Annotated in this window: 59 protein-coding genes and 3 CRISPR repeat arrays (1 of these 62 cut by a window edge); of the genes, 32 read left to right on the forward strand and 27 right to left on the reverse strand. The window is 55.4% G+C overall.

Translation table 11 applies throughout. The features are described 5' to 3' along the window. Positions 1-710: anaerobic ribonucleoside-triphosphate reductase (nrdD, locus tag DF196_RS01605; protein WP_241519539.1), on the reverse strand; the 710-nt coding region annotated here is incomplete at its 3' end. Positions 711-1,015: 305 nt separating this feature from the next. On the opposite strand from nrdD, the gene DF196_RS01610 reads away from it, so the two are divergent. The 12 genes from DF196_RS01610 to DF196_RS01670 all read left to right on the forward strand — a co-directional run bounded on the left by DF196_RS01610 (position 1,016) and on the right by DF196_RS01670 (position 7,032). Further along, on the forward strand, positions 1,016-1,531 hold the full coding sequence (locus DF196_RS01610; protein ID WP_109056193.1) for a tetratricopeptide repeat protein: 516 nt from the start codon (positions 1,016-1,018) through the stop codon (positions 1,529-1,531). A 62-nt stretch (positions 1,532-1,593) separates the two neighbouring features. Beyond that, positions 1,594-2,031 (forward strand): hypothetical protein, encoded by a 438-nt coding sequence (locus DF196_RS01615; RefSeq protein ID WP_109056194.1) that lies wholly within the window; start codon positions 1,594-1,596, stop codon positions 2,029-2,031. After that, positions 2,031-2,408: a hypothetical protein gene (locus DF196_RS01620; RefSeq protein WP_109056195.1), complete on the forward strand. Its 378-nt coding sequence runs from the start codon at positions 2,031-2,033 to the stop codon at positions 2,406-2,408. The genes DF196_RS01615 and DF196_RS01620 overlap by 1 nt, the downstream gene beginning before the upstream one ends. A gap of 99 nt (positions 2,409-2,507) precedes the next feature. Next, positions 2,508-3,191 (forward strand): hypothetical protein, encoded by a 684-nt coding sequence (locus DF196_RS01625; RefSeq protein WP_109056196.1) that lies wholly within the window; start codon positions 2,508-2,510, stop codon positions 3,189-3,191. A 17-nt stretch (positions 3,192-3,208) separates the two neighbouring features. Then, positions 3,209-3,907 (forward strand): hypothetical protein, encoded by a 699-nt coding sequence (locus tag DF196_RS01630; RefSeq protein WP_109056197.1) that lies wholly within the window; start codon positions 3,209-3,211, stop codon positions 3,905-3,907. 165 nt (positions 3,908-4,072) lie between these two features. Further along, complete coding sequence (locus DF196_RS01635; RefSeq protein WP_146194650.1) at positions 4,073-4,264, forward strand: hypothetical protein; 192 nt, start codon at positions 4,073-4,075, stop codon at positions 4,262-4,264. Between the two features lie 6 nt (positions 4,265-4,270). Further along, entirely contained in the window at positions 4,271-4,465 is a 195-nt protein-coding gene (locus DF196_RS01640; protein WP_109056199.1) for a hypothetical protein, read from the forward strand. After that, positions 4,465-4,707 (forward strand): hypothetical protein, encoded by a 243-nt coding sequence (locus tag DF196_RS01645; protein ID WP_109056200.1) that lies wholly within the window; start codon positions 4,465-4,467, stop codon positions 4,705-4,707. The genes DF196_RS01640 and DF196_RS01645 overlap by 1 nt, the downstream gene beginning before the upstream one ends. A 98-nt stretch (positions 4,708-4,805) precedes the next feature. Next, positions 4,806-5,111 carry a WhiB family transcriptional regulator gene (locus tag DF196_RS01650; RefSeq protein ID WP_109056356.1) on the forward strand — a complete coding sequence of 102 codons (306 nt, stop codon included), beginning with the start codon at positions 4,806-4,808 and terminating at the stop codon, positions 5,109-5,111. A gap of 21 nt (positions 5,112-5,132) precedes the next feature. Next, positions 5,133-5,855 carry a hypothetical protein gene (locus DF196_RS01655; RefSeq protein WP_109056201.1) on the forward strand — a complete coding sequence of 241 codons (723 nt, stop codon included), beginning with the start codon at positions 5,133-5,135 and terminating at the stop codon, positions 5,853-5,855. Positions 5,856-5,866: 11 nt separating this feature from the next. Next, positions 5,867-6,172 carry a hypothetical protein gene (locus DF196_RS01660; protein WP_109056202.1) on the forward strand — a complete coding sequence of 102 codons (306 nt, stop codon included), beginning with the start codon at positions 5,867-5,869 and terminating at the stop codon, positions 6,170-6,172. Positions 6,173-6,639: 467 nt separating this feature from the next. Continuing rightward, positions 6,640-7,032 (forward strand): hypothetical protein, encoded by a 393-nt coding sequence (locus DF196_RS01670; protein WP_109056204.1) that lies wholly within the window; start codon positions 6,640-6,642, stop codon positions 7,030-7,032. Here DF196_RS01670 and DF196_RS01675 read toward each other — a convergent pair. The 4 genes from DF196_RS01675 to DF196_RS01690 all read right to left on the reverse strand — a co-directional run bounded on the left by DF196_RS01675 (position 7,029) and on the right by DF196_RS01690 (position 13,586). Next, positions 7,029-10,088 (reverse strand): FN3 associated domain-containing protein, encoded by a 3,060-nt coding sequence (locus DF196_RS01675; protein WP_109056205.1) that lies wholly within the window; start codon positions 10,086-10,088, stop codon positions 7,029-7,031. The two genes, DF196_RS01670 and DF196_RS01675, sit on opposite strands and share 4 nt — an antisense overlap. A 169-nt stretch (positions 10,089-10,257) precedes the next feature. Further along, positions 10,258-10,899, reverse strand: coding sequence for a vitamin K epoxide reductase family protein (locus DF196_RS01680; protein WP_109056206.1), 642 nt, complete (start codon positions 10,897-10,899; stop codon positions 10,258-10,260). A gap of 165 nt (positions 10,900-11,064) precedes the next feature. After that, complete coding sequence (locus DF196_RS01685) at positions 11,065-11,808, reverse strand: hypothetical protein (RefSeq protein WP_109056207.1); 744 nt, start codon at positions 11,806-11,808, stop codon at positions 11,065-11,067. A 305-nt stretch (positions 11,809-12,113) separates the two neighbouring features. Continuing rightward, positions 12,114-13,586, reverse strand: coding sequence for a methyl-accepting chemotaxis domain-containing protein (locus tag DF196_RS01690; RefSeq protein ID WP_146194651.1), 1,473 nt, complete (start codon positions 13,584-13,586; stop codon positions 12,114-12,116). Positions 13,587-13,615: 29 nt separating this feature from the next. Between DF196_RS01690 and DF196_RS01695 the strand changes: the two genes are divergently transcribed. From DF196_RS01695 to DF196_RS01710, 5 genes are all read left to right on the forward strand, one after another. After that, entirely contained in the window at positions 13,616-13,831 is a 216-nt protein-coding gene (locus tag DF196_RS01695; protein ID WP_146194652.1) for a hypothetical protein, read from the forward strand. Between the two features lie 72 nt (positions 13,832-13,903). Continuing rightward, a complete protein-coding gene (locus DF196_RS01700; RefSeq protein ID WP_109056210.1) occupies positions 13,904-14,248 on the forward strand; it encodes a hypothetical protein in 345 nt (114 codons plus the stop codon). Positions 14,249-14,334: 86 nt separating this feature from the next. Further along, positions 14,335-14,538 carry a type II toxin-antitoxin system Phd/YefM family antitoxin gene (locus DF196_RS13180; protein WP_146194653.1) on the forward strand — a complete coding sequence of 68 codons (204 nt, stop codon included), beginning with the start codon at positions 14,335-14,337 and terminating at the stop codon, positions 14,536-14,538. Positions 14,539-14,877: 339 nt separating this feature from the next. After that, a complete protein-coding gene (locus DF196_RS01705; RefSeq protein WP_109056211.1) occupies positions 14,878-15,372 on the forward strand; it encodes a hypothetical protein in 495 nt (164 codons plus the stop codon). 85 nt (positions 15,373-15,457) lie between these two features. Then, positions 15,458-17,908, forward strand: a complete 2,451-nt coding sequence (locus tag DF196_RS01710; protein ID WP_109056212.1) for a right-handed parallel beta-helix repeat-containing protein — start codon at positions 15,458-15,460, stop codon at positions 17,906-17,908. Between the two features lie 93 nt (positions 17,909-18,001). Here the strand turns inward: DF196_RS01710 and DF196_RS01715 are convergent, their stop codons facing one another. Continuing rightward, on the reverse strand, positions 18,002-18,793 hold the full coding sequence (locus DF196_RS01715) for a helix-turn-helix domain-containing protein (RefSeq protein ID WP_109056213.1): 792 nt from the start codon (positions 18,791-18,793) through the stop codon (positions 18,002-18,004). Between the two features lie 105 nt (positions 18,794-18,898). Between DF196_RS01715 and DF196_RS01720 the strand changes: the two genes are divergently transcribed. The 6 genes from DF196_RS01720 (at position 18,899) to DF196_RS01745 (ending at position 25,073) form a co-directional block, all read left to right on the forward strand. Continuing rightward, on the forward strand, positions 18,899-19,333 hold the full coding sequence (locus tag DF196_RS01720) for a FliH/SctL family protein (protein ID WP_109056214.1): 435 nt from the start codon (positions 18,899-18,901) through the stop codon (positions 19,331-19,333). 112 nt (positions 19,334-19,445) lie between these two features. After that, on the forward strand, positions 19,446-19,826 hold the full coding sequence (locus DF196_RS01725; RefSeq protein ID WP_109056215.1) for a hypothetical protein: 381 nt from the start codon (positions 19,446-19,448) through the stop codon (positions 19,824-19,826). 173 nt (positions 19,827-19,999) lie between these two features. Continuing rightward, positions 20,000-21,556, forward strand: coding sequence for a helix-turn-helix domain-containing protein (locus DF196_RS01730; protein WP_146194654.1), 1,557 nt, complete (start codon positions 20,000-20,002; stop codon positions 21,554-21,556). A 165-nt stretch (positions 21,557-21,721) separates the two neighbouring features. Beyond that, complete coding sequence (locus DF196_RS01735) at positions 21,722-23,455, forward strand: helix-turn-helix domain-containing protein (protein WP_146194655.1); 1,734 nt, start codon at positions 21,722-21,724, stop codon at positions 23,453-23,455. Continuing rightward, positions 23,452-24,714, forward strand: a complete 1,263-nt coding sequence (locus DF196_RS01740) for a DUF2142 domain-containing protein (RefSeq protein ID WP_109056218.1) — start codon at positions 23,452-23,454, stop codon at positions 24,712-24,714. The genes DF196_RS01735 and DF196_RS01740 overlap by 4 nt, the downstream gene beginning before the upstream one ends. 11 nt (positions 24,715-24,725) lie before the next feature. Further along, a complete protein-coding gene (locus tag DF196_RS01745) occupies positions 24,726-25,073 on the forward strand; it encodes an RNA polymerase-binding protein RbpA (protein WP_109056219.1) in 348 nt (115 codons plus the stop codon). A gap of 674 nt (positions 25,074-25,747) precedes the next feature. Beyond that, a CRISPR array of direct repeats spans positions 25,748-26,449; the repeat unit is 28 nt; unit sequence GATTCAACCCCACATACGTGGGGACAAG. Positions 26,450-26,976: 527 nt separating this feature from the next. Further along, positions 26,977-27,735: direct repeats of the CRISPR family, unit length 28 nt; unit sequence GATTCAACCCCACATACGTGGGGACAAG. Positions 27,736-27,956: 221 nt separating this feature from the next. On the opposite strand, the gene cas2e is transcribed toward DF196_RS01745, so the two are convergent. The 8 genes from cas2e to DF196_RS01785 form a co-directional block, all read right to left on the reverse strand. Further along, positions 27,957-28,322 (reverse strand): type I-E CRISPR-associated endoribonuclease Cas2e, encoded by a 366-nt coding sequence (cas2e, locus tag DF196_RS14160; RefSeq protein ID WP_109056220.1) that lies wholly within the window; start codon positions 28,320-28,322, stop codon positions 27,957-27,959. Beyond that, positions 28,250-29,173 (reverse strand): type I-E CRISPR-associated endonuclease Cas1e, encoded by a 924-nt coding sequence (gene cas1e, locus DF196_RS01755; protein WP_109056221.1) that lies wholly within the window; start codon positions 29,171-29,173, stop codon positions 28,250-28,252. Before cas1e ends, cas2e begins: the two co-directional genes overlap by 73 nt. Further along, a complete protein-coding gene (gene cas6e, locus DF196_RS01760; RefSeq protein ID WP_109056222.1) occupies positions 29,170-29,796 on the reverse strand; it encodes a type I-E CRISPR-associated protein Cas6/Cse3/CasE in 627 nt (208 codons plus the stop codon). The genes cas1e and cas6e overlap by 4 nt, the downstream gene beginning before the upstream one ends. After that, positions 29,793-30,479 (reverse strand): type I-E CRISPR-associated protein Cas5/CasD, encoded by a 687-nt coding sequence (cas5e, locus tag DF196_RS01765; RefSeq protein ID WP_158276236.1) that lies wholly within the window; start codon positions 30,477-30,479, stop codon positions 29,793-29,795. Before cas5e ends, cas6e begins: the two co-directional genes overlap by 4 nt. Further along, positions 30,476-31,630 carry a type I-E CRISPR-associated protein Cas7/Cse4/CasC gene (gene cas7e, locus DF196_RS01770; RefSeq protein ID WP_109056224.1) on the reverse strand — a complete coding sequence of 385 codons (1,155 nt, stop codon included), beginning with the start codon at positions 31,628-31,630 and terminating at the stop codon, positions 30,476-30,478. The genes cas5e and cas7e overlap by 4 nt, the downstream gene beginning before the upstream one ends. Before the next feature lie 64 nt (positions 31,631-31,694). Then, positions 31,695-32,258, reverse strand: coding sequence for a type I-E CRISPR-associated protein Cse2/CasB (gene casB / locus DF196_RS01775; protein ID WP_158276237.1), 564 nt, complete (start codon positions 32,256-32,258; stop codon positions 31,695-31,697). Then, positions 32,255-33,979, reverse strand: a complete 1,725-nt coding sequence (gene casA / locus DF196_RS01780; RefSeq protein ID WP_158276238.1) for a type I-E CRISPR-associated protein Cse1/CasA — start codon at positions 33,977-33,979, stop codon at positions 32,255-32,257. Before casA ends, casB begins: the two co-directional genes overlap by 4 nt. Before the next feature lie 28 nt (positions 33,980-34,007). After that, entirely contained in the window at positions 34,008-35,270 is a 1,263-nt protein-coding gene (locus tag DF196_RS01785; RefSeq protein WP_158276239.1) for a peptidoglycan bridge formation glycyltransferase FemA/FemB family protein, read from the reverse strand. Between the two features lie 160 nt (positions 35,271-35,430). Here DF196_RS01785 and DF196_RS13385 point away from each other — a divergent pair, with 160 nt between their 5' ends. The 7 genes from DF196_RS13385 (at position 35,431) to cas3 (ending at position 47,910) form a co-directional block, all read left to right on the forward strand. Then, on the forward strand, positions 35,431-35,625 hold the full coding sequence (locus tag DF196_RS13385) for a hypothetical protein (protein ID WP_158276240.1): 195 nt from the start codon (positions 35,431-35,433) through the stop codon (positions 35,623-35,625). Positions 35,626-35,761: 136 nt separating this feature from the next. Beyond that, on the forward strand, positions 35,762-36,331 hold the full coding sequence (gene ssb / locus DF196_RS01790) for a single-stranded DNA-binding protein (RefSeq protein WP_109056228.1): 570 nt from the start codon (positions 35,762-35,764) through the stop codon (positions 36,329-36,331). An 89-nt stretch (positions 36,332-36,420) separates the two neighbouring features. After that, a complete protein-coding gene (locus DF196_RS13185; protein WP_146194657.1) occupies positions 36,421-36,639 on the forward strand; it encodes a hypothetical protein in 219 nt (72 codons plus the stop codon). A gap of 110 nt (positions 36,640-36,749) precedes the next feature. Further along, positions 36,750-37,082: a hypothetical protein gene (locus DF196_RS01795; protein WP_109056229.1), complete on the forward strand. Its 333-nt coding sequence runs from the start codon at positions 36,750-36,752 to the stop codon at positions 37,080-37,082. Positions 37,083-37,185: 103 nt separating this feature from the next. Continuing rightward, complete coding sequence (locus DF196_RS01800; protein ID WP_241519540.1) at positions 37,186-38,019, forward strand: CHAP domain-containing protein; 834 nt, start codon at positions 37,186-37,188, stop codon at positions 38,017-38,019. 234 nt (positions 38,020-38,253) lie between these two features. Beyond that, the gene (locus tag DF196_RS01805; RefSeq protein WP_109056230.1) at positions 38,254-40,266 is read left to right on the forward strand and encodes a hypothetical protein; all 2,013 of its coding nucleotides are present in this window, start codon (positions 38,254-38,256) and stop codon (positions 40,264-40,266) included. An 868-nt stretch (positions 40,267-41,134) separates the two neighbouring features. Continuing rightward, positions 41,135-44,647: a CRISPR direct-repeat array (repeat unit 28 nt; unit sequence CTTGTCCCCACGTACGTGGGGTTGAATC). A 767-nt stretch (positions 44,648-45,414) separates the two neighbouring features. Further along, the gene (cas3, locus tag DF196_RS01815) at positions 45,415-47,910 is read left to right on the forward strand and encodes a CRISPR-associated helicase Cas3' (RefSeq protein WP_158276241.1); all 2,496 of its coding nucleotides are present in this window, start codon (positions 45,415-45,417) and stop codon (positions 47,908-47,910) included. 47 nt (positions 47,911-47,957) lie between these two features. Here the strand turns inward: cas3 and DF196_RS01820 are convergent, their stop codons facing one another. The 10 genes from DF196_RS01820 to DF196_RS01865 all read right to left on the reverse strand — a co-directional run bounded on the left by DF196_RS01820 (position 47,958) and on the right by DF196_RS01865 (position 54,469). Beyond that, complete coding sequence (locus DF196_RS01820) at positions 47,958-48,842, reverse strand: aggregation-promoting factor C-terminal-like domain-containing protein (protein WP_109056233.1); 885 nt, start codon at positions 48,840-48,842, stop codon at positions 47,958-47,960. A 27-nt stretch (positions 48,843-48,869) separates the two neighbouring features. Continuing rightward, the gene (locus DF196_RS01825; protein WP_109056234.1) at positions 48,870-50,075 is read right to left on the reverse strand and encodes a sortase; all 1,206 of its coding nucleotides are present in this window, start codon (positions 50,073-50,075) and stop codon (positions 48,870-48,872) included. Further along, the gene (locus DF196_RS01830) at positions 50,072-50,383 is read right to left on the reverse strand and encodes a hypothetical protein (protein WP_146194659.1); all 312 of its coding nucleotides are present in this window, start codon (positions 50,381-50,383) and stop codon (positions 50,072-50,074) included. The genes DF196_RS01825 and DF196_RS01830 overlap by 4 nt, the downstream gene beginning before the upstream one ends. Before the next feature lie 112 nt (positions 50,384-50,495). Beyond that, complete coding sequence (locus tag DF196_RS01835; RefSeq protein ID WP_109056236.1) at positions 50,496-51,002, reverse strand: ComEA family DNA-binding protein; 507 nt, start codon at positions 51,000-51,002, stop codon at positions 50,496-50,498. Next, positions 50,999-51,523: a hypothetical protein gene (locus DF196_RS01840; RefSeq protein ID WP_109056237.1), complete on the reverse strand. Its 525-nt coding sequence runs from the start codon at positions 51,521-51,523 to the stop codon at positions 50,999-51,001. Before DF196_RS01840 ends, DF196_RS01835 begins: the two co-directional genes overlap by 4 nt. Further along, on the reverse strand, positions 51,520-51,948 hold the full coding sequence (locus DF196_RS01845; RefSeq protein WP_109056238.1) for a hypothetical protein: 429 nt from the start codon (positions 51,946-51,948) through the stop codon (positions 51,520-51,522). The genes DF196_RS01840 and DF196_RS01845 overlap by 4 nt, the downstream gene beginning before the upstream one ends. Before the next feature lie 224 nt (positions 51,949-52,172). Next, complete coding sequence (locus tag DF196_RS01850; protein WP_109056239.1) at positions 52,173-52,985, reverse strand: hypothetical protein; 813 nt, start codon at positions 52,983-52,985, stop codon at positions 52,173-52,175. Positions 52,986-53,016: 31 nt separating this feature from the next. Then, positions 53,017-53,301, reverse strand: a complete 285-nt coding sequence (locus tag DF196_RS01855; RefSeq protein ID WP_109056240.1) for a hypothetical protein — start codon at positions 53,299-53,301, stop codon at positions 53,017-53,019. Positions 53,302-53,355: 54 nt separating this feature from the next. Further along, positions 53,356-53,973, reverse strand: a complete 618-nt coding sequence (locus tag DF196_RS01860; RefSeq protein WP_109056241.1) for a hypothetical protein — start codon at positions 53,971-53,973, stop codon at positions 53,356-53,358. Positions 53,974-54,133: 160 nt separating this feature from the next. Beyond that, positions 54,134-54,469: a hypothetical protein gene (locus tag DF196_RS01865; RefSeq protein ID WP_109056242.1), complete on the reverse strand. Its 336-nt coding sequence runs from the start codon at positions 54,467-54,469 to the stop codon at positions 54,134-54,136. A 148-nt stretch (positions 54,470-54,617) separates the two neighbouring features. On the opposite strand from DF196_RS01865, the gene DF196_RS01870 reads away from it, so the two are divergent. Continuing rightward, a complete protein-coding gene (locus DF196_RS01870) occupies positions 54,618-54,980 on the forward strand; it encodes a hypothetical protein (protein ID WP_146194660.1) in 363 nt (120 codons plus the stop codon). 37 nt (positions 54,981-55,017) lie between these two features. After that, positions 55,018-55,494 (forward strand): ImmA/IrrE family metallo-endopeptidase, encoded by a 477-nt coding sequence (locus DF196_RS01875; RefSeq protein ID WP_109056244.1) that lies wholly within the window; start codon positions 55,018-55,020, stop codon positions 55,492-55,494. On the opposite strand, the gene DF196_RS01880 is transcribed toward DF196_RS01875, so the two are convergent. The 3 genes from DF196_RS01880 to DF196_RS01890 all read right to left on the reverse strand — a co-directional run. Beyond that, positions 55,491-55,769 (reverse strand): hypothetical protein, encoded by a 279-nt coding sequence (locus DF196_RS01880; protein WP_146194661.1) that lies wholly within the window; start codon positions 55,767-55,769, stop codon positions 55,491-55,493. The genes DF196_RS01875 and DF196_RS01880 overlap by 4 nt on opposite strands. 44 nt (positions 55,770-55,813) lie before the next feature. Further along, complete coding sequence (locus tag DF196_RS01885) at positions 55,814-56,230, reverse strand: hypothetical protein (RefSeq protein WP_109056246.1); 417 nt, start codon at positions 56,228-56,230, stop codon at positions 55,814-55,816. Between the two features lie 88 nt (positions 56,231-56,318). Beyond that, positions 56,319-57,397 carry the 3' portion of a primase-helicase family protein gene (locus tag DF196_RS01890; protein WP_109056247.1) on the reverse strand. It continues 1,033 nt past the right edge of the window, so the window shows 1,079 of its 2,112 coding nt (coding positions 1,034-2,112); its start codon lies off the right edge, out of view; the stop codon is at positions 56,319-56,321.

A 57,397-nucleotide genomic window follows, 5' to 3' on the forward strand; every position in this document is an offset into this window, starting at 1 on the left:
TCCTTCATGATCTGGGTGATCTGGGTGGCGGCGATGGCGATGGACTTCGGGGAGGCCATCGGGGCGTTGCCGAGCGTGAAACCGTTGGCCAGCATGTCCCAGAAGTTCGGCAGGCTGCAGTTGGACTGGGCGGTGAACGGCGAGTAGTCGGCGTCGTGGAAGTGGATGTCGCCCTTCATATGCGCGTTGGCTACGGCTTTCGGGAGCAAGCGGAATGCCGTCGCCTTGCTCACGGCTCCGGCCAATAGGTCTCGTTGCGTGGAGTACACGTTGGAGTCCTTGTTGGCGTTCTCATGCACGAGCTCGGGATCACGGTCGATGAACCGGCGGACGGCTTCGTTCACGTCGGTCATCTTCGACCGGTCGATGTCCTTGCTGAGACGATAGTCCACGTAGGCGTGCGCCACATCGTACAGGTGGGCGTCCACGAGAGCATGCTCCACGAGGTTCTGGATGTCGTCGATTTTCGCTGGCTCCGTGTAACGGCCTTTGATTTCGCTTTCGACCTTGTCCGCCAGTCCACGAATCAGAGCGTCTTCCTGTGGGCCGATCTGCTTGTTGATGTCACCGTAGGCGGCTTTGATGGCGGTGCTGATGTTGATGGGGTCGAAGTCCACGATTCTGCCGTCTCGTTTTTCGACTTTCACCGGGGTTGTGGTGGTTGATTTGGTGTCGGTCGGCTGGTCGATGAGGACCGTTGGTTCTTCCATGCCTGCTCCTTCTCGTGGATTTTGGCGCGACTTTGCCCACTGTGGGGTGTTTGCCGGGTTGTGGTTTGAAACGGTAGAGGTGGGTTTGTGGTTTTGTGGACGCGGTGGCTTGGTTTCGTGGGGTTGCTGAATTGTTGTTGGCTGTTTTGGCGGGTTGCGTGGCGGGGATTTTGCTAGGGGGTGGTTGTCCATCCGGTGGTTTTCCCCTTCGCGCGTGTCCCGCGTGAATATATTATATACTGTAACTATCCACACAAAAAAAAGCTTCGGAGAGTCCGAAACAACAGAGCCAAAAGGAGAGAACAATGTACCTCAAAGAACTCCGCAAGAAGTTCCTCAACGAATGGGTCGAATCCCTCGACAAGGACAAGAACCTGCTCGACACCAACAACCTGAGCACCTACGCCAAGGCACTGGAAGGCGACCGTCCATTCCGTGACGCCGTAATCGCAGCAACCGTCGGCTACCACATGCTCACCAAAAGGAACATGAACACGTTCGCCAACAACCCTCACGGCGAAACCGCCAAGCAGCACATGTATAAGGTGCTGGACGCGGCCCTGTATGACCCGGACTACGAGTTCGACGCCACCCGATTCGATCGCGCCTACCAGCTGGTCAACCAGCTCATGCAGGAGAACGAGGACAACGCCCAGCCGTACGGTATGCTCGCGTTCCTCAAGTTCATCGCAGGCAACGTGATGGAAGCCGTCGATTATGCGGACAAGGCACTCGACCATGACGGAAACTGCACCATCGCCGCAACCGTACTCGTCGTCTTGGGGAAGAAGATTAAGCCCGCTTGGACGCAGGCGAAGTAACCATCAATCTTTTCTGTGGGTGTCGGCTTTCGGCCGGCACCCACTTGCGAAAGGAAAACCAGATGACGTTTCCATCAGCGAAACTCTATCTATATGCCAGCGATACGCAATCCGATGATTCCGAGGATGGAAGCATCGTTTCAGCGAACATGACTTACGAGGACAGCGGGGACATCAAGTTCGCCATTCGTGGTGCGGTCGAGGTGATTGGGAATCCGGCCCTGCTGACGATGATCAATTCGGTTATCGAAGACAAGAGTCGCGAGGACTTCAAGAAGGATGGGGTCATGGTTCCCGCGCACTTCGAGCTGACCACCGTGCAACGCGAGAACCAGATGTCCCTTATGGAGCTTTCCTTCGATTACATGGGCGAGGACTCGGCCATTACCTCGGTGGCGTTCTGTGGTCTCCTTTCCGAAGCCGCCGTGAACGGTATCTTCCTGTTCCTCATGTATTTAGGGACAATAGTGTCCGGTGAGAAGCAGCCCGAGGAGGAGTGATGAGCTACGACTTGTATGTGGCGGACAAGGCCGTCGAAGAGGATCATTTGTACGACGAATGCCCGCTGGGGGATTTTTCTCTTGGGGATGATTCGGAGCGTGGTCGGTACTTTAACTACACATACAACCTGAGTGAGTTCTTCACCGAGTATGGTGTGAATCCGATTCATGATTTGGATGGTTTGCAGGCCAGTGAATGCGAGGATCGAATCAATAAGGCGCTGAGGCGGATTTCCGATGTCGATATCCAGTCTTTGGAGGAGAAGTACAATCCCGACAATGGATGGGGGAATGTAGATTCGGCCATTCGTTGGCTGTGGTGTATCCGTGATTATTGCAGGAAGCATCCTGATTATCTCGTGTACGAGAGGTCATAATGTCTTGATTCTGTTGGTCGGCGTGTCTCAGCCTCATATTGGGATATACTGAGTATGTCCACACAAAACAGAGAACGCCAACCAACGGAAGAACGCAACATGCCAGAAAACTTCTGGGAAAACAAAACCATCAACCAACTCAACGGAACCACCGTACGAGTCACCACCCCGAACAACACCTACGTCGGGAAACTCATCTACGGTGTCGAACGCAATCAGGACGGCACCGCTCATTACACGCTCTGCATCAACACCGATAATCAGGGGCCTCTGCGAATCTTCACCGCAGACCACAGTGATGGCTTGGTCAGACCGCAGTTGGATGTGCGGATCGAAACCGTGAGCGCCGTCGAATCCGCGGATGGCGCCGAAAACGTAGTCGCCGTCGAAACCCCGGTACAGCAGGATGACAAGGACATTGCAGTCATCACCTACTCCAGTCCGGAACAGCTCAAGTCCGGAGACCTCGTGACCCTCAAGGGAGTGGAAACCGCCTTCCCCTACGACGGAAAAACCAACGGTCGCGGCGTCCGTATCCGTATCGGCACCGGCCCGGAGCCGGTTTGGGTAGACGGTCGAAACATCGACACCATCATCCGCCCCATCAACCCGCTACCGACCAAGCAGGGCATTTACTCGGGAGCAGACGGGAGTCTGTTCTATCTGAATGCTCGCGGCGGCTGGTATGTGATGTACGACGCGGATTCCGACTCTTGGTTCGACCACAAGAATGTTACGGAAAACACGGTGCGTCAACATCTGCCGTTGACGTCGATTCGCTAAAACAAGGGAATTTATCTATGACTGTTTTGAAACCGTTCTGGGATAAGAAAACCATTACCAACCTCGTCAAATACAGAGTGTCCGTCGACTGGCATGGTGGCCGCTACTCCGCGGAGTTGGAAGCCCATCATATGGAGAATGCGCGTATCCCGCAGACGTATCCGCATACGCTGATTATCCGTATGCCCGACGGGACGACCCGTATCCTGTTCACCGCATTGACCATGACCGCCCAGGTCAAGCCGACCGAACTTGTAGACAAGCTCAACGTCCTCCCTGCGGAGGATTATCCGGCCGGGCTGGTGAAAATCGCCTATCAGGCGGCAAAGGAATTGCAGGCCGGGGACAAGCTGAAGATTCGCGGACTGGAAGAGCTTTGCCCTTGGGATGGCGAGTATAAGACCGGCGAGGTTGAGATTCGCTTGGGTAATGGCGAGCAGACCGTTTGGGTCGGTGAGAACGGTATTGAATACATTATCCGCCGTCAACAGCAGTTGCCATCCAAGCCGGGCTTGTATTCCGGTAACGACAAGTCGTTGTACCAGTTGGATAAGTTCCATAACTGGCATCTCATCTATGATGCGTCGCTCCACGGTAACGAACAGTGGTCGAATCCCATGGTGTGTCCCAGCGAAGCGTACCTGTTGAAGCGTATGCCGTTGACGTTCATCGACCCGTTGAATCTTGGTGAGAACGATGACAGCAAGACTATTTAATGCCGGCAACGGCAGGTTCGCTGTCCTTGAATCCGGGGTAGCGACCGGCTGGCTTCAATCGACTTGGAAGGGTTGGCGTCGTTTCTGGCGTGCGGAACGTATTACCGGTGGTAGTGGAGAGTTCCGTTCCAAGCGTCGTGCCGTTGAGTGGTTGGCGGGCCGCTCATGATTCCGCCGGATGATGTTCGGAAAATTCTGCAATGGATCATTGTCACAACACTGATCCTGTCCGCAAAGGATTGGCTGGTTGATTCGGTTGGTCCGGCTGGAATGTTCGCGATCTGTCTGACGGTCGGATTCATCGGCATTGGTATTGCAGTCGACACGATGACGCACGCAAACGATAACGAAAGGTAGAAAAGTATGGCATCGCAGCTTAATCTGGCGGAGAAGATCGTCAAAGACGGGTATCGGCAACTGTCGGACGAGAATCTCAGCAGCCCCTCATACGCTTCAGACACCGCGTACGCGCAATCCCTAGCATTACTGCATATCGCCGAATCATTGGACCGCATCGCCGACTCGTTGGAAAAGATCACAGCCAGGAGACTCATCTGATGGCAGGCAAGGTGACGGATGCGATGGCATACATGGCCATCAACGCCATGTGCGTCAACTCCATCGGAATGACTCCCCGTGAAGCCGCCGAAGCGGCCGACGAATGGTTCCGAGAGCATGATCGGCAGATTTCAGAGAGTGCATGGGAGGAAGGCCATCGGCAGGGTGAATCGGATAGGAAAGTTCCCCTGTATCGGACATCGAACCCGTATAGGAAACCCAGCCGTCCACCGGAATCCTGAAAGCCAGCTGAACGGGGCGCGTATTTCACCGGTTCTGAAACCCGTAGGTTGAAACCCAATCAAAATACGCAACCCCACTACCCATCGAGGTCATCATGATGCAAGGAAACAGCAGGTGGAGGGAACAAGCCGCCTGCAGGAATGAAGATCCCGAACTGTTCTTCCCACTCCCCAACGACAGGGGAAGCGAGGAGAAAGCCATCGCAATCTGCGAAACATGTCCGGTTAAAGCCGACTGCCTGCAGGCCGCTTTGAACGAGCAGGACCAGTTCGGTATCTGGGGTGGTTTGACGGCCGAGGATAGGCGGAGTCTGCTGCGCCGGCGTATGCGTTTGAATCGTATCCGCGAATATGAGCGTCGCCATGGGTTCAGGCAGACGCAGGACGTCTTCTACACGATTTAACTAATAGTAAGGAATAGGATTATGGAGCTCGGGAACCTCCTCTTCGGAAACAGTCACGGAGACTATCCGATCGACCGAAACACGGCAGCCGCAGACCAGCTCAGCGACATCATCAACGAGCTCGGAATCAGCGGATACGGGCATATCGACTACGACAATGAGGAGAAGCTCAAACCAATCACCGGAAGCACTCTCATCCCCACCGATAGGGGAGTGGACGTGCACAATCCAGTCACAGGGAAGCTGCTCGCCAGATTCCAGGCGTACTGGTGGGGTGACGGTGACAGTCCTGAAGCCGACGAACCGAATCTGATTATTCCTGACTTCGGTGTGGAAATCCGCTGGTATAAATACTGGTCGCGAGACGCCTACGCCAACCAGCCGTTCACCGAGGAACTTGTCGCCAATATTCGCAAGGTGTTGGAACCGGCGTTGACTGCAGCATACCCGTATGTGCAGCATCCGGTTTATACGCCGGTCGATTGGGATCATCCTGTTCGCGATTACAAGCTGTGGGGTGAAACCATCAAACCGATTCTCGTGTGCAGGGTTCCCGGCCGGGTTTCGGCCGACATGTATTCACATGGCTTCATTTACAAGGGCAAAGACAGCGGGGAACCGTTCAAGGCGATCATGTTGACCGAGAATGAAATGTTTTCGACCAGCACCCAATTCAAGGACATCGACGACGCGAAGGCATGGTGCGAACGCCGCGCCCGCCGTTGGAAGAGACCAACCAAGTAGGAGCAGAAAACATGCCATATGATTACATTCACCCGCCGAAGGATTCCGTCACTATAGGTGAATGGACTAAGGCGTGGAAGAACCCGGAGACCGGTGTCATCACCATTTCCTCGCTGTTCGATGGATTGGAAAACAGCCAAATCGAACTGCTCCCCGATGAAGCCGACCGACTTGTTGAATTCATCAAGACAGCCGCACCGTCCACAAGAGAACAGTCTCAGCGCAACCGGATCGCGTTGGCCGCCGAAGCCGGTACCATTGCCGAACAGCAGCGTATCGCCAACGCGGAAGCATTACATCGAGCCGGGAGAGTCTGATGGGATTTGAGGTCAGTGAGCCGGCCGCGTATTGGATTGGCGGCCGTGAATCGTTGACCTCAAATAGTCGGGCACATTTCAATTGTGAAGCCGACGGTACCTACTCCGTCGTAATTAAAGACAGCAGGAGCAATAACGAGTGCGCCATGTGGCGTCGTGTTTGCCGCTTCTGCTGCCTTCTTCTTTCTCTGGGGATAGTTCGGGAGGTTTGGCTTCCTGCGGCAGGTTCGGGGCAAGAAACCGTTTATATCGCGGGGATAAGGTCGCAGGTCGAAGCTACTGCCATCCATGAAGCAGTGTTGTCCTGTTCGCCGTCGGTTTTGGACTGTTTGATTGGAAACTTGGAGGCGTGCGAGCAGGTCAAGATGCTGACGATCGCGGCGTAACTGGGTTCTTTGGTTTAGGGCGTGTCCTATCACCTATTGCGTTATACTGTTATTGTCCACACAATATAGGAGAAGAACGCAATGAACCATAATATTCTCGCCGAAAACATTCACGACGGCATTGACAGTCTCATCACCGACGCTGAATCCCGGCTCAAGGACACCCCGGACAACCATGATGCCCGATACGAGCGCGGACTGCTCAAGGACTATGACGAACTCCTCTACTACTACATCGATCACTGCCAGCGAATCCGAGAAGACAAGCATCTTGTCATTGATCCGATTCGCCTGTTCCGCAATCAGGTCGAATGCGACCTCATCAAATACTGGAATTTCGATCACCAGTGGCATCACGATGTTCGTCCGACCGTCATCGGCCGAGTCGCGCGCATCATCAACAAGACGATTGAATCCAATCCGGAATGCGGGCTCACGGTAATCGGAGCCCGCACCGAAGTCGAACTGGCCTAACCTCTTGTAAGCCGTTTCCTCGCCAAGATGGCGAGAACCAATGCCACGAATGCCGTCAACAGGACAGCGGTTCGCCAGCTAGGTGATTCATTGCTTCCCGCTGACGGCATATCCATAACAGGCGTCTGCTTATCGTCTTCCAACCAGTCGGCCGTCAATACCAGATTTCCGTCTGGGAGAAGACTGCCCGGAGTATAAGCGTTCCCGTTGGGTGCAGTCCATTTCAACGGTTTGAAACCCGTCCTCTTATAGGCGATATCCGGCGCGCTCATGCTGATACCCTCATACCGGTCTACCGGATTCATGGTTCCTGTCGCGTCATCGGCTCCGGGTTGGAAGCTGACCGTTCCGGTTTTCTTCGCGTCCGGTGCTGTGACGGTTTCGATTTTCATGGACTGGGATTTGATTGGATTGTACCCATTGACCCAATTGACGGTTTGCGTATACACGTGGGTTGCGCCGGTCAGGTTTGGTCCTTCATAGATGGTGACTTTCAAGCCCGAGGGCACGGATAGGCTGCTGACCTTATCGGTCAGGAAGTCCAAGTCTGCGGCCTCGTAGGTGCCGACTCCGAAGCTTTTCTTCTGGCCGGAACCGTAACTTGGGCCGTATATCTGATTCCAGATAGTCACCTGCCGGTTGTCCGTGAACGTTGCTTCGGCGATACTACTGGGCTTGTATCCGGCTCGGTAGGCGATGGCCTTCACCGTCAGCGGACTGGTGTTGATCGGGATACTAGTGCCGTTCCACCTGTAGCCGTTTTCCGAGGATGGCGTGCTTCCGTCGACCGTGTAATACACGTCGTCCGTCTTGTTTTCCGGGATGATGGTGAACGCGAGATTCCCGTTACTGTCCGTTGTGCCGGTGATTGTTGGTCGGGGAGTGGTTCTGACGTTCGCCGCATGGTCGGGTATCAGAGTGAATTGGAGGACGCCGCCTGCCCAGTCGTATCCGTCGACGTGCGCGGTTTTAGGTTCGCTTGAATACCCGTTTAAGGTGACGGTGATGGTTGAGGAGGGGATGTTTTTCAACGTGAGGTTGCCGCTGCTATCCGTGTGAGTGGTTGTCGGAGAGACTGTGGAATCATCCGGCGTGACCGTGACCGTTGCCTTACTCGGGTCGGTGTCATCCGCCGTCAGTACTTTGATTTGGACTGTCGTATCGGAGACGACATTCGTGGTCTGGCTCGGATTGGCTCGACGGTCATAGGCGATGACCGTGTATTTGGTGGAGTCGGCGGGCGTATCGATGGTGAACGAGCCGGTCGGACTCCAATGGATCGGTGAACCGTTCGCCAAGAGTTCGTATCCGGAGACCGTTGCGGCTTCACCGGAACCGGTCGGATAGGCGGCGGTGATGGAGAGTTTGCCGTCCGTCAGCCGTTTAGCAGTCACGTCAGGACCGACGGTTGTTTTGGAGAACAGGCCGGCATCGTTCATGCCGCGTGCTTCTGCGTCGATGCTGAAGTATTGGATTTTGACCGGCAGCTTCGGATACTTGGCTGTATAGGCTTTCACTTCATCGTAGATGGTTGCGCCGTATCGTTCGAGGACTTCACTCATGTCGAAGCCGAGCGCATCCGAATACGCTTTCGCTGTCGCATTCGCCATACCCTGCGCCTGACTGTCTCCGACGACACGATATGCCGCAACGTTGCGTCGAACCTGACGGTAGACGGCTCCCAAACCGCCGTACTTGTTGACTTGATCGGCCAGTTCCTTCGTGTATGGGCTGCTGGTGAAGTCGTAGGTGGAGTAGTCGTAGTCGTCGAAATAGCGGAGTATCTCCCATTTCGAGGTCACATCCCACCAGATATCACCCCACTTGGAAGCGGCGGACGGGTCAGTCATCTTCGCGTCAAACCATGCATCCAACTGCTTCTGCGCGTTCAGAACACCGGAATGATAGACACTGGTCTCGAACTTTCCGCCGGCCTTGACCTTCTCCGCACCGACCTCATGCCTGCCCCACATGCTGAACAGGTTGTTCGTGGATTCGACCTGAGCCAACGGTTGGATATCCAGCACATGTCCGAACTCGTGGTCGTTGCCCCATCCGTGCGAACCGTCGACACTGGTGGCGACACCGGGGAACACGCTTTCGGGCAGATGGTACATGGTGTACCAGGCGAACATGCTGGAAGGGCTGGTCAGGTTCTGGGTGAGCTCCAATACGACCTTCATCTTCGACGGGAGCTGTCGGGAATCCGTATCGGCTGCGTCGAAGCCTTGCACGTGGTCGAAGAATGAGAGCCTGTTCTCGCTGACTTTAACTATGTTCGTTATCCACGCTGTAGCCGCTGTCTCGTCCTGGATATCTTTCAGCACGTCCACGAGTTTGGCTGCGCGCAGCTCGTACACCATGCGTCCGGTTTCGATCGACGTCACGTCCATGCCCAGGCTGGGGTTGTCGTTGAGGTCGCCGGCTTTGGTGTCCACGCCGTCCTGCACGTAGATTCTGAGTTCCTGCAGATAGGTCCAGAACGCTTCAGGGTGCGTGGAATCGTACACGTAGAACGGGTATCGGCCCAATGATGGTTTCCCGTCCGAACCGTCCATATTCTCTATCGTCACCGACGCGGGACTGGTGGAATCGTTGCGGATATAGAGCACCTGACCGACCTTACGAGAGGTCGTATCATACGTGATTTCGTTCTCGCCGGCCTTGAGCTTTCCGCCGTCATCCATGCGTACCAGCGCGTAATTGTTCGCGTCCACTCGGCCAGCCTGCCGATGAGCCCATAACACGTTCGGTGCCGTACTGTCCGTGGTGAGCGTGATCTTGAATTTCGCAGTGATTCCGGGGCGGATATAGTAGCCGGTCCAGTCGGCGTTCTCGAATTGGAAGTATTGGTAGGTGCGGTTCTTGTCGGTGTCTTTGGAGCCGACTGTGGATAGTTTGATGGTTGTCGGCTGACTTGTACTGTTATCGGCGGTAGCCGCGGTTTCCTGCTGTTGGTTTGTTTCGTTCGCAACGGCAGGTTGAAGGCCGAAACCGGCCGATAGTGTGGCGACCGTCAGGGATAGTGCGAGGATTTTTGAGATTCTGGAAGCCAATACGACAGCCTCTCTAAGGTTGTGTGGACGTTCTCAAAGAAGCATACTGCATTTGGCTGCACAGAAAATACGCGGACCAACCAAACTAATGTGATTTTCATGCCAAACTAATACAAAAATGGCGGGAACTAATGTAAATCAAGTCGAATCACATTAGTTCCCGCAACGCCTATGCGAACAACGCCGCTCCCTCGGTCACGAGGATGAGCACCACGATCGCCACGATCCACAGCACATCGATCATCAGATCGATGTTGAGACGGTAGTACTTCGCTAATCCTGAGGAGACCTCGCCGTCCTTGCCGGCCGGCAGCCCCTGCTCGGCCACGGTCGCATGGCTCAACGCCATGAACTGGATGGTGGTGGAGAACATAAGCGTCAGGCACCACGGGCACAGCGCGTGGATCACGAACAGCGACTGGCTGCTCAGCCAGTACGAGTACGCCAATGCGGCCAGCCCGCCCAGCCAGGTGCAGGCGGCGAACCAGCGCGGCACGCGCACACGCGCCAGACCGATCACCGCGATGGTCACGAACACGCTTTCCGCCGCGATGCCGAAGAAGGCGTTCGGATAGGACAGGCTACCGAACTTCACGATCTCCGCCTGCCAGGACTGGGCCACCGTGGAACAGGAAATCACGGCGTTCACGTCGCATCCGAGCGATGCGGAGGGGTTGCGGGCCAGCTGCAGCGTATCCGCAGACAGGATGAACGATACTACCAACGCTATGGTGGAAGCGATTAGCATGACAGCGTAAGTCCACTGGGAAGAATGCCTGAATCCGATGAGTTTCGTTTGTGAGATTTCCATACTGTATTGACCTTGAACTTGTTGAAAACGTTGAAATGCCAACAACTTTCCAGCCTGATTACATTATGATCATCCGAGGGATGTAATGTAATCAGGCTGGAAAGTTGGAAAACTGGCATGAATCTAGCACTGAGCTGTACTCAACTTTTTAGATGAGGGCAAACGTTAGACGATGAAGGTTATTAAACGGTTGAAGTCTTTTTTGACGGCCTGTCTTTCATTGATTTCAGGCAGGGGGAATGAGCCGGCAAGCTGTTTCCATAATTCTAGACTCGGCGTCGAAGTGAATACCCAGCTTGCGCTAAAGGCATGCTCCCGGTCATCGGTAAGCCAAATGGGGTGTATGTTCGCTTTTCTTGTGATGTAATTCGTCTGATCGAGAGCAATGAGCGATGAGTCGCTCCAGTCGATGCCGTCCACCCAATCGATGATTGGCATTATCGGTGGCTGCGTGGATTCCTTTGATAGTTCGCCGAATCCGTCTGACATGCGGTGATCCGCGACATATTGAAGGTCGTCCATTGCGGTGGATGGGTTCGTGTAGAAGCGGATGTACTGCTTGTTGTATGCCAAGCGTTGGGCTTTGTCCCATTTTCCCGGCTTGTTGTTCGAGATAATCCAGGTCTCGATGTTCTGCAGGCACATGCGGGCGATCAGTTGTTCGGCGAGTGTTTGTGAACCTGTGCCGATGATTTGCAGTTGTAGTTCCTGTTTATAGTTCCAGTACAGCTGACCTGGAGCGTCAAGCGCCGCACCTAGTTTGATGTTTCCGGAACGTTCCAGCCTTTCTCTTTCGACTAGTCGGCGGATGATTTCCGCCTCACTGCTGCCTGTCCTGCGTGATTGTGCTGCCAACCATTCCGATTGCTCGTGCGTTAGCAGGATATGTTTCTTAAGGTCTTTGAGCATGTGACACCTACCTAGATTCCGGTACTGTTTCGATACCGATTAATCGGTACCTAAAAGATACTGGTCTGCTCTAGTGTGTCAAGACACTGCACCTAGTTTTTCGAGGAACTTGTTTTTCAGCGTCTGACTCAATCGCCCATGAATGTTTTAGAAATAGGCCTGTTTCGAGAACATGTGCGAACTTGGCCCGCTACTCAAAACAGCCTCTAAACCCTTGGAAATACTGAATGTTTTAGAAATTTTTGCAATGTTATAGAACAGTTATAACATTGCAAAAATTTCTAGAACATTGCCGGCTCCTATGACTACTCGTGTTGGAATTTCCTTAATCGTTCGGCTGCGCTCATTTCGTTCAGGGGTTTGCCGTATGCGACTTTGGCGTCTGGGTTGTGCCGGTTTTCCTCAAGGATTTGGGCGAGTTCGGCTTTCATGTGTTTGGCTTCCTTGGGGAGGCTGTCGGGCATGGCGAAGATCGGGATGTGGGTGTCGGTGAGGATGCTCATATCCGCTGGCGGGAACACAAAGGAGTGTTCCATGAGTTGGCTGATTTCCTGTGCGATCTGATTCGGGTCCTTGACCGTCCAACAGGTCGGGTCAGGGAGTAGAGCTCCGGCTTTCTGAGGAAGCTGTTTGACCGCCTTACTACGCGCTTTAGCGAGTTTCTGCAGTTGGAGTTCATCCCGGTTGCGGGTTTTCTCCCACTGGTCGTGATGTTTCCGGTATTCGGCCTGCTGTTGTTTGATGAGCTGCACCGTCTGCAAATAGACTTGGTTCTGCTGCTGCCATTCCCGGCTCGGTGTTTCCTTGATGTGTTGGCCGAGCGTGCCGTTGATGATTGAATCGGCGAACAGGATACCGAGGATGATGCCGGCTGCGAGACCCATGCCTGCGCCCAACATCATCGACCAGTCGTGCATGGGAATATTCCTGTTCCACTCGTACAGGTCTTCCGCATACACCAAGGTGTGCGTCATACCAATCAACGTGCCAAGGATGAGACCGAGGACGGGCATCAGCCATTGCACCAGTTTCGACAACCTCTTATGACGCGGTTTGCCCGGTTCCGGCGGACGGTGGAGAACCGGCACGTCCGGGCGAACCGGTTCCGGCTCGTACACCGTGTTCACCACAGGAACCGGCGGCAGCGTATCGGACAGTCGGGTCGTCACATACTTCAAATCCTGTTCGCGAGCCTTGCTCATACGATTCGTATACTCACCCATGCGTTCCACGAGTTTCGTGGCCTGTTTGGTCCACTTCTGATAGGTTTTCCCGTTCTCGGTTTGGATCCAATTGCTGAAGTTCTGCCATGCGGATTCGAACCGGAGCTGATCGATGCTGCTTTTGACGGATTGGATACCTCGGGTCTGTTCGATCAACAGTTGATTGGTGGTGGATACCTGATCGTTCAACCGGTTCAGGGACTCATTGGTTCTTGTCGCTTGGGTGGCGATGTTCGACAACCATTGGTTGCTGATGTCGATGCCGTTTTCGATGGCGTTCAGGCGTTGGTTTGTTTCACGGGTGGCTGCGTTGGCTTCCGCTTGCAGGCGGGTGAGGTTGTTCAACTGGTCGGATTGAGCTAATGCCACACCCAGTGACATGACTTGCAGACCGTTGCTGGTGTCAAGTTTCCTGTTGGCGTCGCTGATGCCTGACATGGTTCTCCTCCGACTGCTGGTGCTTCTGGCTTTTATCGTAGGAAATATCAGGGGCGACGTGCCAAGCGTTCTCTGATATTGATTACGAAAGACATCACTGCGGTAGGTACTCGGCATTCGCTTGTACACGAATTCAGGTGTTTTTCGTGTACAAGATGTACGCAAAAACCATAAAATTCATGTACATGTGCTCAGACGAAGATGCAATCGATCTGGCGTTAGCCGAGAAGCGAATGAGAGAATGGGACGGAACGACCATCAGCATGGAAGAGATGTTGGCGCAGCTGGGAATCACGAGAGAAGAACTCGATAAGCTCCCACCTGTAGAAATAGAGATGGAGGACGACGAAAACAAGAGATAGGCGGGCCCTATGAGGAGCATGCATAAATCCGGATTCATCTAGGCAAACAAACGTCTAGATGAAAGGACAACAATGTCCAGAACATATAAGGATCAGCCTTATCGGCTCTTCCAGAAGAAAGCCATCGAACATGGTTATCGACGTATCCGTTGGATTACTCCACTACCCGTTGATGACACATGGTATGCGGACGTGGACGGTTACCTGTATTCACGCCATAACCAGCGGGTGCACGCACCTCTGAGGCATTACTCCGATTGGCGTTGGATCGAGGACGATTGGCTCACAGATTACGGGAACGAGCGTCATATCAAGCAGCGACTCAAAATGGCCTGCCAGACCGCGAACAGTGGTCTCATGGATGCTGATTGGGATGATCCGCTTGTGTACCAGCGTCGCAGAACGTGGTATCTCTGATGCTTTCCCAAAAAGGGTTGGAACGAATTTTTCGCTCCAGCCCTTTTCCATAGCAATATAATGCGGCCTGTCGAAGGAGAACAGGAGTGGAGCGAACGGTGAATCGTGAATCATGCCGGACTGTGGCTGTTGAGGATTTCCGTAATGGTGATCCGAAGGATTTGTTTGGTCTGGTTGATGACGGTCCTTTGTTTGTTGCTGATGATGGTTCGTTGGATGCTGTGGTGTTGAGTATTCCCGCGTATAAATCGTTGTTGGAGCGTATTGAATCGTTGGAATCCGGCCGTTGATGGCTTGATTTCCTGGGTTGTGGCTGTCTGTCCAATGGTGGATGGCCGGCTTGTTTTATGTGGTTCAAGGTGAGGGGTGCCGGTTTGCCTGTTTAGGCTCCGTTCGAGGGTTTCTTTGTGTTCTCCGGTGACTGCCCTGATTCGTTTATGTCTGCTCGTCTGAGAGCGGCACGATGGTCCATCGTCTTGTCTCGCGTGCCTCAAAACCCTCGACCCTGCTATACCGAAATTCTCCACATAGGGGGGGTGTTTGAAAAAACCGAGGTTGAAATCCCTTCCACGGCGGGTAGCTTCACCTGTGACAACTGAAGAACCAGGCACTCTATCAAGGAGTATTCAATGATCGGACTGTCCAAACAAGACAGTGTCATGACCCCACAGGAATGGGATCAATACAATCGAACAGTCGGCAACCTCCACCATCTGCTCGACCAGATGGATGACACCATCCGTTTGAAGAAGCTTTCCAACCCGGACGTATTGAACGCGCAACTGCCGGTCAACAACCGTTACACGGCACCGCAAACCTACGCATATCAGCCGCAGCAGCCGGCTCCAACCTACCAGCCGACACCCGCCGCTCGTCCGGCCTCTCAATACTCATACCGTCAGACACGCTCAACCAGCAGCGCGCCGACCACGCAATTCCCCGCCTACCAGCCGCCTGCATCGAAGCCGCGACAGCAGGCCAATCCGTTGGGGATGCAACTGCCGCCATCCCAGCCGATGCCGGAATTCCACCCCACATTGCCGACCTATCAGGCTCCGACGCGAGTGGAACCCTCCTACCAGACATCCTCATCCGGAACCCCGTCCGCGCCGTTCGGATTCTAACCGCGTAAGACAATCCACTCCGGAACCATTAAGCCTTAAACCAAAAAGCAGTCAAACAAACCCAATCAAGATTGGAGCCATAGTTTTGGCAAACAGCATTTACAAGACCAGCATCGCCATGACCGCCATCATCGCCAGCCTGGGATGCGGCATGACCACGAGCGCCATGGCCGATCAGACGACCCCGCAGTCCGATCAGGTCGTCTCCCAGAGCGTTGAAGCCCCGACCGCTGACACTAAGACCACTGATACGCCGGCCACCGGCACCAAGGATGACACCCCGGCTGCGACCACCGTCGCGAAGATCGGCGACACTGCCTACACGACCCTCGCCGACGCGGTGAAGGCCGCCAAGGACGGTGACACCATCACCCTGACCGGCAAGATCACCGGCAACACCACCATCGACAAGAAGATCATCCTGCAAGGCACCGACGGCAATCAGGTCAACGGCACCATCACCGTGACCGCCGCAGGCGCGACCGTCCGCAACGTGTCGTTCGTGTTCGACCAGGACACCACCAAGGGCGACAAGACCGACATGCGTGGAGCAGCGTTAAGCCAGCTCATCGTCAAGGCAGACAACGTGACCGTCGAAGCCAACTCGTTCACCATCACTCGTGACGCGAACACCACTCGCCAGTTGAATGCCGTCTGGGTGCAGAACGCCAAGACCACCAAGATCACCGGCAACAACTTCAACATCGCCACCCACGCCCGCTACCTGACCGACCAGACCAAGACCGGCACTGACTCGTGGAGCTGGGTCGCCGTCAACCTGATCGGCGGCGTCGACAAGACCGGTGCCAGCACCGTTTCGGACGTGACCATTACAAGGAACACGATGACCGTGGGCGAAGGCGATCGCCTCGACGCAGCCAAACTGCCCGAAGCCTCCAAGGGCAAGAACCTGAGCGGTCAGGTCAACCTGCTCGTCGCCAACGGCAACGACACCGCCCGTCAAGGCGTCACGAACGTCACCGTATCCAACAACACGGTCGTCAACGCCTCCAAGCTTGCCGACACAGACGCCAACCTGTACGGTCTGACCCTCATGGGCACCAGCGCCGTGAACGTGTCCAACAACACGTTCGCCGGCACGGTCGCCGTCGCCACCAGCCATTGGGGTACCCAGGCCGGCAGCCTGGGTCTCACCTACACCGGCAACACCGACAACACTTCCAAGGGCGTGAGCTTCGGTTCCGGCTCCTACGCGGGCACCGTCGACTACAGTGACAACACCGGTACCGCCGGCGCCACGCTCGTGAAGACCGACAACGGAACGTTCACCACCATCAGCGAATCCGTGGACGCCTCCAAGGACGGGCACCTCACCCTGCTCGGCGACTTCTCAGAGAAGTTCATCGTCCCTGAAGGCCGTAGCCCGATCATCGACCTGAACGGTCACTCCCTGTCCGGTGACATCGAAAACAACGGTACGCTGACCCTCACCGATTCCAGTGAAGCCCAGACCGGCACCGCGTCCGGCGCCATCACCGGCAAGGGCAAGCTGACCATCACCGGCGGCAAGTATGCGAAGCTGCCTGATGGTGCGACCATTCCGGAAGGCTACGGTACCGTGACCGACAAGGATGGTGTCACCAGCGTCGTCAAGGCCGTCATCAACACGGAGAAGCCCACGGTCGAGATCAGCGCCAAGGACGGCAAGATCGACGAAAAGCAGATCATCGCCCTAACTGGAGCCACTGTCAACCTGCCTGGCTATGACCTCAAGGTCACGGACATGAAGCCGGTGAACGATCTGATCGAAGCCAACAAGACCGGTCAGGCCACCGTCGAACTCCAGATCATGAAGGACGGCAAGACCATCGGCGACCCGATCACCGTGACCGTGAACGTCACCGGCGAAACCGTTCCGGTGCATGTCACCGTCAAGAACGATAAGATCACCGTCAACGTGAAGGACGGCAAGCTGGACGAAGCCACCCTGCTCAAGCTCGTGGAAGCCAAGGCCGACAATGATGGTGCGACCCTCTCCGTTGACGCGAAGCAGCTGGAAGCCCTCAACCAGGCCATCGACACGAACACCGCCGGTGACGTCGTGGTCGGCGTCATCGCAACCCTCGGCGACTCCACCGACACCACGCCGGTGACCGTCACCGTGCAGGCCATCGACTTCACCGCCAACGACTTCGACTGGAAGCTCACCGACGGATATCTGACCGCCGACAAGATTCTGGAGCTCGCCAAGCCGACCATCAAGCTCGACGGCTACAAGTACACGATCGACAGCAAGCAGGTCGACGCGCTGAACGCTCTGATCGACGCGAAGAAGCCCACCAAGGCCATCATCTCTATCACCGCCTCCGGCGAGAACCTGCCGACCCTGACCAAGACGGTCACCATCAACCTGACCGACACCAAGCCTTCCACGGATGACGCGAAGAAGGACGAGCAGGGCGACAAGCTCGCTCACACCGGCGTCACCCTCGGCTACGGCATGGCCTTTGCCGGACTCCTCTCCATGGCCGGCGTCGCAGCCACCCTGCTCCGCAAGCGTCTGACCAACAAGTAACGGAGCTGCCTATAGGAAACTAACGCGGGCGACGTGATTCGCCCAAACTTCTAGGGACATTGGGATCGGGGCCACAAATGTGGCCCCGATCCCTTATCTGCGATAGCTTTCAGCGATACGTTTCTTTGCATCCTCCATGTCCGTCTTCATCCGGCTCAACTGGTTCGCATATTCAGAGAAGATACGACTGGTGATTTCCAACGTCTCATGCCGAGTGGAGTCGTCCATCCCGTCCAAGTCTGTCTTCAATGCTTCGAATCGATTATGTCGGCGGATTTTCTCCTGTTTCAGGGCTTCCGGGGAGAAGAACATTTCCTTTGTTACCGGGAAGTTCTCTCTGAGCTCTTTGTCCAATGCACTCCAAATCAGGAACCGAGCGGAATTGGAATCGGATACCGCTTTCTGCCATTCCTTGTCGGCTTTCCTTGGATTATCCGTTTGTTCGGCACCCCATGAAGCTTGTATTAGCTGATCAAAATGAGTCAGCAACTCTTCAGGATTGATTATCAACAGCAGTGCAGAGAGTGCTTTGGAATAATCGTCCAGTGGATCACGTGAACCGTCTGATTGGAAGCCCGCAGCATCCCGTATGGCAGTGACTGCCGTTGGATCCAGTCCTAGGTAATCAGCAGCATCCTGCGTCGAATAATCATGGGCTTTCATATCGCCGGTCAGATGCGCAACTGGTTCTCCAAGAATGTCGGATAGTTTGAGCAGATTCTCATAGCTGGGTGGCGTATGGCCAGGTAGGTTCTCCCAACGGGATATCTGAGCTTGGGTCACGCCCATATCGTCCGCGAGGTCCTGTTGACTGAGCCCGGCCAGTTTCCTGTACTTGACGATGTTCCCGCTGAGAATGCGTAGAGACTCGTTTATATCAAACATGTCATAATTCTAGCTGATATGGCTTATGAAGCGCGGCGAGTATGCATTTGAGAGCATGAAACAGCTCCGATAAGTTGAAACCAACGACCAAACAAAGGAGCAAACATGCAGGACAACAATCAGACCACAAACTCAACCGCCACGGAAAACAAGGCAATTCAGTGGGCAAAAGACCATAAAACAGCCATTGTTCTAACCACCCTTGGTTGCGCCGCCGTCCTTACAGGAGGAATGCTGGTCGCAAAGAACAACTACAAGATAGGCCACGCTGACGGCATTACCGAAGGTTTCGGCAGCGGGTATTCGGCTGGGATGAAGGAAGGACTCCGCCGGATTCAAATACCGGAATCGAGCTCTGACGACGCCGCGTTCAATCAGGTTGCATCGACTGTCTCCGGGCATGCCAGAAAACTGCCAACTGGTTTCGTTCGCTCCGTGGCAAAGGATCAGGAGATCAAGTCGCTCGGTCTCGATCTTCCTGATGATGTGACGTTCGTGGATGCGCACAGTCGTGTCCGGAGTCGTCCGGTTGCCGCATAGGAGTGGTTCGGCGTGCCGTGTTGATTCGCTTGGCTTTTCTTCTGTTTTTGGAACATATGTTCGTCTACTGGCTGGGATAGAACATATGTTCCAAACGGAGAGGAGCGAACATATGGCAACCAAACTCATCACCCTACGATGCGGCCATCAGGAGCGCGTCAACGTCGACGGGCCTTATCGGATCATCGAACGCCGCATACGCCAAGTCGAACAAGCCGAATGCCCCATATGCCAAGGAAACAATGACAAACGCTGGGCCGACAACAACAGGCTGATACCACTCCGAGGAGTGCATGATCAGTGTCTTCGCGCCGAAACCATCCGCAAGAACACGCTTAATCGAATCAAGGTACTCATCGATCATTCGACCATCAGAGATAAGGACGCTTTCCAAGAGCTGAAGAAACAGGCATTGCGAATCGACAGTGCAGCCTGGTGGCTGGAACATCGAGGCGATGCCATCGAGGTTCTGGCAAGGGATATCGAGCTCTGATTTTTTTGATGTCCCTCACGTAGGGGGTGGATGAGTTTTATCTTCCCCCTACGTGAGGGATACGGTGTTTTTCGCATCATTTCAAGGTTTTAAGCATCTTCCAAGTGCTTAAAAGTCGAAGTCGCACCCTTATGAGATGTCACATCTCACAGAGATGCAACACCATTTCCTACATGGAAAACAACACAGATACCACGTCTGCCCTCATTCTCAATGACCTGCGGACGCTGCAGAATTACGAAACATCAACCGAACCGGCGAACACCCCAGTCAAAGAGTACAACCGGCTCATTGAACTACCACTCCAGCAAATCGTCCAAGCACTGAACGAGAACAACCTCGATCCTGACGAATACAAGACCCTGCTGCAATACGCGGCGACAAGTCTCCAATCGCAGGACACCGGAAGATTCATCAACCGTACCAAGGACGAATTCACATTCCTACGCCAATACACCGGAGCAAGCCAGCAGTGGCTGGCAACCAAGCTCAACGCGAGTCTTTCTACAATCAGACGTTGGGAAAGCCCGGATAGCGAATACATGCCATCAAAAGAAGCATGGACAGCCTTGGACGAACTCAACCAGCTCATCAACAAAACCGCCAATGAAAACCTGGCAAAAAGGATCCAATCCAGCGAATCCCTAAGAAAACAGTGGGGAGCCGCCTACTCGTACTGGTTTGGAAAGGACGCAGAGCACACCCTGCTTATAGGACTCCACCACTATAAGGATGAGACAGGATTCCGTAACGACCTAACAAAATACATCTACCATCCATGGCCTGATGTGACACCAGCCAGCACTCCGCTGGAGAAGAATGCGGACCCATTCGAGTACGACGTTCAGCAAGCTGAAAAGGAATACAACGATCGTCTGCAGAAGGATGCTTACCGCAGGGAGGATTCACCCGAATACGAAAACGCTTGGAGTGTTTTCGAACAGGCAGATACCTATGAGATTCAGAACGCAATCACGAGGCGCATCGTGCATCTCGTTGAAACGAAAGCGTATGACCATTCACTCACCGATAGAGAGCTGAGTGTCTCTTTCGATATTCATGCCGGAAGTATTCTGCCTAACAGGTCAAACAGACGTGTGGGTGGCTTTAAGAATCCAGTCAAAAAAGTGAAGATAAGCACCCTAGTTCCCGGATTTATCCCCGGAGATTCTCATGACATGGCGCAACTCTCGTATCAAATTCAACGTCACTGTCGGGCAAGCCGGAAATACAGGGACTATACCATCTTCTGCACGGATGACCAGTTTGCCTTCATCGCCCCGATAAACTATGTCTCAGAGCAGAAGGAAGACGATGTCAAATATGTGACGTTGGACTCTCCGATTTTCAAAGGTGTTCAGAAAGAGGAGAGGGCTGTAGAAGTAGCCGAAGGTCAATTCCCTGAATATACGGTTACTCAAATTAATGCAGATGCTTCCAACCAAACGGTAATTCGATTGGAACGTCTTTCAGATGAAGACAAGACTGTACGTAATCAGCTAGCGGAAGCCTATCATCTCAAGCCATGGGAGATCCAGATTTCCGACAATGCTGAAGGCGGTTTCAAGTTCAAATCTTCCAAACCTATATTTGACGATAAGGTCAAGATAAACAAGCTGGTCAAGAAACTCTGCGGTCGAAAAACATGGTGGAAGACCAATGATGATTTCACCATTCTCATCACATACCCGAACATCGCTTCTCGAATGAAAGAGACCCAGAATTCATAACCCAAATTGGCCTGTAGGGGGTCGCAGCAAACAGCAAACCCCCTACAGGCCAATTCAATAAAACCGCGGAATTTCAACTAAAAACCTACCATTCAAGCCATCTGTTCTTATATCAAACATTTCCCGAGAACACCGACCGCTCATAAGTGCATCAGACTGCATTGCATGAGCGATACGAGTAAGAGCACGGTGGTTGAAGCCCTCCGTCGGTTGAAAACCTACGACGAGACAAAACAACCAATGAAACTTCCCGTCGAGGAATACGCCCAACTTGCAAACCAACCATTGGACATCCTGCTGCAAGCACTGTCCACAGCCGGACTGGAAGAAGCCGAATATCGGGAACTAGTCGCATTTGCAGCCACGGGATTACGAGAGCCGCGGAAGAAACAGTCTATTGAACGCAGTAAAGAGGAATTTCTTTATTTACGACAGCGGTTAGGATTGAGCCAGCAGTGGATTGCGGATCGCTTGCAGATAAGCGTCGTCACAGTGCGTCGCTGGGAGGATCCGTCCAGTTCTTATAAGCCGGACGATACTGCTTGGCAACTCCTAGACGAATATGGGAAATGGGAATACCGCACCGCGTTAAAGGCAGTCAACGATAGAATCAACGACATCGTGAATCGTCGGAGAGATCTCGGTTCTTTTAATGACTACTGGTATGGGGCGGACGACACCCTCTGGTTGGGGTTGCATTATTACCGTGATGAAGTTTCATATCAAGCCGATGTTGAAATCAAGAAGCAGACGCAACCTACCTGCGATGACGCCATTTCATATATGGCGGATACATATTCCACGTATTTCAACCAGTGGAGCATATTCCCGGAAGCTAAGAGCTTCACGGTGCAGAACGCGATTACCTCAACGATCGTAGAAATCGTTAGCAATGGGAAATACGATACAAAAATCTCCGGCAATCTAGTAAAAACTTGTTTCGACCGGAAAGCAGAGACGGTACTCGATGCAATGACGTCTAAGGAAGAAAAGAGTAATACCGTTTCCTTTGACTTTGCCGATCAGTTCTATAGTGCGCGTCGAGTGAATGAGTATGTTCTAGGTAAGTCACTCTCCGGACAGCCTGTCATTTGGAATACCGATCTGGTTTCTGGCCTGCTGGTGACCGGGAAAGCCGGTTCAGGTAAAAGTGTCTTGGAACAGAATCTGGTAGTACAGGCATTGCGTAAGTACTCCCAAGTCATTGTCATTGACCCATTCAAACTGGGGTCTGATTTCAACTGGGCTGAAACTCATATCACTCTGGTAACCGGTCAGACTGATTATCGGAATATCGAGGGGATATTATCCGGAATCCTGGAAACCATCCACGAACGAAATAACCTGCTTGAATCCAATGGCTGTCAGCATTTGAACGTTTTGCCGAATCATCTGCAGCCTCAAAGAATACTGCTGCTGTTCTGCGGATTTGATGCCTTTATCAATCAGCTTTCCAATATATCCGGCTCCTATACCGATATGACGGGATTCGAAGACCATGAGTCCCAGAATGCTTCGATTCGCCATAGCTGCGAACTATTATCGAGAATCGCCATTACTGGCAGAAGCACTGGAGTCAATATCCTTCTGGACGCCCAGTTGCTAAGCGAATCATCGATAGACCGCATCATGAATGGGCGCGCTTTATATAAGTGTCTGTCTAAAGTCGTAATGGGCGATACAACACCGGCAGGAACGCCGAGTCCAATCAGCCAGCAGATTGCAGTGAAGCAAACCTTGTTGGCGAAGACGAAACAATGGCATATCGGCATGGGAGTCTATTCCGTATTCGGAAACGACCCTGTCTTCTTCTCCACGGACTGGAATGGTGGATCAGACAATCTGATGAGTCAGATTTCATCACTTCCAAGCGTTAACTCCAAGCGGGAGAAGAGATGAACACCCAGACGATAACACGTGGGATAGCAAGTCATCTACCTGCTTTGGTCTTCGCTCTGGTCACGCTATTGACCGGCTTGGCCAGTATTTCCGCATACGGGCCTCTGACCATCCCCGACCCGGATATTCACGTGTATGCTTCCTACGCTCTCGCAACTGGTCAAATCGGGCAAAACATTCGAACCATGGATGACGGCGCAGGCAACCAAGTACACATCCAATACGTGCGTATGCCGTCGAATCTACGCCAAGCCCCATTGGATAACAAGACAGTCGGCAACATTCTCGACCCGGTCAACCATGAGAATGATGAGCGTTTCAAGCAATGGAACAAGCTGACGATGGCTGACGTGGGAAGCGGACTGAAAGCTTCCAGGGCCAACCAGTATTCTCCGTTGTCGTTCATTCCGCAAGCGGTCGGTATTGGTCTTGCCCGAGCGACTGGGGCAAGCATGTGGAATCAGCTTCAAGTCGGTCGAATATCAAGCCTGCTGGTTTATTGCATGCTAGGAGTGATTTCGGTAGTTCTTGTCAGACGCCTCGGATGGCTCATGACAGTGATCCTTGCGAACCCCGTATCTGTTTTCGTTGCATCGTCATTGAGCGCGGATACTTTGACCAATACGGTTGCCGCGCTGACCATTGCACTGGCGGTCAAATTAGGAGTATGCGAGAAGCGTTCAACGCTGTTAATTGTCGGTCTTAGTGTTTGCTTGGCATTGCTTGTGCCTTTGAAGCTTTGCTACATGCCTTTGGCTCTACTCCCATTGGCTTTAGAGACCATTCGTTTAAGAGACCGTCTACTAATTACGGTAATCCCCACTGCAGTTGGCATAATCCTCATGTGCTGGTGGAGCTTGTCTTACGGTCGCATAGCGGCCACTGTCAATATGAGCGAAACCAAAAAGCATCTCGTGGATCATCCCATCCACGATATTTTGCGCAGTCTCGTGGGCGGATGGAACAACGTATGGCGTGTGCTGGCAGGGCATGGAATTATGACTGCGGCAATACTCGTTATTCTGACCGCGTTCGTTCTCACTACACGAAAAATGAGTTTCGATCGGAAGAGAATTTGCGTAGTCATAGCCGCTGCGATTCTCAGCACGACCGCGATTGCCGGCATGCTCATCATCACATGGGCCAAACCAACCCTCCCATGGGGCGTCGCCCCGTTCGGCTTCCAGGAACGCTATTTACTACCGCTCCTCCCATTGCTCGTCTTCACCACAAAACCAGAAACTTCCCTCTCAAAGTAAGGAGAAGAACCATGTCAGATCACACACTCCGCGGCTCAATCATTGGCAGCAAGTCCCTTGAATCCGACGAGAACATCGACCCAATCGAACGAGAAGAAGTCGCATACATATGTCCCAAAGGCCACGAGACCATAATCCCGTTCGCGGTTACGGCGGAAATCCCGGAGGCATGGGAATGCCGATGCGGAGCCGTTGCTCGACGAGAAGATGTTGACGACAGGTATTTCTACGGCGGGTACAAGCCGAAGAGAACACACTGGGATTTGCTGCTGGAACGCCGTACCGAGGAAGAGTTGCAGGAGGTTCTAGAAAAACGTCTGAAGATGCATCGCGAAGGTTGGATTCCCGACTACGAATAAATGGGGATTCAATCCCACATACGTGGGGACAAGATGGCTTTCCAGCTTTTGCGAGCAAGCTTCACGGATGATTCAACCCCACATACGTGGGGACAAGTCGCCATCCAAGGAATATCCAAGGATTTATCTGGAATCAACCCCCACGTACGTGGGGAAAGAAGACTCCTTCCATTAGATGCCATTCACACCGGGATTCAACCCCACGTACGTGGGGACAAGACGGCACGATAAGCCAAGACAAACCAGCCCAGGATTCACCCCCATACGTGGGGATAAAGCGGCCCGGCACACGTTCGATTTGCTTTCGGTGGATTCAACCCCACTTGCGTGGGGATAAGGGCGTAGTCATTACTCAAACGCAAGGCGGCGTGGATTCAATCCCACATACGGGGGGACAAGACTCGGAATCCTCCCCGCACAGTTGGAGAACTGGATTCAACCCCACATACGTGGGGACAAGAGTTCCGTCAAGATCGTTGACGACTCTGGCGGAGATTCAACCCCACATGCGTGGGGAGTAAAGGCGGTTCTCCAGCTGCGTGGGGAAGATTCCGATTCAACCCCACATGCGTGGGGACAAGGCACGCGCCTTCGAGAAGTTGAAGGACGCGGCGGATTCAACCCCACAATGTGGGGACAAGACTGGATGGAATGGCGGCAAAGTAGCCACTGTGGATTCAACCCCACATACGTGGGGACAAGTTTGGCGTATCCAACCATTCCTTGCCGTGCTCGGATTCAACCCCACATACGTGGGGACAAGGGTAGTTCAATTCCGCCGCGTAGGTTCCGAGGGGATTCAACCCCACATACGTGGGGACAAGTAATCGTGGAAGATGCGGATACCGAAACTATAGGATTCAACCCCACATACGTGGGGACAAGGACAGCGGGGACACCGCGTGGAACACGACGTAAGATTCAACCCCACATACGTGGGGACAAGTCAACAGCTTGCGCGGAAGAAGTTTGGCGACGGAAGATTCAACCCCACATACGTGGGGACAAGGTCACCGTCGATATTGTCCTTCCCGAACACCCGGATTCAACCCCACATACGTGGGGACAAGCTGTCAATCACAGCGTCGGTCAGGGCGTCGATAGATTCAACCCCACATACGTGGGGACAAGGCTGCAGGCGCTTACAAACGCCCTAGGAGGCAAGATTCAACCCCACATACGTGGGGACAAGATGAACGCGGACTTCGGCCACCAGGCCGTGCCGGATTCAACCCCCCATACGTGGGGACAAGTCGCGAAGGGCCAAACCGTGAAGCGGAACCGCGGATTCAACCCCACATACGTGGGGACAAGCGTCAGGCGGCAAACGCTGCGCAAAGCGTATTGGATTCAACCCCACATACGTGGGGATAAGTTCTGGCCTCCGAATCAGTTCAGAACGAGTTTGGATTCAACCCCCACTTACGTAGTGGATAAGCATGTGGATGAGCCTGATCTGAAGCTGGTGCGGGATTCAACCCCACCTAAGTGGGGACAAGTGTATGGCGATGGCGCGCATACCGTGTTTGCCCGGATTCAACCCCACTTGCGTGGGGATAAGTCGAGTTCATTACCGGTGGCATTTCTCTGCCGGGATTCAACCCCCACATATGTGGGGACAAGTTAACGGGTGTGAGAATCTCGCTGACTGTCTTGGATTCAACCCCACATACGTGGGGATAAGGCGGTGTTTTCTTCTACTTGTTTCCAGAACTGGGATTCAACCACACTTGCGTGGGGACAAGGTGTTGACGGTCTGGAAAGCTGGCCTTAGCCTCGGATTCAACCCCACGGAAGTGGGGATAAGTAAAACGCCGTGGCAAGACGAGGACTATTGCCCGGATTCAACCCCCACATACGTGGGGATAAGTCTTGGCGCTACCCCATACACCTGCCGTTCGAGGATTCAACCCCACATACGTGGGGACAAGTCATGCTCTGGATTTGATCCACGAGTACTTCGGGATTCAACCCCACATACGTGGGGACAAGGAGCACGTTAAGCGGCCTGCCATGAGCCACCCGGATTCAACCCCACATACGTGGGGACAAGTGCGGAGCTCACTTGCTCATGCGGTTTCAAAGGGATTCAACCCCACGTACGTGGGGACAAGAAGTCAAGGCCACGGCGGACGACGAAGAAGCCAGATTCAACCCCACATACGTGGGGACAAGATTCGGACGAGGGCTTACGGCGGACACGCCTGGATTCAACCCCACATACGTGGGGACAAGTCAGCAACAAGCGTAGGCATTATTCCTCCTCCGGATTCAACCCCACATACGTGGGGACAAGGGTGCGCTCATCTGCGCCGGCCTCTTCGCCGCGGATTCAACCCCACATACGTGGGGACAAGCGATCGTCAAGAAAGCCGCCAATTCCTCCACAAGATTCAACCCCACATACGTGGGGACAAGGGCGAATCCAAGCCATTGTGCTTGACCTCGATAGATTCAACCCCACATACGTGGGGACAAGAGAACCGCCGATAGCTGAAACATGGAGGGGGCGGATTCAACCCCACATACGTGGGGACAAGTACGACGGTCAAAACCAACGTCGTATGATTCAAGATTCAACCCCACATACGTGGGGACAAGCCGCGCAGGAGAATACCCGCACGCTGTTGAAGGGATTCAACCCCACATACGTGGGGACAAGAGCAGAGAAACGGCGGAATTTCAACGGTCGGTTTTCGGAAAAAGCTTGTTTTTCCGGCGAACGACAGTTGATTTTGGCCGTTTTCTACATAAAGCGGCGCCCTCTAATATGCTCTTCTCCGGGATGAAGAGCTCAACCCCATATACATGAGGAATAGAGCAAAACCCGGGTTTCCGATCGGACAGTCACTCGCCGATGGTCGTTTAGAGTCTGATTCTGTCTTATGCTCCGAGTTCAGGATCCGACTGTGTCTGTCTTCGCTTGTGGGTCTTTTTCATGAGTAGTACTCCTTCATGGATTACGGGTTCGTATTTGGTGTTGATGTGACGGACGATGAAACCTTGTTCGGTGTGGGCTGGGACGACCATGCAGGCTCGTCCTTCTCCGATTTTCTTATCGATCTGATGCCATAGCTGGTCTCGTACTCTTGCGGAGATGTTGCCTACGTATAGGCCGGCGTCCAATTCGATAAGTCGGAGTCCGACGAGTCCTTTGAGACTGGGTGGGGCGGAGGTCAGGCGTACGACGCATAACATAGCCGCTCCTGGTTCCATCCCGACAGTACTTCGCCGGAGGCTCCGGCCCATAGGGTCATTTCCGGTTCGTTATCAGGCTCGTATGTCTTGTCTCCTTCCAAAAGGTCAAGTATGTCGTTTACGCAACGTTTCATGAAGAATCCGTCAAGCATTCGGTCTCTCAGCTCGTGTCGGACCGATGATGCGATGTCCGTCTGGTGTTTCGAGGCCATGTCGAACGCCAAGGGGAGCAGCAGTTCGGTCCGGTACAGGTCGGCGATGTCGAAAACGAAGGCTCGCTGGTTGTTCCTGTGGATGAAACCCAATGCGGGGGAGCATCCGAGGGATACGATGATGCTTTGCACGATCCCGTATGCGGTCACTCCGGCGGCGGAAAGCGCCGTGTTGACATCGTCTCGTCCTCCGCCGCGCTGCTGGCGTCCGAACCAGGGGACTCCGGTACGGTCGGATTCCGCGGCATAGGCTTTCTTGACACGATGACCTTCCATGCTGAGAAGCTCCTTCATGCCGGCATTGCTGACATCGACATCGGGGAAACGTTTTTGGAACATTTTCCTCGCCACGATGATTCGTTTCCTTGGTGAAACGGAGAGCATCGCCTGACGTTCCAGTAGCCGGGTGGATGTGGACAGGGGAGTGGCTCCGGCGTAGAACCGTGTCATGTTCTCCCCGGTCCAAAGCAGCGAGCATCCGTTCTTTGCGGCGAGGGAGATCGCCGCATGGGTGATCCTCGTGCCGGGCCCGAGCAGAAGTGTGGATAGGGTGGCGGCGGGGACGCTTTCCGTTTCGTTTTCGTTGCGGAATTGGATTGCCCCATCAGCGCACTCTATGGCGCAATGTTCGACATAGAGTGCGCTGATCCGGTCTTCCACTCGGGCGAGTGCGGTGATGAGCGTTGTCATTGTTCCGAGGTTTGTGCGGGGATGACGGTCATCAAGCCGAAGCCGTAGCCTTTTGCGCGGCCGACACCGTTTTTGAGCATCTTCGTGAACTTCTCGGGGTCGTCCACGGAGATGAACCCGTCGTACACGGAGGATGCCAGAGTGACCGTGCGGCCTTTCCGCTGGAAGACCTTGGTCGTGTCGTTCACGATGACCGCTTCCACGTCCATCAGACGGTTCCTTGTCATGTGGAACCCGTTCGCCTGCGACCTTTTGTCCAACCATTTCACGGCGTCAGACCCGTAAAGGGGAATGTTCTTGTCATCGACCTTGTGCGTCGTGTTCGCCTCCAGACGGAACCTCCAGATGGTTCCGCGCTGGATGTTGGCGAGGTATTCGTCGTAGTCGCAGATTTTGAACGAACGGCATCCGAGTTCGGCGTCGAGGATGTTCCTTGACGGCCGGGTGGTTGAAACCATGTAGAGCAGCATCCCGGTTTTCATACGGTCCAGACGCCAGAGGATTCGCTCCCCGGTGGAGCCGATGGCGGTGGTGAGGATCGCGTGAATACGTTCCGGGCTTGCCACACCTCGACGGGTACGACGGTCGACGGGGTCCAGCTGCATCTGAGTGAAATAGGTCACTGCTTGTCTCCTGCTACGGGCGGGTAGAAGTCAACGGGGTCGAGAAGTCCGCTTGTCTCATTAGACGATCCGGTTCCGGTGCCGCGGTCTCCGAATTTGCGAGGGCTGGCGGCTCGAATGGTCTTCTGCAGGCGTGGAGCCCAGCCACGGCTCTTCGGGGCGAAACTCGTCGGACTGTCGAACACGACCTCAGCCTGGCCGTCGTCATCCTTCGGTTCCACCACCACGCGGCCTTCACCGGCGAGCAGCTCATCCTCCAGACTCGACTCCACGATATGCGGCCTCAAAGGCTCCGACGGAGCGAACGCCCTGCGACCGAAGTACAGCGGACGCTGCGGGAAAGCGAGCGCCTTGCAGTATTCGCGGAGGTTTTCGTCGGTGTCTTCGATGCCGATGGTGAATTTTGCGTCGGCGATGTAGTCCTTGTGCATGGTGTAGTTCTTGCTGCCGGCGTCGCAGGTCTGGAAGTCGGTGTTCCACTGGCCTTCCTGGTCGACCCGGACACCGATGCGCATGGTCTCGAACCGGCTCAGGGAATCGGTACGGCCCATGCCGAGGGCGTTGGCGATGAGTCCGATGATGCCGCTTTTGGTGGGTTCTTTGCGGGTGTTGCGGATGTTGAGTCTGCCGTAGTCACCCCATGACATGAGGGGTGCTGCGACGGTGAAGATGAGGACGGTCACAGGTTGGCCTCCACGGTGGTCTCCACGTTTTCGAGCAGCTGGTCGAGGGTGACGTGCTCGCCAAGCTTGTCGGCTTCGCTGGTGTCGTCGCCGATACGGACGACCCATGATGCCTTGGGAGCGATGTTGTAGTTCTTCCGGTAGTCCTCCTCGGCTTCGACGAGCCGGCTGACGGCGTTCTTGACCGCGGGTGCCGAGACGGGCTTCTGGAAGGCGGTGACGAGGTTGTTGGGGGTGGAGTCCTTGATGGCGACGTAGATGAGGACCGGAAGGCTGTTGGATGCGTAGGCGTTCTGCTTGCCGGTCGGCAGGGTCATGGCGAAGGCTCGGATGAACGAGCGGATGGCCTTCGCGGCCTTCTCGTTGTCGCCGAGGTGATCGGCGTCGGCGAGGTTGGTGGCGTTGACGACCGCATAGCGGAGGAAGGTCGGGGTGGTGAACTGGTTGACGTCGAGGAAGCCTGCGCCTGCGGCTGTGATGTCGCCCTCATCGTTCACGGTGGAGGTCGCGAGGTCGTCGACTGCGGTGTAGTAGTCGGCTTCCGGAGTGGATTCGTCAACGCTGATGGCGTGGGCGACCTGGCAGGTGGCGTCCACGTTCAGGTCGTTGCTGCTTGCCGCCATACGGCCGAACAGGGACACGTCAACGGCGTGGTCGTCCTTCAGGAGCTTCTTGATGTCCTTGGCGTTCTTCTTGCCCCAAGCCTTGGCGTCACCGGATTGGATGGCCTCATACACCTTGTCCGCGAGCGTGTTCAGGGCCGGAGCGCCGATGAAGTAGAGGGCGGACAGGTCGTTCTTGTCCTTGCCCTGGGAGGTGAGGGTGAGACCGGAGTTGGAGTTCTTGGCCGGTCCGATGAGCACGTCGAGCGTGGCGGCGATGGCGGCGTCCGGGTCGATGTCGGGGTGGTTTTCCTGGATCTTGGAGGCGATGGTCTGCACGATCTTCTTGGTGCGCATGCTCAGGCTGTCGGCTGCGACGGTGGGGTCGTTGCGGAAGCCTTCGCGGATGGCGCGCTTCCATGCCTGGCTGCTGACTCGGGCTCGGACGGCGCCGCCGAAGAGCACGGTCTTCGGGGTGTTGGTGTCGTCTCGGTTGATGCAGTTGGGGCCGAGCGGCTGGAGGGCGTGGATTTCAACGAAGAGGGACATGGTTGTCTGTTTTCCTTATCTGTGTTTGGTGGGGTTGGTTGTTGGTTGGTTATCGAAGTATTGGTTATTTGGCGGGGGAGTCGGTGTCATCGGGAGTGACTCGAGCGTACAGGCGGGACCATTTGGCGATGACCTGCTTGCGGTAGGGGCCCTGCAGTTTGACGAGGTCGTCCGCGAGATCGAGATAGTCGACCGTCATGCCGGAAGCGCCGATAAGCGTGGTGAGCGTCTGCATGTACTTGAACGTCGTGGCGAAGCTCTTCGCGTTCAGCAGGGTGGTGAAACGGCGTATGATACCCGGCCCCTTCCTGTAGGCGAGTCTGCCGACGGCGGAGGCGAACGGGATGCCGTTCTCCATCGGATTCGCATGCGACTTCTGCATGTGGGTCGCCATGAGGGATCCGGTTGCGAGGAGCGCGATCTCACGCTGGGCCGGAACCTGCGGATGGTTCATATCCCATTCGGTCAGCTTGATTCCATTCATCCAGCTGAGGATCATCGCGTCGGTGACGACGCTTGCCGGGTTCCACCGGCGGAGCTTGGCGGCAAGCGCCGGATTTCCTGTTTCGGCCAGTTCCTGCAGTCGTCCCACGCTCCATGCCGCGTGTTCGATCTTGTTGTCCGTCACTGGTTTTCTGTTCCTTTCCTTAACATGTAGGAGTATTTGTTCCATGCCGTGGCTGCGGACACGAAACCGTCCTTGCCGATTCGGCCGACCAGGGCCTTGCTGCTGGCGCTCAGGTACAGGCCATATCCGAACCAGTACAACTTGTCCTTGCAGGCGGTTTCGAGTTCCTGGACCGTGTCCAACGCGGTTTGAGCGTCGGGTCGGCTGGCCAGCCATGCGTCGAACTCGCTTTCGCACAGGCTCCACGCTCGCTTCGCGTTCAGGGCGGTGAACGCAAGGATCGGAGTGCTTTCGGTCGGGGTAATTCCCTCCGATGCCTTGATCATGTCGCACAGGTTCCTGAGCGAGCCGACCCAACGGTACATCTGGGAAAAAGTGGTGTTAAGCCGAATCCTCAGATCATTGGAATCGTCGACCAACAAGCTTGTACGGGTGCTGATCTTGTTGTAGGTGAACGCCGTGATCACACCGGCCATAGGACCGTAGGATGCGCCGAATCCCTCGATGGTCGCGGGCACCTCGACACCGCATATTTTCAGCCAGTCGATGGTCTTCGGACGGAAGATCAGCGGCGGCTTACTGGACTTGCACTTGCCCTTTGCCGGCTTTTCATCCTGCGCATCGTTGATCTTGGTCTGGTCGGTGATGTTCAGGAAGGTAGGGAAGTCCCTCCACAGGCCGCGTTCCTCGTTCGCCTTGATGGGGGTGATGACTTTCTTGTCCTGATCCTCCTTGAAACGGCACATGGTCTCATAGCCCATGGCGTCGCAGGTGCGGATGCGGTCTCCCACGGTGAGCCTGACGCCGGTGACCTTCTCCCCGTCATGGGCGAGGAGGATACGACGGGATTGCCAGGTCATCAGAGTGGCCGGACCATGCAAATCGTCGATGGTGAACGTCTCCTTGACTGAGTCGTAACCGTCACGTCCGCCGACCTTGTCAGGAATCTCCTGCTCCCAGATAGGGATGTCATCACTGATCTCGTAAGCCTCATCGCCGGTGACTCCGACAGTGTTGAGCATGAGCGTGTGCCAGAGGCTGTCGCCGAGGATCAGGATGCCTTCGAATGCGCCGCACCAGCCGGTGCCGCTGGCGTTGATGTTGCCGCCGGTTTCTCGGTTGTCGCCTTCCATACGCGGCTTGTTGCCACTCGTATCGTAGGCCTGCACTGCCACGAGGCAGCGGGCAGCCTCGGCGAAGCTGATGGATTCGACGCCACGACGATATGCGGTGCTCTGGTTGTCGTTGGGGATGTCGAGCAGAAGACGACCGAGATCGTCAGGGCCCTTGTCGTTCGGCTTGGTCAGGCCGGGTACCTGGAAGAACGGGCGTTCCGGATCGAGCAGGTCGAAGCGGTCGCGGTATTCTTCGAGGTAGTCGAAGAGCTGGTCGTCGGGGCCTTCGTCATAGAGGCGATGCCATTCGTTGGGGTCGAGGTCTTCGCCGTAGGCTCGGGTGATGATGGCGATGAGGAGACGGTGGAGCGTGAATCGCTGTGCGTCATTGTCGCCGTCGAGGCTGAGCAGTCGTGTGGCGTTTTCGAAGAGCCCGGTGATGCCGTAGTCGTGGGTTTCGCGGTCGAAGCCTGTGGCTGGCAGCCATGGCTGGTCGAGTAGGTTGTACGTGTTCGTGGGAGTTTCCTCTCCATTTGGCTCTGTGTGTTGGGTGGTTTTTCGAACCGCCCTTTGTGTGGACGACTTCAGAATAGCACCCTGTTCCACGGAGACCAAATCGCGACACGCCGACGAATCATCCCCTACGCCATAATGAACCCGCCCACACAGAATGGATGAGGAACCGGAAAGGTCTCACCGGCAACACGAACCCGCCCGACAGCTCCTCAACGAAACCGTTGAAACCCTGCTTGAACTCCAACACCCCACGACCCTCATCACCCGAGTCATCGAACACGCCGGTGATCCCATAGAAGTTGTACCGGTTGACCCCGGTACGCAGGCAGAACCGGTCCATCGCCTCCAACTGGATCAACGCGGGCGCATAGAACGACTTGTACTCCCCGCGGCTTCCGGAAAACAGGTACACCACCTCATTCGGATGCTCCACGAACAGGGAGGAGGCCACCGGAATCAGGGGAGCGGCACCGGCCAGCGAACGCGCCTGTTCCAGCCGGCGCAATGCCGCCTGACGGTTGGATCCGAGCTCCCTGAGCTGCCGGGCGACCTTGCTTGAGGGATGGGATTCCGCCTTCCTCTCCAGCTTCCCGATCCGTTCCTCCAACGATTCGACGGCCGTCTCCGCGGACGAGACGAACGCATCAGTGTCGATTTCGGCGAGCATGAAATGCGCCCTGTCGCCGAACGCCTTACGGAACTGGCGGAAATACCGTTCGCCCTGAACACGGAACCCACGCCGGTCGGCCGTCTCCCTTTCTATGTCGGCGAACACCGACAGCTCATCCACGCCGATCTCACGCACCTTCACGCCCATGGATCCGGCCTTGCGGATGCAGGTGCGCATACGCGGTTCGAAGGACCGCATCAACCCGTCCCGGTCATGGATGCCGGTCAGATCCTTGACATAGTCCCAACGGTTCACGACCTCTCCATACCCGGTGCCAAGCTGCCCATGCCTCCAGCCGAGAGCGGTGAACCCGTCGATGAGCGAGGTGTTCCTTTCGCCGACCGGCTTCCCGTTCGAATCATGCCGCTGCAGCACCTCCGGCGGCCATGCCTCGACCATGTACGCTCCGCGACGTCTGGCCGCCCGCCTGATGCCATCGGTGAGGGGTTTCAGTATCCGGGGTTCGAGGCTGCCGATTGGGCCGAGCCATATGGAGCCCGTCCATCCGAGTCGGGAGTGCGAATACGCGATCTGGACCGCGGACACCAGTATCCCATCCTCGTAGACGCCCAATTGGTCGGTCTTGCGGCCGCGCAGGTTGGACAGTCTCCGCATACCCTCGGACTGTTGGAAGTTCCCGTTCCTGGCATGCTCGGCGAATCGTTCGAATTCCTCGGCGTCTATTTTCCTGCAGATGATGGTGTTGGTCATGGTGGCTCTTTTCCGGCTCCGAAAAACATGTGTGGACGATATCAGTCTATTCCGGATATGAAACATGAGGACTTCAATTGGACGTGGGTTTGCGTGTCGCGTGACCTCCGCCCGTAAGGTTTTCCTCAGAGGTTCCGATGCAGGAAGGGAGTGCAAGGCGATGGCCGAAACCATTTCAAACAGGCAGGATGATATGGGTTTCCCCGAGCGTCGCATCAGCATACCGGGGGAGGGTTTCCCACCGGATTCCGATGACGGGTTCGACGCCGATGCGGTCGACCTGCACATCTCCAAGTTGAAGGCCAGCCGGGCAGGTGTACTGCTCGTGAGAAGGTTCTGGACCGGCAAGCACTAGATTCCGGGAGTTGTCGGACACGCCTTCGGTTTCCCGTTTCAGACCATTTGAGATAGACTGAACATGTCCACACGTTTAGTCGTCGGGGGAGCAGCCCCGGGACCAGACAGAACAGAATCAAGGAGAAACGCCAACCATGGCAGACGAAACCCCAATCACCATCACAGGCAACCTCACCAGCGACCCCGAAGTACGCACCAACCAGAACGGGCCGATCGTCACCTTCACCGTCGCCCACCAAACCCGCGTATTCGACCGCCAGGCCGGACAATACGGCGGCGGCAAGACCAGCTTCTACAGGTGCACCGCGTTCCGATCCCTGGCCCAGAACATCGCCAGCGCCATGTGGCGCAAGGGCCAGCGAGTCATCGTCACCGGCTACATTGAGCAGCACCAATGGCAGGCCGAGGACGGCACCAGCCGCAGCACGTTCCAGGTGATCGTCCAGGACGCCGGCCTGAGCCTGCTGTTCGCGGGCGGCAAGGACACCAGCACGTACGGCAACCATGCGGCGCCTGGCAACTACGCCAACACGAACGCGGCACCGGCGCAATTCCCGCAGGCCGGCGGTGCGAGCCAGCAGCCCCAGCAGGCCGCATCGAACGGCGTCTACGATCCGTGGAACGGCAACGGGTCGAACAATGCGGGCGCATCGTCCGGATTCGGTTCCGGCGCCGATTTCGGTTCCGTAAACCAGGGAGTCTGAGGCGGGTGATTCGATAGGATGCTGACATCGTTTTCCGGTATGGGATGCGATGCCGTGCAGCAATATCCGAATATCCGATAATGTAGATTATGTCAGATTTTTACGAACCAAGTCTTACACCGGCCCAATGGAAACAGGCGTTGTTCCAGGAGCCGAACATCCCCGTCAACGATGATTGGACGCCAAGCGAACCGCGCCACGTCAACGGTTCCGCCCGTCCGAACAACGGTCACATACGACAGCCGAACGCCGGATGGAACCGGCGCGGATCCAACGACGATAGGCAGCAGAACCGCAGACGCTACTGACAGGAATCGGAAGCGGACTCCCAACGGGGCCCGCTTCCGCGTATCGGACGGCATGCGTCGACCATCAGACTGGGTAACCGCCAAACCCCGATCCGGAAGGAACGCCCGCCGTGAGCCGACAGATACGCATCTACAGCGACAACCAGCTGTTCTCGTTCATCATCGCCCAAGGACAGGAGGTCAGCTTCGACCTGCTGCCCACGAACAAGAACTCCAACCAGAAACCCGAACACGTCGCACGAGCCGAGATCGAAAACGAGGACGGCACGATAATCCGCGTCAAATACCACAGGCTGGGCGGCTTGTTCGGCCGGAAACTCGTGGAGAAGCACGTGGTTATCCTCAGACGCCTGAAAGCCAAGGACAAGGACATCTACCAGGTGCCGAACTGGATCGGCCAACTCGACCTGGGAGTACAGGTCATGGGCGACACATCGTTCTAGAAGCCGCGTCGGAAACCGTTGGAATTCAGGCGCATAATGGAAACAGGGCGACAGATCGCCCGAACCTCTTCCTTTCATTCCAGTTTTTTCGGGGAGCCTGACAGTGGCAAAGCATAAGCTAGGAGCACCGCAGGGCCGTGCGGCCGCGCGTAGGATCAACAAGCGTCAGAAGATCGTAGCCATCGCATTGCTCACCGCACTCCCCCTCACGGGTTACGTGGCCTCTCAGATGGCTCCCAGCCAACTCCCCTCGGCCGTGGCCTCCCCCGCATCCGACACGGATACGAAACTGGACGGCACGACGGTCACCGGCGTCAAGAACGTCAAGTTCGATTCGAAAACCGCGCTCACATCCAACCAGCTGATCGCCTCGAACACGAGAAGCAACGCGGCTTCCCGTGGCGACGACAGGGGTACGCTCCAATCCGAACAGGAGACGGGTTCCTGGGATCTCGGCGAGGCTCTGAGCATCACGACCGGGAACGGACAGAAGATCGACGCATCCAATCCGGTCATCAAAGTGCTCGTCAACAGCAGGGATTCCGGAAGTGTTCCCGCCGGTTTCAACCCGAATCATGCGACCGGAGACAACGGCAACGCCTACCCGTACGGGCAATGCACCTGGTGGGCGTACAAGCGCAGGGCGGAACTCGGCATGCCGGTCGGATCGAATCTCGGCAATGGCTCACAATGGGCCGCGTCCGCGCAGTCATTGGGTTATTGGGTGGATCAGACGCCTCGCCAGGGTGATGTGGCCGTCTACGGTGCCGGCCAGCAGGGCGCGGACGCCGTATATGGGCATGTGGCCGTAGTGGAGGCCGTGAACGACGACGGGTCGATCGTGATCAGCGAGTCGAACGTGAACGGTCAGATCGGACCGTTCCAGCGAACGGTTTCGGCCGATAATGCGAAGGCTTTGCAGTACATCCACTACTGATTTTCCTGCTGGATTCTTCCTTCGACACGCTGATGGAGGGGGTTTCCTGTAGGGGGTTGTGCTTTTTCTTTTTGTCTTAAACCTTTATGGTGTGGATTTTGGAACAGGGAACGAGAGTTCTCCCCTGCCGTTCTGCATGGTTCACGACGGCATAACGGTGCGAGACTGTTCCCCGCTACATGAAAAGGGTTTGCTTCAAACGACAAACCGAACTCAACAAAGCAAAGGAATCACATGTCCTTCAGCCTCACACCAACCCAGCAGCGCAAGCGAGTCCTCGGAGCCATCCTCGCCACCGTACTCACCACTGGCGCATTCGCCGCCCCGATCACCGCCGCCTACGCCGACACCCCGGACTCCCCCACATCCGTTTCAACCGAAGCGCAATCCCGCTCCGCCGCCTCATCAGGCACCATCACCGTCGCATGGAAGGACCTGACCGGAACCACCGGCTACATCGCCACCGACGACGCCTCCAAGCTCCCGAAGGCCGACGGATACGCCGTCAAAGACGTCAAGGGAATCGCCTTCGGCAAATACACGGTCACCTACACCGCCACCGAATCCCAGCCCGGCAACGCGACCTTCACCTATATTCCGTCCGTGTCCGCCGACAAGGACGGGAAGGTCAGCTTCGACGGCACCACAACCAAGAACATCGCATTGGATTCCGGCAAGACATCCGATGTGCTCGACCTAAGCAAGGGCGGCATGCTCGTCTTCCCGAAGAGCGATGTCGAAAATGGCACGTTCACCATCAATCCGGTCTTCGATGAGACCACCAAGCCGGATACCCCTGCTACCGGTAACACGGTGGAAGTGAAGGATACCCTCTCAAAGAGCTTCAAGGAGCTTGGCATCGCAGCCGGCGACTACACCGTGACCTGGTCGGGAGACAATAAAGCCACATTCAACATCTTCAAAATCGTCTCCTCCAAAGAGAAGTCCGCTCCGGCTGTGCTTCCACCTGATTATGTTGGCACACTCGCCGCGGACGGCAGCCTATCGTGGACCACAAAAGACGGCAAGACCGTTGACCACATTTCAGTCGAAGACAGTGATGTGCTGACGATTACCGGAAACGGAACCGCCACATTCAATACCTACAAGGCCTCCACCTCCACGCCGGATCCCGAAGCAAAGTCCTTCACCTTCAACGCCGACGCCGACACCCCGTTCTACGGTACGCTGGATTCTCAGAAACTGACTGAAGGCAATTACAAGGTCTCCGTGACCCCGAACGCCAAGGATGGATCGATCCTTGCCAAGATCGGTGAACCGGATGCGGATGGCAAGGTAACGAACCCGCTGTTTACGATTGAATATGCGGGTGGTTCGGCCGGTAAGAACTTTACCGTTCACTCGGTCGCCGACAATGTGGATTCCGCCAACCAGGTTCTTCTTCTGAAGCCCACTTATGGTATCGAACTGACCGGTGGCAGCGTTACGTTCACCCAAGCCTCCGAAGGGCCGAAGTGGACGACGGAAATCGGCACCGAGGAAACCAAGCCGATCAGAACCTATGACATCGACCTGAGCAAAATTGCCGACGCTAATGGCGACCGGATGCCAATTCTCGGTCTTGTCCCCCTGAATGGTGGCGAAAAGCTTCCTTCCGTGGTTGTGCCGAAGGCTGATGACCAGGCCAAGGCTGACAGCAAGGACGAAGCAAAGACCCCTGCGCCAGCATCCGAATCGTCCGACACTGTCACCCCGACGGATAAGACCGATGAGGACAAGACGGAAAGCACGGAGAAGCCTGCCGATACAACCAAGTCCGCTTACACATTTGCGGATCAGTTCCAGGCCCTGCAGCCAGGAACCTACAGGATCACCTTCACGGCAAGCGACGGTGAGGCCGCTGCCCCGGCTTTGAATGGTGTCTGGTACAACCAGACCGAAACGAAGGATGGCGTGTTCAACAAGACCCCGGACGCCAAGTCCACCACCGTTACCGTGCGTGACGGCAGGTTTGACGCGGTCGGCGAGAAGCCTGCTCCGACCGAGCAGACTTTGGAAGTCACCAAGGGTGGCGTCCTTTACTTGAACGCCGGCGAGAATGCGGGAACCGTGCATCTCGCTCTTATCAAGGCAGCGGAGACGCCGAAGGACGGCGACCAGCAACAGGATAACAAACTGGCCCACACGGGCGTCGGTATTCTTGCCTCCATCCTGGGTATCACCAGTATGACGGGTGCGGGAGCTGGGTTCGAGCTGCTTCGCCGTAAGAAGAGCCACGCGGAGTAAGCCTGAACTACCGTAAGAGGGGTGGTGCAAGGACGGTCGGACGTCTTTGCACCACCCCTCTTTTTTGTCTAAATCTAGTTCAGTATGGCATCCGAGCTGAGGCGTTCGTTCCGTAGTTTTATCGCATACTGCTTGGTGAACGTATGCCGCGGCTTATCGATGATTTCAGCCAGTAAATGTTTCGAGTCAATCATGATTGTTTGTCCGATGAGAACTTACATTTCAAATCTGCATAAATTTGCATCAAGCCAATAATAAACCAAGGCCTATTACCGAAATGTTCCCTTTGCTGAAACGCTTACGGGAAATTGATATAGAACACCGATAGTACGATTAATGCCATTACGCATATGGCCCCCGCGGAGACCAGGAAAGAAACCGTCACTGGACCCAGGAGCGGTCTTCGATCGAAGTTCTTGTGCATGAGCGTGATGATACCGGCTACATCGATTAAAAGAACGAGGATGATCGTCAGGAGTGGTAAATACCTCATCGTAGCGTTCCTTTCTTACTAAGAGCTATCTTGGTGGTTATGAGATAGTCCATATGTGTGATATACTGAAGACATGCACACGATACGAAATGGCAAGAACACACAGCTGCCCAAACGAAGACCAATCCTCGGGGTCTGAACTCGAAGCATAAGACAGCATCCCCGAGACTAAAGAAAGTTTCCACCGACATGACCGAGTGGATCCTAAATCCGGTTTTGCTTCACTCCTCACGTATGTGGGGTTGACCCTGTACGCCGGATACAGGGATGATAGGGCGCCTCTATAAGTAGAGAAAACGGAAAACCCACTGTCGTTCGACGGAAAAACACGCATTTTCCAAAAACAGACCGTTGGAATTCCGCCGTTTCTCTGCTCTTGTCCCCACGTACGTGGGGTTGAATCTTTTTGCAAGCCATGTATACCCGCCCATACCAAACTTGTCCCCACGTACGTGGGGTTGAATCGAGTGTGGGCTTGCCGGAAGAGGCCGCGTTCAGCTTGTCCCCACGTACGTGGGGTTGAATCCTGGTATGCAATGGTGCAGCACCTCGCCCCAGACTTGTCCCCACGTACGTGGGGTTGAATCCTCCTGCTTGGGCGACGCCGACCACTCCGGTCAAGACTTGTCCCCACGTACGTGGGGTTGAATCCCGGTAACGGCTGGAACAATCGAAAAATTACCGCTTGTCCCCACGTACGTGGGGTTGAATCCGTAATTCCATTTTCCAAGCATGGACTCTGCCACTTGTCCCCACGTACGTGGGGTTGAATCTCCTTGTCGTCATACCACGATTGCACCAGACGTCTTGTCCCCACGTACGTGGGGTTGAATCCGGTTTCGAACCAGTTAGGCCATTCCAGTGCGGCTTGTCCCCACGTACGTGGGGTTGAATCCTCGACCATATACGCCATCTGCCTTACCGGTAACTTGTCCCCACGTACGTGGGGTTGAATCCCCAAGGCGCGGCCTTGATTGGCTCATGCATGGCTTGTCCCCACGTACGTGGGGTTGAATCTGTAGATCCGCCAATCCCTCTCATTTGAGCGGACTTGTCCCCACGTACGTGGGGTTGAATCCAGTGCAAGAAGTGCAAGCCCTAACCCAGCAGCCTTGTCCCCACGTACGTGGGGTTGAATCTCTCTGGGTAAAACCTAGGTCGCTACCATCTTGCTTGTCCCCACGTACGTGGGGTTGAATCCCGGATAAGAGGCAAATACTTTCTGCATCGTATCTTGTCCCCACGTACGTGGGGTTGAATCCCAAAGTGCTGGCAGGCACACGCTGGGTTGTGGGCTTGTCCCCACGTACGTGGGGTTGAATCTGGGTGGAAAGAATCAACGCCTTCATTTTCAGGCTTGTCCCCACGTACGTGGGGTTGAATCTCAGGCTAAAGGCAGCCGAACTTGCGGAACAGGCTTGTCCCCACGTACGTGGGGTTGAATCCCATCGGCCTTGACGCGGACGAACTTGCTGTGGCTTGTCCCCACGTACGTGGGGTTGAATCCGGAACACTTACGCGAAGCACAGGTGGAAGCCCCTTGTCCCCACGTACGTGGGGTTGAATCCCAAACAGACCTCAAGACCAATGTGGGCATAATCTTGTCCCCACGTACGTGGGGTTGAATCCAGGCGAAACGACTTCGAGACCGCGCTAGCCGACTTGTCCCCACGTACGTGGGGTTGAATCCTTGCGCGTAGAAGCATGGCGGCGTTCGCCATTCTTGTCCCCACGTACGTGGGGTTGAATCCTTCTGGACACTGGCTGAACCGGTATCCGACCACTTGTCCCCACGTACGTGGGGTTGAATCCGATCGCAAGCAATGGGCCAAAGCAAACCCGTCCTTGTCCCCACGTACGTGGGGTTGAATCTATAACGATACGCATTGATTCAGCGAATGAGTATCTTGTCCCCACGTACGTGGGGTTGAATCAGTGGATGACTATGCCACAAAAAGGTATACGCGCTTGTCCCCACGTACGTGGGGTTGAATCCCCTGATCGGTTCGTGTTCGGTATGTGGCGGGCCTTGTCCCCACGTACGTGGGGTTGAATCCTCTCGGTGACCTCGTAGACGCCTGGATAACTGCTTGTCCCCACGTACGTGGGGTTGAATCCGCCACGGCGACAACCCCGCCTATCGCCACTGCCTTGTCCCCACGTACGTGGGGTTGAATCCCCCTCTTGATTATTAGTGGCATATTTGCGCAGCTTGTCCCCACGTACGTGGGGTTGAATCTTACGCCGTGTGGTTACAGCACCTTGGAGTGCGCTTGTCCCCACGTACGTGGGGTTGAATCCGCCTGACCGGGGCGAGTACGCCGGTGAATCAACTTGTCCCCACGTACGTGGGGTTGAATCTCAGTTCACTTCATCCCCATTCCGGGTGTGAGACTTGTCCCCACGTACGTGGGGTTGAATCTGCTTGGTCTTTTGGATGGAACCGCACCGCGAGCTTGTCCCCACGTACGTGGGGTTGAATCTTGAGGCAGCTAGTTCCTGGGGAGTGCTCACGGCTTGTCCCCACGTACGTGGGGTTGAATCCTCGGAAGGGATGCCGTGCAGTGTAGTCCGTGGCTTGTCCCCACGTACGTGGGGTTGAATCCTTGCCCATCCAAGGCTTGATGCCGAGTTGCTCGCTTGTCCCCACGTACGTGGGGTTGAATCTTTCGCCGAGACATTCGCCACTTCGATGCGAGACTTGTCCCCACGTACGTGGGGTTGAATCGATGCTTCCACATCCCATATCAATAGGGCCCACCTTGTCCCCACGTACGTGGGGTTGAATCCACTGGATGTCTACGCGGCCTTGTGGCCGGACCCTTGTCCCCACGTACGTGGGGTTGAATCCGTCGCTACACGAGCAAGCGCAAGGTCTACGGCCTTGTCCCCACGTACGTGGGGTTGAATCCGGTTTGAGGGTGGTTGTTGTTCCAGCGGTGATCTTGTCCCCACGTACGTGGGGTTGAATCTACGACGACTGGCAAGCCGGACTAGGCCGCTTGCTTGTCCCCACGTACGTGGGGTTGAATCCACGACACGCTCATGGAACTCCTCAACGGACCCCTTGTCCCCACGTACGTGGGGTTGAATCTATATGTCGAAAGTAGAACCACTTTTGATTCCACTTGTCCCCACGTACGTGGGGTTGAATCCCGGAACAGCCCGACACAGGCGGTACGGACACGCTTGTCCCCACGTACGTGGGGTTGAATCCGAACTGGAAAAGCAGCTCGCCGAACTGCAAGGCTTGTCCCCACGTATGTGGGGTTGAATCCACCGTCACACCCGACAAGGACTAGACTGACGGTTTGTCCCCACGTACGTGGGGTTGAATCTCTGAGCATGGTCTCTTTGACCGAATCCAAGCCCTTGTCCCCACGTATGTGGGGTTGAATCTTCCTCATCCGACATCGTGCTTGTGGTGGTTTCCTTGTCCCCACGTATGTGGGGTTGAATCCCGCTGCCCAGGTCACTGCCGGTGATGACCAGCCTTGTCCCCACGTATGTGGGGTTGAATCTGGAAATGGAATGCAAATGTCCGAGAGTGGACACTTGTCCCCACGTATGTGGGGTTGAATCCAGATTGAGCAGGGCGGTAAGGGTAAGCGTCTCCTTGTCCCCACGTATGTGGGGTTGAATCCGCGCTGCAGCGAAGACGAACCGTCAGCCGAATCTTTTCCCCACGTATGTGGGGTTGAATCTGCCGGGGTTGGTGAGGCCAGTTGGAATGACCCCTTATCCCCGCGCAAGTGGGGTTGAATCTAGCCGGCTCTGTCCGAGATGGCGAGCCTGTGCCTTATCCCCACGTATGTGGGGTTGAATCACTCAGGGAACACCCGTATCGCATCATCCACATCTTGTCCCCACGTATGTGGGGTTGAATCTTGGCAGTTCTGGGTAGAGGCCAACCGTTGGCGCTTGTCCCCACGTATGTGGGGGTTGAATCCCAGTTCGACAAGCTCGCGCAGAGTGTTGGCGCCTTATCCCCACGCAAGTGGGGTTGAATCTCCGCAGAGGAGCGCGACGGAATGGGCGAATATCTTTTGTCCCCACGTATGTGGGGTTGAATCCTTCACGTGTCGGCATCCACACGGGACGCACAGCTTGTCCCCACGTATGTGGGGTTGAATCTTAGCCTGATCACGAGAATCCAAGTATGCCTCAACTTGTCCCCACGCAAGTGGGGTTGAATCCTTTCTCGTATTTCGCGGTTTAGGTATCCTTAGCTTGTCCCTGCGTATAATGGAGATGTCGATAGGACGGTCGAAGCACCGGTTGTCGGTGGCTCTTATCGACGTGGGAGTATGGAAACATCTCTTAGTAAGGCGTAAGGGGGGGCGGCTTGCAAGGGCCGCCCCCTTAACTTGTCCCCACGTATGTGGGGTTGAATCCACGGACGGCACCTTGGCGGTCGCTCTCGGCATCTTGTCCCCCACGTATGTGGGGTTGAATCCTGGCAAGACCGGTGCATGTTGGCCGTCGGTGTCTTATTCCTACGCGAGTGGGGTTGACTCTCTTACGCGACATTCCGTGACTATCGAATTATCTCATGTAAGTGTGTTTTGGTTCTTTTTGGATTTGGTTCGTCGGGCTTGATGTCATTGGCGTCAATAGTGATATACTGTAAATGTATACACATTATGAGAGGTTCGATGAACACAAGCACTATACCGATTTGGGGTAAAACCGATCAGGAAACCAGCAACCCCGGGAAATGGCTTCCCCTTTCGACTCATTTGACCGACACTGCCGAAACCGCATCCCTTATCTGGAATGAGTGGATACCCAGCAATGTAAAAGCGAGATTAGATGATTGCCTTGGCTCATCTAATGCGATGCCAACCCTGATGTTTCTTGCTTCGATTCATGATGTCGGCAAGATCAGTCCACTGTTTGAAACACAGGCTGCAGATGCTTATTCGGGGATTATCCGAGAGCAATCCGAAAATGGTCTTGTAATTCCTGAATTGGTGTCCACCTTGCCGAGGGGATCCAGGCCGTCCGAATACAGGCATGAGAAGATCGGCGCATCGGCATTGTATGGTTGGCTCCTTCGGCATGATGTGTCTGAGAAGGTAGCTGCCACGTATGCCCAGATTATCGCAGGTCATCATGGTGGCTGCTTGGATTATGGGGCGCTCAAGGACTTGGGGAAACCGTCCATGTTCAAGGGCGATTCCAAATGGGGTGATTTGCGAGAAGCGTATTTGGATGAAGCCTATGAGCGTTATCCATGTGTTTTTTCCGAGACCCCGTTGACTAAGCAAACCCAATTGGTTCTTACCGGTTTTCTTGTCGTTTCTGATTGGATTTCCTCGAACCAGGATTTATTCCCTCTGGATCCCTCCAGAGAGACGGATGGTTACCCGACTAGGGCTGTCGCTTCTTGCAATCTTCCTTCACCGTGGACTCCTCAGTTGGAGGAGCAGGATGCCGGAAAGTTGTTCAGTAAGCGTTTTGATCGACCTTCTACCATGATTCGCCCGTTCCAGAAGGAAGTCGTAGATGCGGCTTTCAACATGGATAGTCCCGGTATCATGTGCGTGGAGGCTCCGATGGGTGAAGGTAAGACCGAAGCCGCATTCCTGGCTGCGGAGGTTCTTGCTTCGCGATTCGGTTTGGGTGGACTCTATTTCGCTCTCCCCACCCAGGCCACTGCCGACTCGGTCTACGGGCGTATGATGACCTGGCGTTCGCATCTGCCTGATACGCCAGGTTCAACGTATCTCTCCCATCGGCACTCGACTGGGATCATGAAACAGTTGGGTCGCGAAACGGAATGGTCCTGGTTGGATGGACGGTACCGTCGCACCATGCACAACATGGTCGTAGGCACAGTGGACCAGATTCTTCTCTCCGCGAGGAAAGCCAAGTATCTCGTGTTGCGTCATCTCTCCTTCGTCGGGAAAGTACTCGTCATCGACGAAGTCCACGCCTATGACGAGTACATGACCGTGTACTTGGAACGGGCACTTGAATGGTTGGGCTCCTACCATGTCCCGGTCATACTCATGAGCGCCACCCTACCAAACGCACGCCGCGTCAGCCTTCTTCAAGCCTACGCGACAGGAGCCGGATACTCTACGGAACAAGACACGAACAACCTCCTGTCTCCATGGAAGATAACCGTACTTGATTCCAAAAAAACGAACACCCGCTATCCCAAGGGATCCTCGCGCCACACCACAATCACCACGGAAATGACCACAGACGAAGAAGGCATCCAAACCGCCATCGACATAGTCAAGGCCGGCGGATGCGCTCTCATCATCAAAGACACCGTCAACAGGGCCAATAGAACCTACGAAAAAATCAAGGCAACAGGAACCCCCACGCTCCTGGTTCACTCACGCTTCACGGTAGCGGACCGTCAAAAACTCGACCACACCCTAATCGAAGATTTCGGTCCCCAGCAAGACCATCGACCCCCGATGATTGTAGTCGCCACACAGGTAGCGGAACAAAGCCTTGACGTGGACTTCGATATCATCGTCTCTGATATCGCACCAATCGATCTGCTCCTGCAACGCGCCGGAAGACTATTCCGCCACGACAGGACAAGCCGCCCGGTCAGCAACGCCAAAATGCTCATAACCGGCGCCAACGGATACCCAGAAGGAATCGGTTTGGTTTACGACCCATGGATACTAGACCAAACCACCTCGAGCCTACAATCCCATCCACAATGGAACCTTCCTGAAGACATACCGGAACTCGTCGAATCAGTCTATTCCAAAGCAATCGAAGGCCCCGAAGGCAAAGCCTTCAAGAGAAAAATCAAAGCAAAGCAAGCCGAAGCCAGAAGAGCCCTGATCCCCCACGCATACGGACGAAGCACCTGCCTAGACGGATGGCTCAACAACGCACCAACGACGGGATCAGTAAGAGACGGTGGCCCGGTAACCGAAGCCTATCTGGGTGAGAAAAGTCAAGAAAACCTGATTCAACTCACGGAAAGCTCACTAGGCTACCTTGACGCCAACACCTTCATTGAATCCATGAAAGACCACGAATGGGCCGCCAAGAACGGAAACATCACCATCCCCACAGACAACCTCCCATTCACAATCAACACAACAGGCTTCACCTACACATACAACTACTCAAAAGAATACGGCTGGCAAGTAAACAAACAACTCAACCAATAAGCCGCCTCTAGGCAGGGGGGTCACACAACAAACCACCCTGCCACCACTCAATAATTCCCCACAGATACCCAATGAGCATAAGCATTCTGAATGCTCCCATACCCGGTTTCGCAGTACTGGATGAACCATTTGAACTGGGTTTGGTAATTGGTTTGCCAGTCTGCTCCTGCCACGCTCATTTTTGAGCCTGGCAGGGCTTGCCCCAAGCCGTATGCTCCGGAGCTGGGGTTTGTTGCGGTGGGACTCCAGCCTGATTCGTGGTTGATGATGTGGTTGGCTGCGGTGAAGTCGTCTTCGGTGTAGCCGTTGGCGAGGAGGTAGTCGTGCGCCCATTTCTGGATTTCTGAGGTCGGGGTTGTGATGCCGAGTTGGCTTGTTGGGTCGAGGGTGCCGACGAGGATGACTTTGTCTGTTGGCGGGGTTTTGACTTGGGCTGTGAAAACGTTTGAGTGGACTATCTTGTCGCCTGTTTTGATGACGAGTTTGGTGGCTTCCATGACTCCGTTTTGGCCTTCGGTTTCGGTTTTTTCCTGCCCTTTGGGGAGGGTGGAGGTTTCTTTTTTGACTGTGGAGAAGGGGATTGGTTCTTCGCTGGTTTCGACTGTGGTTTCCGGTGCGGTGATGGTGATTGCGGTGTCTTCTTTGACTTTGCTTTCCAATGTCGGTGAGATGACGGAATCCGGTTCCAGGGTGATGCCGTTCTCATCCAATGCGGCTTTGATGGTCTTGTGTGGTTCGGCGAGTATGCGACGCTGTTTGCCGTTGATGGTGATTTTGATACTTGTCTTTGGTGCTTCTACTGCGTTTGCCGTGCTGTTGTAGTATAGACGGTCATTAAGTGCAGAGAAGCATAGCAGGAGTCCGATAGTGATCAGGCATGCGATGACCTGCAGGATTGGTTTCCTGGGTTTTTTGTTGCGATGCTTGGCCATGACCGGCCCCCTTCCTTTGTTTTAATCTCAGGTAATGCTCGGGTGCGGGGACTCCAGAATCGGAATGTTCTCGGCCATCCACGGGCAAGCCCACCGCCAGCAGGCGAACACGATAGCCGCGGTCAATAGTGCGGTGAGCACCAGTCTGACAACGACATTGCCGGCACTCAATCGGAAGATGATGACCAGCGGGTTCGCGGACGGGTCGCGTTGGATGATGCCCATCATCCTCTTGTGGCTGATGATCCATGCGAACGTGTTGAGCACCAGCCATGAGATGAGCGTGCAGAGTGCGAGTACGCCGGTGACGGGGAGGTTGACTGTACGGCTGAGTGTGGTCACATGCTTGGTGATCTGTGTGCGCACGTCGGTCGTCGTAGTGGATAGCGCTTCGGGCATGCCTTCGGTCTTGTCTATCCAGCCTTCCAGTTGGCCGTGGACGATGAATCGTTGCGTCTGTTCGCCGGTTCCGGCCCAGAAGATCATCGGATAGCAGGTGGTGAGGGTGATGCCTCGTTCGACGCCGGCCGCGTATGGTGCGATCACATCAGTCTGATGCATGTCAACGATCTGATGCGAGACAGCCTTGTACACAAACCAATAGTCATTGGTTTCGATGATGATTTCCTGACCAGGGGTCAGTTTGTCCAGGTAGCCGAAGTCGGTTGCGGTGGCGTGGCCGGCAAGACTGTAATTGCCGATTTGTCCAGCATTGGCAGTGCTTTCGTAGTGGCCGGCGCCCATGTTGTTGAGCACGTCCAAACCGGTGCCCTGCTGGATCGGCCGCTTCCAATCCTTGCCGAGGACGGGCATGTACACGTAACCCATGATTTCCCCATATTTCGGTTTGGAGTTGTCGACGGGGATGTCGTCGGTGTGGAGTTTGGCGGCGTTCGACTTGCTGGTCTTGAACTCCTTCTTGCTGGCGGTGACGAGTTCACGACTTACGGAGTCGGTGTCCATGCCGCTGCCCACGTACTGCCATCCGATGTAGATGGCGAAGAACAGGACGAGGAGGATGCAGGTGCCGCCGATGAACTGCAGCAGGTAATCCCACCATGCTCGGCGGATACGTTCCGGTTTGAGACTGTCCCCATGCTTCGGTTTCCTTCGAGGCGGATATGCGGGAGGCGTGTTCCCGCTGGAGCGTGGAACACGTCGAACCGGGGTAACCGGTTCGCTGGCTGCGGGCATGAAGTCTTCCCAGTCGGCGTCGGCGTAACTTGCGCTCATGCGACCTCCTCGACTGTCTGTTGTTTGCGGGCTTCGAAGACGAGACTGCGTGCCTGGGTTGCTTGTTGAATGGCCTGTTGGAGGACCGGGTCATCGTCGGCGAACGGGGTCAATGTGTTGATGACACTGGACAGGAGTCCGATGGATGCGCTGGCGCAAGAGGTTTTCGACGCTTCACCGTTTTCGTCGCGGAAGATGAGTCGGATTGGCATGGCTGTCTGCGGTGTTTCGGTGACTGGTTCTCCCCCGCCGTTGCGTTGTGTTTTCAGCCAATAGTCGAAGAATGCGGCCGCCTGGTCTGGGCTCATGTCTTTTGGCGGATGCTGGATGAACGCATCCCTGACTGTTTTCGTTCGAATCATTATCTTTGTCCCCGTAAAAGAGTGTGTTTGGTTCCCCTTGAAATGATGATGGTTCCGGTCAGCTGATTTCCTGCTGTTTGCGCCGATAGGCTTCGGTCACCGTCTGACTGTGTTCGGGGTGTTCCATGAGTTCGTCCAGATAGCAGTCGAGGACGAGCGCGTGTTTTTCTCCGGTGAGCTGGTCCATGGCGCTCATGGTTTTCATGGTGATGCCAGGGCCGATCCTGTTGTCTGTCCGGAATTGGATGATTTCCTTTGACAGTTTCCGTTGCAGTTCGCTGATACCTGGGATTGTTTGGATGTCGGTTCTTGTCGCATACCAGTCGGCCAGTTCCAGCACCGATTGGCGCATCAACGGCATGACCTGAGTGGACATGCGCAGCTTGTGGTCCACGAAGACCAGGAATGCGAGCATGCACAAGGTTACCGCAGCCATGGCGAATCCGAGGATTGTTCCGACCATCCACAGCATGGGCTTGGCTTGCAGACAGTAGACTCCCAAACCTGTCCATGCTGTGAGGGCGATGATGTTCAGGATGATTCTGCTCCTGATTTTCTGGTTCATTCCTTGCTTGTCCCGTTCATGCTGACGGCCGCCTGTTGCTGCCGGTAGGCTGTTTGCTGTTTCCAGAGGGCTGGTTTCCTGGACATGTCGGTCAAATACTGGTTGAGGACTTCGGCATGCTGTTCCCCGCTACTTGCGTCCATCGTTCGCATCGTCTGGATTGCCGGTGTGAGCTGTTCGAGGGGCATGTTCTGTGCGATCTGCAATTGCAATCCCAACCGTTCACGCAGGCTGATGATGCCGTCCAGCCGGTCCAGATCGGTTCTCGTCGCATACCAGTTACCGAGCTCGTAAATAGACTGGCGGGCGACCGTTTCGGCCTGCTCCTGGTCGGACTCCACCTTGTACACGAGCAAAGCCACGACCATGGCGACCACGGAGATCAGCATCCACAGCAAACCGACGCGCACCCACAACTGCCAGCCCAACGTTCGCCGGACACTGGTGACGATTACGGCAACACCCCAGAGAATGGTTGAGACCGTGCAGATCGTGATGATGCGTTTGATGTCGGTTTTCACTCCGGGTCGGTCTCCTGCAGTCGTTCGTGTTTCCGGTAGGTGGCTCCGATGAAATGCAAGGCGGTCAATGTGCCCAGTTCCTCGGGTGTTTCGACGCCGGGGAGGATGATGTGGTCGGTTTGCATCCGGTTCCGCTCGTTGGGAGCGCATTCGAATTCGGCTACGACCTCATCGCCTGTGTGTTTCCGGTTGCCGGTGACCAGCCAGTAGTGTTCGCGTACCCGTCGTTTCATGGTCGGGTTGACGGCGTTCAACTGGCCGGTGTAGGTGTCGAACAGGCTGGATGGTACGGCGTCGGGGACGACGGCGGAATCATAGTAGATTTGTCCATCCTCGTGTTTGGTGAAGTGGATTTCGGCGATGATGTCGCCGCCGTCTTTTTCACCTTCCGTTGGGATGATCAGCCGGTATCGGGTCGGTTTCACCTTCGGCCGGGATTGGGTTTCCTTCGGTTTGGCAACCGGAGGCTTCTTCCCCGTGGTCGTCTTCCGAGTGCGGGTTTTCGTTTGGCTCTGTTAAACCAAGATTGACATGGCCCTTATTCTCGGCTCCCCTTGTCAGGGGAGCTGTCGGCGAAGCCGACTGAGGGGTAGCCAGACATGGATTCATGTCAATCTTGGTTTAACAGAGCCTTTCGTTTTGGCGCCGGTCACTCGGAGTCCTTCTCCTCGGTGCGGGAATCGTACATGGCGTGGATCTGTCCCAGGGCCTTCGGATGGTCGACGGCGGCCTTCGCGTACTTCTTGAACACGACCGCATCCTCTTCACCCAGCAACAGATCGAGCATGCTGATGTAGGTGAGCAGGTTCTTGTTGTTCTGGGATGCTTCGCCGTCCATGTTCAGGTCGAAATCGTTCTGATGGGTTTCCAAGTAGTCGGCGAGATGCTTGCGGATTTCTGGAACACCGGGGATTTCGTTGCCGTGCGTGCGCTGGCTGTCTTTGACGGCGAGGCGATGCAGGTCTTTGACGAGCAGGTCTTCGGCCTGGTGGCGGGCGCGGGTGATGCCGATGGTCAGGTAGGATTTGATGGCGGTGTAGATGAAGTAGATGGTGAGGAGCGCGTCCACGATGACGAGGGCAAGGTTGCTGGTGTCTTTGGCTTGGATTTCGTGGATGACGAGGTAGATGCAGACGGCGACGACGATGAGGGCGAGGCAGGCGTCCCAGATGGCGTTGCTTTTCGCGGTTTTGAGTTCCTTGGTTCGCATGGTGGAGGTGAGTCCGACGATGACGGGCTCGTCCTTCTTGGCAGCGGGCTTCTTGTCGGTCTTGGTCTTATCCTCGGCCGGCTCGGGCTTGGTGTCGGTCTCCGGCTTCACGTCGGGCTCGCCGGCGGCGGGCGTCGGTTCGGCGGCTGGCTGTGCGGGGCTGGCCTCCTCCTTGATGGTGGGGGCTTCGGGTTCCGTGGACTGCGGCTGGCTGCCGGCGGGCGTGGTGGTCTTGAGGTTTTCTTCGCTCATATTCTTAGGTCTCCTTGACTGGCTTAGTCGGTCAGTTGTTGCTGCTGTTGTTACGGCTGTTCTTCCACTCCTGACGGTCGAACTTCGCCGGAATGAACACGTCGTACCCGTTGGGAATGTATGGGGTGGAGTATCGGTCGCGGCTTTCGACCGGCAGGTCACGCAGGTACGGATTGTCCTTGAGTTTTCCGACCGACGGGTGTGTGGCCAACGGGTCGGGGATGGCGTATCGTGGCCCGTCATCGTGGGTGAAGTGCAGGTCGAGTACTGTTTTTTCGTCGAGACGATCCATGATCGTTCCGAGGGTTTCGCTCATTGTTTTGGGTTCCTTCCGCAAAATACGTGTGGTGAATATTAGTGTATCGGTGTTTTACCTGCGGAAAGACACGGGATATTCCATCCCCCTACGATAGAACTTCGCAAGCTGTCCCCACCGGTCCAACCATTCGAAATCAGGGAAATACCCGTCCCGTTGGATTTCATCCAACGACCAGGCTCCCCCGCAACGGTACAGGCAGTAGTCTCCGGGTCGCGCGTCCTCGCGGCTGATCGTTTCGAGCCCTTTGATCTGGTCGGCGTGATATCGGGACTCGAGTCCGAGCATGTCGTCCAACCGGTGGGCTTTGGTGGTGCCGTCATCGTGGATTTCGATCATTTCCCACTGTTCGTACACGGTGTAGGCGTACAGGTTTTCGGCTTTGGAGACTTGGAACCTGTCGAGTACGCTTTCCCATTTGCGGAGGGTGCGTTGTTTGGGGGTTTCCTGTTCGAGGGTTTTGAGGTTGGTGATGGTGCCGTTGAGGGTGAGTTGGAGGGCTTGGCTTGGTGTGTTGTACCAGGCGAGGAGGAGTGGGGCTGCGCTGCCGATGCTGCCGTTGATGAGTGTGGTGGTTTTCCATCGGTCGACGTAGGAGTCCCAGATGGCGAGTAGCGCCTGGTTTGGGGTTTTGGTTCGTTTGGTGGTTGTGGGTGGTGTGGTGGTGGTCATGTGTTTGGGGCCTTTGTCTTTGGTTTCTCCTGTTGTGTTCTGTGTACGCCCGGTTTTCGGGCATACTACGTGTGGACACTTTCAGAATATCGCCTTTTGTCTCTGGCTCCAAAGTTACGGCGTTTCGCTTGCCGATTCCTGAATGTTCGAAGCTGTTTCGCTAGTCGTCGAAACCGCAGATCAGGTTGAACAACGCCACCCGCAGATCCGTCTCCGCCTCATTGAAACCGCGGAGTTCGGTGAGCATGCCACCCTCGGCCAACGCATGGAGGCGGATGAGGTAAGGTTCGCCGTCCTCCCCCGCCGCCGGGACGGTGAGGAACGATCCGTGGCCGGATGGTGTGCTGGTGTGCCATGCGAGTGAGAAGACGACGTGCTTGCCGTCGAGGTCCTCCGGGGTGGCGGGCGTCCAATCCTGGTCGGGCATTTCGGTGATGAGATGCTGGATGGTGGTGGTGATGACCGGGTTGCGATGCGGGATTTCGTTTGTATTCATGTGTCCTCTTCGTTGATGTTTCTCTGTGTTTGGATTCTGAACCTGACCCATATTGTGCGTGCAGATGCACGCAAACGCAAACAAGACGGCGTGTCTTCCAACACGCCGAAACGCAAACGCCAACCAAAAAGCAGCTACCATGACAACCATGGGAACAAACCTAGGAGTCAGCGACCTCGCCAAACGCATCAACACCGCCATCCTCTCGCAGATGGGCATCCACCGCGCCTCCAACCGCGAACTCGCCCGCCTCACCGGACGCAGCGAGAAATACATACGCGACAGGATCAACCTCGACAAGGAGTGGGCGTTCGGCGACGTCGAGATCATCTGCAACGCATGGCAGCTTCCCATAGACCAGTTCATCAACGGTGCGATCACCGGCGTCACCCTGACCGACGAGGACCGCAAGCTATTGCTCATGGCCAAACTCCGCAAGAGCAACATGGCGTTGGCGGCCAACAATGATCCGTTCAAGATGCAGGAGATGGAAGGCGGTGAAGGCCGCTGAACACTGGTAGTCGTCCGGTCGACAAGGAGGAGGGGTTGTGATTCTCATCGACCATAAGGCTTACGGGCGCGGGGGCACCCTGCCGGGACGAATCATGCCTGTCAATGGGCGTATGTCGTATGATCAGATGCTTCAGGCGTTGGATCATACGGATGTGCATGTCACCGAGGATGTGATCCGTGACGAGCATTTGACCGGTGTCTACGATGAGGATTTGAAGACGATTCTCATCGACAGTCGTATGACCAACGTGCAAAAACGCTGCACCTTGGTGCACGAGCTCGTCCACTGGAAGCACGGTGACCAGGGGTGCAGCAGTTGGCTGGGCCAGCATGAAGAGAACCGCGCCCAACAGGAGACCGCCCTACTGCTGATCAGTCCGGATGCGTACCGTCGCGCCGAACACGAGTGTGACGCGGACCCGTATTCCATGGCCTGCCAGTTGGACGTCACCATGTTTGTGTTGAACACGTATCAGCGGATGCTGCACAACGGCTTGTGCGGCTGCAGCTAACGTCGGATGATATTCGCCGGATTGTCGGTTGGGGTTTCGATGGGCGTATTGCCAAGAACCCCGGTTGCGATCAATAGGGAGACGAGGAAGAACAGGCCGATGACCAGCGAATTCGGCTTCCCCGTGTCAGCCGACTGCAAGATAAGAACATCGGAGACGATACGCAGCAGAGCGGTCACGAGCGTGACCGGAGCCAGCAGACGCCATACTCTCATGCGAGCCGACTTCCTGTCCGGGCGGATGGCGAGCATGCAGGTGAGGAACATACTGGTCATAAGGCACAGCGTATCGACTGCGATCATCGCGACAAGCCACCCCATTACTGACCCTCGCCGTTCTGGTTGACGTCGTCTTGTTCGACGGCGGCGGCGAGGATATGCTGCAGGGCAATGTTGGCGCCTGCGATGGCTTCCTCGGTATAGAATTCGGCCGTCTGCTTCTGGATATCACTGCCCTGCAATACCAGTGTGATGACCGGCATCGCGGCAGGCGGGAACGCGCCGTCATCAATCAGCTCGTACCGTTCGAACAGCATAGGTTCCACGTCGAAATCAGCGTCCACGACGTTCGACCAGCGGCCGAGCATGGCAAACAGTCGGACAGCCAAAGGGTTGATAGTCGTATTGCTGGTGTCTCCGGTGATATTGAGCGTCGCCAACGATTCATCCAATGAGGGCGCATCCGCGGTCACCAGACGCGGTATGAGGTGGATGGCGATGGTGTCGTCTTCGTCCATACTTGTTCCTTACTTGCGAATATTTGTCTGATCAGGGGCTTGTGGTGGCCGGAGAGTACTTGACTCCCCGGCCACCACAAGCGGTTAACTAGTTTTCAGGCGGCTCATACTCCGGAGATGCTGGCTCCTCGTCAGGCAATGGAATCTCGTCATCCCATCCGGCGGGTGGTTGCGGTACGTTATCCGGCCCATAGTCTTCAGGCGGATATTCGTCCGGCGACAAATCCACGTGCGGGTCGTCATCCGGTTTGGCTGGATCATAGTAGGCTACCGGGTTCGGGTTCTTGACCGGAATCGGCTTCGCCACAGACTTCCTACTGGTGGTCTTGCGGGACTTCGCCTTCGCCTTGGGCTTCGACTCCGAGGTCTTCTTCCCGGTCTTCGACTTCGACTCCTTCACGGGAGCATACGTCGACCGCTTCTCCCCCGCTTCCGGTTCGGCGGGCGGGTTCTTGATATCCCAGCCTTCCGGTTCATCATCCTCACTGTAGGGGATTTCCGGTGGAATGTCGGCGGTCTTTTCGTCCTCGCGGAACTGTTGCGCGTAATTGTCGAAACGCTGCTTGCCGTTCTTGGCGATGACGAGTACGCGACGGTTGACGCCGTCGATACGCTTCGTGCTGGATTCGAGGCCGAGCATGGCGATGCTGTTCTTGTGTTCGATGTCGTTCTCACGATACGGGCATTCACGGCTGATCGCATACCCGTGTTCGAGGATACGGCTGATATACCATTCCTGGGCTCGCGTCAGATCACTGCTGCTGCCGATGACGACATCGGTCCAATGATCCTCCCAATGCGGGGGAAGCTTCTCGTCTCCACGGCGGATGGCTGCGGCGCGGTCGCGTTCCATGCGGATACGGTTGGCCTCATCCTGCTCCCAGAGGGCGCAGCTGGCCATCATCCATCCGTTCGCCTTGTGTTTCTTGATGAACGAGCGGATGCGCATCATCGCGGTTTCGCGATCCATGGGATTGTTTGGATCCTTTTCGCGGATCGCCCAATCCTTGTTTTCGCTCATGCGGATGAACGCGAATCGGCGTGCTGACGCGGCGGTCATGGTGGTGACGACCGGATTATTCGAGCAGATGGTGAACGCCGCATACGGTTGCACTTCGATGGCGTTCTCCTGGATACGACGAGCCACCAGCGGATCACCGGTGGAAA

Origin of the sequence: Bifidobacterium callitrichidarum (assembly GCF_003129905.1) — a bacterium.
GTDB classification, from domain to species: Bacteria; Actinomycetota; Actinomycetes; order Actinomycetales; family Bifidobacteriaceae; genus Bifidobacterium; species Bifidobacterium callitrichidarum.

Excerpts from the sequence above, each read along its gene's own strand:
- DF196_RS01610 (WP_109056193.1), top strand. The coding sequence starts at position 1,016 with ATGTACCTCAAAGAACTCCGCAAGAAGTTCCTCAACGAATGGGTCGAA.
- DF196_RS01615 (WP_109056194.1), top strand. The coding sequence starts at position 1,594 with ATGACGTTTCCATCAGCGAAACTCTATCTATATGCCAGCGATACGCAA.
- DF196_RS01620 (WP_109056195.1), top strand. The coding sequence starts at position 2,031 with ATGAGCTACGACTTGTATGTGGCGGACAAGGCCGTCGAAGAGGATCAT.
- DF196_RS01625 (WP_109056196.1), top strand. The coding sequence starts at position 2,508 with ATGCCAGAAAACTTCTGGGAAAACAAAACCATCAACCAACTCAACGGA.
- DF196_RS01630 (WP_109056197.1), top strand. The coding sequence starts at position 3,209 with ATGACTGTTTTGAAACCGTTCTGGGATAAGAAAACCATTACCAACCTC.
- DF196_RS01635 (WP_146194650.1), top strand. The coding sequence starts at position 4,073 with ATGATTCCGCCGGATGATGTTCGGAAAATTCTGCAATGGATCATTGTC.
- DF196_RS01640 (WP_109056199.1), top strand. The coding sequence starts at position 4,271 with ATGGCATCGCAGCTTAATCTGGCGGAGAAGATCGTCAAAGACGGGTAT.
- DF196_RS01645 (WP_109056200.1), top strand. The coding sequence starts at position 4,465 with ATGGCAGGCAAGGTGACGGATGCGATGGCATACATGGCCATCAACGCC.
- DF196_RS01650 (WP_109056356.1), top strand. The coding sequence starts at position 4,806 with ATGCAAGGAAACAGCAGGTGGAGGGAACAAGCCGCCTGCAGGAATGAA.
- DF196_RS01655 (WP_109056201.1), top strand. The coding sequence starts at position 5,133 with ATGGAGCTCGGGAACCTCCTCTTCGGAAACAGTCACGGAGACTATCCG.
- DF196_RS01660 (WP_109056202.1), top strand. The coding sequence starts at position 5,867 with ATGCCATATGATTACATTCACCCGCCGAAGGATTCCGTCACTATAGGT.
- DF196_RS01670 (WP_109056204.1), top strand. The coding sequence starts at position 6,640 with ATGAACCATAATATTCTCGCCGAAAACATTCACGACGGCATTGACAGT.
- DF196_RS01680 (WP_109056206.1), bottom strand. The coding sequence starts at position 10,899 with ATGGAAATCTCACAAACGAAACTCATCGGATTCAGGCATTCTTCCCAG.
- DF196_RS01685 (WP_109056207.1), bottom strand. The coding sequence starts at position 11,808 with ATGCTCAAAGACCTTAAGAAACATATCCTGCTAACGCACGAGCAATCG.
- DF196_RS01690 (WP_146194651.1), bottom strand. The coding sequence starts at position 13,586 with ATGCCGAGTACCTACCGCAGTGATGTCTTTCGTAATCAATATCAGAGA.
- DF196_RS01700 (WP_109056210.1), top strand. The coding sequence starts at position 13,904 with ATGTCCAGAACATATAAGGATCAGCCTTATCGGCTCTTCCAGAAGAAA.
- DF196_RS01705 (WP_109056211.1), top strand. The coding sequence starts at position 14,878 with ATGATCGGACTGTCCAAACAAGACAGTGTCATGACCCCACAGGAATGG.
- DF196_RS01715 (WP_109056213.1), bottom strand. The coding sequence starts at position 18,793 with ATGTTTGATATAAACGAGTCTCTACGCATTCTCAGCGGGAACATCGTC.
- DF196_RS01720 (WP_109056214.1), top strand. The coding sequence starts at position 18,899 with ATGCAGGACAACAATCAGACCACAAACTCAACCGCCACGGAAAACAAG.
- DF196_RS01725 (WP_109056215.1), top strand. The coding sequence starts at position 19,446 with ATGGCAACCAAACTCATCACCCTACGATGCGGCCATCAGGAGCGCGTC.
- DF196_RS01730 (WP_146194654.1), top strand. The coding sequence starts at position 20,000 with ATGGAAAACAACACAGATACCACGTCTGCCCTCATTCTCAATGACCTG.
- DF196_RS01735 (WP_146194655.1), top strand. The coding sequence starts at position 21,722 with ATGAGCGATACGAGTAAGAGCACGGTGGTTGAAGCCCTCCGTCGGTTG.
- DF196_RS01740 (WP_109056218.1), top strand. The coding sequence starts at position 23,452 with ATGAACACCCAGACGATAACACGTGGGATAGCAAGTCATCTACCTGCT.
- DF196_RS01745 (WP_109056219.1), top strand. The coding sequence starts at position 24,726 with ATGTCAGATCACACACTCCGCGGCTCAATCATTGGCAGCAAGTCCCTT.
- cas2e (WP_109056220.1), bottom strand. The coding sequence starts at position 28,322 with ATGGGCCGGAGCCTCCGGCGAAGTACTGTCGGGATGGAACCAGGAGCG.
- cas1e (WP_109056221.1), bottom strand. The coding sequence starts at position 29,173 with ATGACAACGCTCATCACCGCACTCGCCCGAGTGGAAGACCGGATCAGC.
- cas7e (WP_109056224.1), bottom strand. The coding sequence starts at position 31,630 with ATGTCCCTCTTCGTTGAAATCCACGCCCTCCAGCCGCTCGGCCCCAAC.
- DF196_RS01785 (WP_158276239.1), bottom strand. The coding sequence starts at position 35,270 with ATGACCAACACCATCATCTGCAGGAAAATAGACGCCGAGGAATTCGAA.
- DF196_RS13385 (WP_158276240.1), top strand. The coding sequence starts at position 35,431 with ATGGCCGAAACCATTTCAAACAGGCAGGATGATATGGGTTTCCCCGAG.
- ssb (WP_109056228.1), top strand. The coding sequence starts at position 35,762 with ATGGCAGACGAAACCCCAATCACCATCACAGGCAACCTCACCAGCGAC.
- DF196_RS13185 (WP_146194657.1), top strand. The coding sequence starts at position 36,421 with ATGTCAGATTTTTACGAACCAAGTCTTACACCGGCCCAATGGAAACAG.
- DF196_RS01805 (WP_109056230.1), top strand. The coding sequence starts at position 38,254 with ATGTCCTTCAGCCTCACACCAACCCAGCAGCGCAAGCGAGTCCTCGGA.
- cas3 (WP_158276241.1), top strand. The coding sequence starts at position 45,415 with ATGAACACAAGCACTATACCGATTTGGGGTAAAACCGATCAGGAAACC.
- DF196_RS01820 (WP_109056233.1), bottom strand. The coding sequence starts at position 48,842 with ATGGCCAAGCATCGCAACAAAAAACCCAGGAAACCAATCCTGCAGGTC.
- DF196_RS01825 (WP_109056234.1), bottom strand. The coding sequence starts at position 50,075 with ATGAGCGCAAGTTACGCCGACGCCGACTGGGAAGACTTCATGCCCGCA.
- DF196_RS01830 (WP_146194659.1), bottom strand. The coding sequence starts at position 50,383 with ATGAGCCCAGACCAGGCGGCCGCATTCTTCGACTATTGGCTGAAAACA.
- DF196_RS01835 (WP_109056236.1), bottom strand. The coding sequence starts at position 51,002 with ATGAACCAGAAAATCAGGAGCAGAATCATCCTGAACATCATCGCCCTC.
- DF196_RS01850 (WP_109056239.1), bottom strand. The coding sequence starts at position 52,985 with ATGAGCGAAGAAAACCTCAAGACCACCACGCCCGCCGGCAGCCAGCCG.
- DF196_RS01855 (WP_109056240.1), bottom strand. The coding sequence starts at position 53,301 with ATGAGCGAAACCCTCGGAACGATCATGGATCGTCTCGACGAAAAAACA.
- DF196_RS01860 (WP_109056241.1), bottom strand. The coding sequence starts at position 53,973 with ATGACCACCACCACACCACCCACAACCACCAAACGAACCAAAACCCCA.
- DF196_RS01865 (WP_109056242.1), bottom strand. The coding sequence starts at position 54,469 with ATGAATACAAACGAAATCCCGCATCGCAACCCGGTCATCACCACCACC.
- DF196_RS01870 (WP_146194660.1), top strand. The coding sequence starts at position 54,618 with ATGGGAACAAACCTAGGAGTCAGCGACCTCGCCAAACGCATCAACACC.
- DF196_RS01880 (WP_146194661.1), bottom strand. The coding sequence starts at position 55,769 with ATGACCAGTATGTTCCTCACCTGCATGCTCGCCATCCGCCCGGACAGG.
- DF196_RS01885 (WP_109056246.1), bottom strand. The coding sequence starts at position 56,230 with ATGGACGAAGACGACACCATCGCCATCCACCTCATACCGCGTCTGGTG.